53 protein-coding genes, 1 tRNA gene, 2 rRNA genes, 1 other RNA gene and 1 other annotated feature (2 of these 58 cut by a window edge) are annotated in these 57,671 nt (G+C 39.5%); of the genes, 15 read left to right on the forward strand and 42 right to left on the reverse strand.

Annotated features, from left to right (window positions below):
* The 12 genes from IGI50_RS09170 to IGI50_RS09225 all read right to left on the reverse strand — a co-directional run.
* A 23S ribosomal RNA gene (locus tag IGI50_RS09170) occupies nucleotides 1–828 on the reverse strand (it extends 2,085 nt beyond the left edge of the window).
* Between the two features lie 223 nt (nucleotides 829–1,051).
* Nucleotides 1,052–2,610, reverse strand: a 16S ribosomal RNA gene (locus IGI50_RS09175).
* Together the 16S and 23S rRNA genes form the textbook arrangement of a ribosomal RNA operon.
* 527 nt (nucleotides 2,611–3,137) lie before the next feature.
* Nucleotides 3,138–4,643, reverse strand: coding sequence for a HAMP domain-containing sensor histidine kinase (locus IGI50_RS09180; RefSeq protein WP_010746309.1), 1,506 nt, complete (start codon nucleotides 4,641–4,643; stop codon nucleotides 3,138–3,140).
* The gene (locus IGI50_RS09185; protein ID WP_010740068.1) at nucleotides 4,640–5,326 is read right to left on the reverse strand and encodes a response regulator transcription factor; all 687 of its coding nucleotides are present in this window, start codon (nucleotides 5,324–5,326) and stop codon (nucleotides 4,640–4,642) included. The genes IGI50_RS09180 and IGI50_RS09185 overlap by 4 nt, the downstream gene beginning before the upstream one ends.
* 107 nt (nucleotides 5,327–5,433) lie before the next feature.
* Entirely contained in the window at nucleotides 5,434–6,855 is a 1,422-nt protein-coding gene (gene gndA / locus IGI50_RS09190; protein ID WP_438776782.1) for an NADP-dependent phosphogluconate dehydrogenase, read from the reverse strand.
* A 433-nt stretch (nucleotides 6,856–7,288) separates the two neighbouring features.
* Entirely contained in the window at nucleotides 7,289–7,987 is a 699-nt protein-coding gene (locus tag IGI50_RS09195; protein ID WP_438776783.1) for a CPBP family intramembrane glutamic endopeptidase, read from the reverse strand.
* A gap of 52 nt (nucleotides 7,988–8,039) precedes the next feature.
* Nucleotides 8,040–8,774: a lysostaphin resistance A-like protein gene (locus tag IGI50_RS09200; protein WP_438776784.1), complete on the reverse strand. Its 735-nt coding sequence runs from the start codon at nucleotides 8,772–8,774 to the stop codon at nucleotides 8,040–8,042.
* Between the two features lie 223 nt (nucleotides 8,775–8,997).
* Nucleotides 8,998–9,177 (reverse strand): 50S ribosomal protein L32, encoded by a 180-nt coding sequence (gene rpmF / locus IGI50_RS09205; protein WP_010740070.1) that lies wholly within the window; start codon nucleotides 9,175–9,177, stop codon nucleotides 8,998–9,000.
* Between the two features lie 59 nt (nucleotides 9,178–9,236).
* The gene (locus tag IGI50_RS09210) at nucleotides 9,237–9,788 is read right to left on the reverse strand and encodes a YceD family protein (RefSeq protein WP_438777583.1); all 552 of its coding nucleotides are present in this window, start codon (nucleotides 9,786–9,788) and stop codon (nucleotides 9,237–9,239) included.
* 417 nt (nucleotides 9,789–10,205) lie between these two features.
* Nucleotides 10,206–11,990 carry a pyruvate kinase gene (gene pyk, locus IGI50_RS09215; protein ID WP_218255746.1) on the reverse strand — a complete coding sequence of 595 codons (1,785 nt, stop codon included), beginning with the start codon at nucleotides 11,988–11,990 and terminating at the stop codon, nucleotides 10,206–10,208.
* 63 nt (nucleotides 11,991–12,053) lie between these two features.
* Nucleotides 12,054–13,016 carry a 6-phosphofructokinase gene (gene pfkA / locus IGI50_RS09220; protein WP_010746303.1) on the reverse strand — a complete coding sequence of 321 codons (963 nt, stop codon included), beginning with the start codon at nucleotides 13,014–13,016 and terminating at the stop codon, nucleotides 12,054–12,056.
* A 140-nt stretch (nucleotides 13,017–13,156) separates the two neighbouring features.
* Nucleotides 13,157–16,414: a DNA polymerase III subunit alpha gene (locus IGI50_RS09225; RefSeq protein WP_438776785.1), complete on the reverse strand. Its 3,258-nt coding sequence runs from the start codon at nucleotides 16,412–16,414 to the stop codon at nucleotides 13,157–13,159.
* Between the two features lie 310 nt (nucleotides 16,415–16,724).
* On the opposite strand from IGI50_RS09225, the gene IGI50_RS09230 reads away from it, so the two are divergent.
* The gene (locus IGI50_RS09230; RefSeq protein ID WP_010746301.1) at nucleotides 16,725–16,904 is read left to right on the forward strand and encodes a YjzD family protein; all 180 of its coding nucleotides are present in this window, start codon (nucleotides 16,725–16,727) and stop codon (nucleotides 16,902–16,904) included.
* Nucleotides 16,905–17,009: 105 nt separating this feature from the next.
* Here the strand turns inward: IGI50_RS09230 and IGI50_RS09235 are convergent, their stop codons facing one another.
* Complete coding sequence (locus IGI50_RS09235; RefSeq protein ID WP_218255749.1) at nucleotides 17,010–18,212, reverse strand: multidrug efflux MFS transporter; 1,203 nt, start codon at nucleotides 18,210–18,212, stop codon at nucleotides 17,010–17,012.
* A 181-nt stretch (nucleotides 18,213–18,393) separates the two neighbouring features.
* Between IGI50_RS09235 and IGI50_RS09240 the strand changes: the two genes are divergently transcribed.
* Nucleotides 18,394–19,200, forward strand: a complete 807-nt coding sequence (locus IGI50_RS09240; RefSeq protein ID WP_311855218.1) for a Cof-type HAD-IIB family hydrolase — start codon at nucleotides 18,394–18,396, stop codon at nucleotides 19,198–19,200.
* A gap of 47 nt (nucleotides 19,201–19,247) precedes the next feature.
* Here the strand turns inward: IGI50_RS09240 and IGI50_RS09245 are convergent, their stop codons facing one another.
* The 6 genes from IGI50_RS09245 to IGI50_RS09270 all read right to left on the reverse strand — a co-directional run bounded on the left by IGI50_RS09245 (nucleotide 19,248) and on the right by IGI50_RS09270 (nucleotide 22,361).
* Nucleotides 19,248–19,748, reverse strand: coding sequence for a flavodoxin family protein (locus IGI50_RS09245; RefSeq protein ID WP_438776786.1), 501 nt, complete (start codon nucleotides 19,746–19,748; stop codon nucleotides 19,248–19,250).
* Nucleotides 19,749–19,828: 80 nt separating this feature from the next.
* Complete coding sequence (locus IGI50_RS09250) at nucleotides 19,829–20,611, reverse strand: hypothetical protein (RefSeq protein WP_010746297.1); 783 nt, start codon at nucleotides 20,609–20,611, stop codon at nucleotides 19,829–19,831.
* 176 nt (nucleotides 20,612–20,787) lie between these two features.
* A complete protein-coding gene (locus IGI50_RS09255; protein ID WP_438776787.1) occupies nucleotides 20,788–21,384 on the reverse strand; it encodes a DUF2922 family protein in 597 nt (198 codons plus the stop codon).
* A gap of 41 nt (nucleotides 21,385–21,425) precedes the next feature.
* Entirely contained in the window at nucleotides 21,426–21,809 is a 384-nt protein-coding gene (locus IGI50_RS09260) for a hypothetical protein (RefSeq protein WP_218255756.1), read from the reverse strand.
* Nucleotides 21,810–21,903: 94 nt separating this feature from the next.
* Nucleotides 21,904–22,095: a hypothetical protein gene (locus IGI50_RS09265; RefSeq protein WP_438776788.1), complete on the reverse strand. Its 192-nt coding sequence runs from the start codon at nucleotides 22,093–22,095 to the stop codon at nucleotides 21,904–21,906.
* Nucleotides 22,096–22,133: 38 nt separating this feature from the next.
* Complete coding sequence (locus tag IGI50_RS09270) at nucleotides 22,134–22,361, reverse strand: hypothetical protein (protein WP_028020946.1); 228 nt, start codon at nucleotides 22,359–22,361, stop codon at nucleotides 22,134–22,136.
* 224 nt (nucleotides 22,362–22,585) lie between these two features.
* Here IGI50_RS09270 and IGI50_RS09275 point away from each other — a divergent pair, with 224 nt between their 5' ends.
* Nucleotides 22,586–23,584, forward strand: a complete 999-nt coding sequence (locus tag IGI50_RS09275; RefSeq protein WP_438776789.1) for a homing endonuclease associated repeat-containing protein — start codon at nucleotides 22,586–22,588, stop codon at nucleotides 23,582–23,584.
* 111 nt (nucleotides 23,585–23,695) lie between these two features.
* Here IGI50_RS09275 and IGI50_RS09280 read toward each other — a convergent pair.
* Together IGI50_RS09280 and IGI50_RS09285 are read right to left on the reverse strand one after the other, a co-directional pair.
* Nucleotides 23,696–23,783: transfer RNA gene (locus IGI50_RS09280), tRNA-Ser, on the reverse strand.
* Nucleotides 23,784–23,824: 41 nt separating this feature from the next.
* The gene (locus tag IGI50_RS09285; protein WP_010746292.1) at nucleotides 23,825–24,397 is read right to left on the reverse strand and encodes a TetR/AcrR family transcriptional regulator; all 573 of its coding nucleotides are present in this window, start codon (nucleotides 24,395–24,397) and stop codon (nucleotides 23,825–23,827) included.
* Nucleotides 24,398–24,789: 392 nt separating this feature from the next.
* Between IGI50_RS09285 and IGI50_RS09290 the strand changes: the two genes are divergently transcribed.
* From IGI50_RS09290 to IGI50_RS09305, 4 genes are all read left to right on the forward strand, one after another.
* Complete coding sequence (locus IGI50_RS09290) at nucleotides 24,790–25,542, forward strand: threonine/serine exporter family protein (RefSeq protein WP_010746291.1); 753 nt, start codon at nucleotides 24,790–24,792, stop codon at nucleotides 25,540–25,542.
* Nucleotides 25,543–25,567: 25 nt separating this feature from the next.
* On the forward strand, nucleotides 25,568–26,017 hold the full coding sequence (locus tag IGI50_RS09295) for a threonine/serine exporter family protein (protein ID WP_218255763.1): 450 nt from the start codon (nucleotides 25,568–25,570) through the stop codon (nucleotides 26,015–26,017).
* A 188-nt stretch (nucleotides 26,018–26,205) separates the two neighbouring features.
* Entirely contained in the window at nucleotides 26,206–26,805 is a 600-nt protein-coding gene (locus IGI50_RS09300) for a TVP38/TMEM64 family protein (RefSeq protein WP_010746288.1), read from the forward strand.
* An 816-nt stretch (nucleotides 26,806–27,621) separates the two neighbouring features.
* Nucleotides 27,622–28,557 (forward strand): glycerophosphodiester phosphodiesterase family protein, encoded by a 936-nt coding sequence (locus tag IGI50_RS09305; protein ID WP_245001248.1) that lies wholly within the window; start codon nucleotides 27,622–27,624, stop codon nucleotides 28,555–28,557.
* Between the two features lie 41 nt (nucleotides 28,558–28,598).
* Here IGI50_RS09305 and IGI50_RS09310 read toward each other — a convergent pair whose 3' ends face one another.
* The 5 genes from IGI50_RS09310 to gdhA all read right to left on the reverse strand — a co-directional run bounded on the left by IGI50_RS09310 (nucleotide 28,599) and on the right by gdhA (nucleotide 33,845).
* Nucleotides 28,599–29,399: an ABC transporter permease subunit gene (locus IGI50_RS09310; RefSeq protein ID WP_010746286.1), complete on the reverse strand. Its 801-nt coding sequence runs from the start codon at nucleotides 29,397–29,399 to the stop codon at nucleotides 28,599–28,601.
* Complete coding sequence (locus IGI50_RS09315) at nucleotides 29,389–30,303, reverse strand: ABC transporter ATP-binding protein (protein ID WP_218255768.1); 915 nt, start codon at nucleotides 30,301–30,303, stop codon at nucleotides 29,389–29,391. The genes IGI50_RS09310 and IGI50_RS09315 overlap by 11 nt, the downstream gene beginning before the upstream one ends.
* 234 nt (nucleotides 30,304–30,537) lie before the next feature.
* Nucleotides 30,538–30,756 carry a hypothetical protein gene (locus IGI50_RS09320; RefSeq protein ID WP_010746284.1) on the reverse strand — a complete coding sequence of 73 codons (219 nt, stop codon included), beginning with the start codon at nucleotides 30,754–30,756 and terminating at the stop codon, nucleotides 30,538–30,540.
* 312 nt (nucleotides 30,757–31,068) lie between these two features.
* Complete coding sequence (locus IGI50_RS09325) at nucleotides 31,069–32,415, reverse strand: glucose-6-phosphate isomerase (RefSeq protein ID WP_438776791.1); 1,347 nt, start codon at nucleotides 32,413–32,415, stop codon at nucleotides 31,069–31,071.
* Nucleotides 32,416–32,501: 86 nt separating this feature from the next.
* Nucleotides 32,502–33,845 carry an NADP-specific glutamate dehydrogenase gene (gene gdhA / locus IGI50_RS09330; protein ID WP_010746196.1) on the reverse strand — a complete coding sequence of 448 codons (1,344 nt, stop codon included), beginning with the start codon at nucleotides 33,843–33,845 and terminating at the stop codon, nucleotides 32,502–32,504.
* Between the two features lie 162 nt (nucleotides 33,846–34,007).
* Between gdhA and IGI50_RS09335 the strand changes: the two genes are divergently transcribed.
* A complete protein-coding gene (locus tag IGI50_RS09335; protein ID WP_438776792.1) occupies nucleotides 34,008–35,264 on the forward strand; it encodes an NAD(P)/FAD-dependent oxidoreductase in 1,257 nt (418 codons plus the stop codon).
* On the opposite strand, the gene ybaK is transcribed toward IGI50_RS09335, so the two are convergent.
* Nucleotides 35,261–35,746, reverse strand: a complete 486-nt coding sequence (gene ybaK / locus IGI50_RS09340) for a Cys-tRNA(Pro) deacylase (protein WP_438776793.1) — start codon at nucleotides 35,744–35,746, stop codon at nucleotides 35,261–35,263. The two genes, IGI50_RS09335 and ybaK, sit on opposite strands and share 4 nt — an antisense overlap.
* A 130-nt stretch (nucleotides 35,747–35,876) precedes the next feature.
* Here ybaK and IGI50_RS09345 point away from each other — a divergent pair, with 130 nt between their 5' ends.
* The gene (locus IGI50_RS09345; RefSeq protein WP_438776794.1) at nucleotides 35,877–36,914 is read left to right on the forward strand and encodes a tagatose 1,6-diphosphate aldolase; all 1,038 of its coding nucleotides are present in this window, start codon (nucleotides 35,877–35,879) and stop codon (nucleotides 36,912–36,914) included.
* 117 nt (nucleotides 36,915–37,031) lie between these two features.
* Here the strand turns inward: IGI50_RS09345 and aroD are convergent, their stop codons facing one another.
* Both aroD and IGI50_RS09355 read right to left on the reverse strand, forming a co-directional pair.
* On the reverse strand, nucleotides 37,032–37,781 hold the full coding sequence (gene aroD, locus IGI50_RS09350; RefSeq protein WP_010746192.1) for a type I 3-dehydroquinate dehydratase: 750 nt from the start codon (nucleotides 37,779–37,781) through the stop codon (nucleotides 37,032–37,034).
* A gap of 22 nt (nucleotides 37,782–37,803) precedes the next feature.
* Nucleotides 37,804–38,973 carry a class I SAM-dependent rRNA methyltransferase gene (locus IGI50_RS09355; protein ID WP_438776795.1) on the reverse strand — a complete coding sequence of 390 codons (1,170 nt, stop codon included), beginning with the start codon at nucleotides 38,971–38,973 and terminating at the stop codon, nucleotides 37,804–37,806.
* Nucleotides 38,974–39,150: 177 nt separating this feature from the next.
* On the opposite strand from IGI50_RS09355, the gene IGI50_RS09360 reads away from it, so the two are divergent.
* The 3 genes from IGI50_RS09360 (at nucleotide 39,151) to IGI50_RS09370 (ending at nucleotide 43,618) form a co-directional block, all read left to right on the forward strand.
* Entirely contained in the window at nucleotides 39,151–41,262 is a 2,112-nt protein-coding gene (locus IGI50_RS09360; RefSeq protein WP_218255778.1) for an LTA synthase family protein, read from the forward strand.
* 125 nt (nucleotides 41,263–41,387) lie between these two features.
* The gene (locus tag IGI50_RS09365) at nucleotides 41,388–42,044 is read left to right on the forward strand and encodes a hypothetical protein (protein WP_438776796.1); all 657 of its coding nucleotides are present in this window, start codon (nucleotides 41,388–41,390) and stop codon (nucleotides 42,042–42,044) included.
* A gap of 134 nt (nucleotides 42,045–42,178) precedes the next feature.
* Nucleotides 42,179–43,618: an NCS2 family permease gene (locus IGI50_RS09370; protein ID WP_010746188.1), complete on the forward strand. Its 1,440-nt coding sequence runs from the start codon at nucleotides 42,179–42,181 to the stop codon at nucleotides 43,616–43,618.
* Nucleotides 43,619–43,654: 36 nt separating this feature from the next.
* Here the strand turns inward: IGI50_RS09370 and IGI50_RS09375 are convergent, their stop codons facing one another.
* Together IGI50_RS09375 and IGI50_RS09380 are read right to left on the reverse strand one after the other, a co-directional pair.
* The gene (locus IGI50_RS09375) at nucleotides 43,655–45,136 is read right to left on the reverse strand and encodes an ATP-binding protein (protein WP_438776797.1); all 1,482 of its coding nucleotides are present in this window, start codon (nucleotides 45,134–45,136) and stop codon (nucleotides 43,655–43,657) included.
* Nucleotides 45,133–45,855 carry a response regulator transcription factor gene (locus IGI50_RS09380; RefSeq protein ID WP_010746186.1) on the reverse strand — a complete coding sequence of 241 codons (723 nt, stop codon included), beginning with the start codon at nucleotides 45,853–45,855 and terminating at the stop codon, nucleotides 45,133–45,135. The genes IGI50_RS09375 and IGI50_RS09380 overlap by 4 nt, the downstream gene beginning before the upstream one ends.
* Nucleotides 45,856–46,065: 210 nt before the next feature.
* On the opposite strand from IGI50_RS09380, the gene ssrA reads away from it, so the two are divergent.
* Nucleotides 46,066–46,432, forward strand: a transfer-messenger RNA (tmRNA) gene (ssrA, locus tag IGI50_RS09385).
* A 105-nt stretch (nucleotides 46,433–46,537) separates the two neighbouring features.
* Here the strand turns inward: ssrA and IGI50_RS09390 are convergent.
* Nucleotides 46,538–46,735 carry a hypothetical protein gene (locus tag IGI50_RS09390; protein ID WP_218255784.1) on the reverse strand — a complete coding sequence of 66 codons (198 nt, stop codon included), beginning with the start codon at nucleotides 46,733–46,735 and terminating at the stop codon, nucleotides 46,538–46,540.
* A 253-nt stretch (nucleotides 46,736–46,988) separates the two neighbouring features.
* Here IGI50_RS09390 and IGI50_RS09395 point away from each other — a divergent pair, with 253 nt between their 5' ends.
* Both IGI50_RS09395 and IGI50_RS09400 read left to right on the forward strand, forming a co-directional pair.
* A complete protein-coding gene (locus IGI50_RS09395) occupies nucleotides 46,989–47,195 on the forward strand; it encodes a DUF378 domain-containing protein (RefSeq protein WP_010746184.1) in 207 nt (68 codons plus the stop codon).
* Nucleotides 47,196–47,420: 225 nt separating this feature from the next.
* On the forward strand, nucleotides 47,421–48,695 hold the full coding sequence (locus IGI50_RS09400) for an ISL3 family transposase (RefSeq protein WP_438776798.1): 1,275 nt from the start codon (nucleotides 47,421–47,423) through the stop codon (nucleotides 48,693–48,695).
* Between the two features lie 93 nt (nucleotides 48,696–48,788).
* Here the strand turns inward: IGI50_RS09400 and IGI50_RS09405 are convergent, their stop codons facing one another.
* The 10 genes from IGI50_RS09405 to IGI50_RS09450 all read right to left on the reverse strand — a co-directional run.
* Nucleotides 48,789–49,622: an energy-coupling factor transporter transmembrane component T family protein gene (locus IGI50_RS09405; protein ID WP_218255785.1), complete on the reverse strand. Its 834-nt coding sequence runs from the start codon at nucleotides 49,620–49,622 to the stop codon at nucleotides 48,789–48,791.
* Nucleotides 49,609–51,297, reverse strand: coding sequence for an ABC transporter ATP-binding protein (locus IGI50_RS09410; protein WP_311855235.1), 1,689 nt, complete (start codon nucleotides 51,295–51,297; stop codon nucleotides 49,609–49,611). The genes IGI50_RS09405 and IGI50_RS09410 overlap by 14 nt, the downstream gene beginning before the upstream one ends.
* Nucleotides 51,298–51,313: 16 nt before the next feature.
* Nucleotides 51,314–51,865 carry an ECF-type riboflavin transporter substrate-binding protein gene (locus IGI50_RS09415; protein WP_218255789.1) on the reverse strand — a complete coding sequence of 184 codons (552 nt, stop codon included), beginning with the start codon at nucleotides 51,863–51,865 and terminating at the stop codon, nucleotides 51,314–51,316.
* A gap of 36 nt (nucleotides 51,866–51,901) precedes the next feature.
* Entirely contained in the window at nucleotides 51,902–52,741 is an 840-nt protein-coding gene (locus IGI50_RS09420; protein WP_218255791.1) for an SAM hydrolase/SAM-dependent halogenase family protein, read from the reverse strand.
* Between the two features lie 119 nt (nucleotides 52,742–52,860).
* Nucleotides 52,861–53,108: a binding site (T-box leader), on the reverse strand.
* Nucleotides 53,109–53,206: 98 nt separating this feature from the next.
* Nucleotides 53,207–53,920: an L-ribulose-5-phosphate 4-epimerase AraD gene (gene araD / locus IGI50_RS09425; protein WP_218257358.1), complete on the reverse strand. Its 714-nt coding sequence runs from the start codon at nucleotides 53,918–53,920 to the stop codon at nucleotides 53,207–53,209.
* On the reverse strand, nucleotides 53,910–54,770 hold the full coding sequence (locus IGI50_RS09430) for an L-ribulose-5-phosphate 3-epimerase (RefSeq protein WP_218255793.1): 861 nt from the start codon (nucleotides 54,768–54,770) through the stop codon (nucleotides 53,910–53,912). The genes araD and IGI50_RS09430 overlap by 11 nt, the downstream gene beginning before the upstream one ends.
* A gap of 1 nt (nucleotide 54,771) precedes the next feature.
* Nucleotides 54,772–55,413, reverse strand: coding sequence for a 3-keto-L-gulonate-6-phosphate decarboxylase UlaD (locus IGI50_RS09435; protein WP_218255794.1), 642 nt, complete (start codon nucleotides 55,411–55,413; stop codon nucleotides 54,772–54,774).
* Between the two features lie 15 nt (nucleotides 55,414–55,428).
* Complete coding sequence (locus IGI50_RS09440; protein WP_218255796.1) at nucleotides 55,429–55,728, reverse strand: PTS sugar transporter subunit IIB; 300 nt, start codon at nucleotides 55,726–55,728, stop codon at nucleotides 55,429–55,431.
* A 41-nt stretch (nucleotides 55,729–55,769) separates the two neighbouring features.
* On the reverse strand, nucleotides 55,770–57,260 hold the full coding sequence (locus tag IGI50_RS09445; protein WP_218255798.1) for a PTS ascorbate transporter subunit IIC: 1,491 nt from the start codon (nucleotides 57,258–57,260) through the stop codon (nucleotides 55,770–55,772).
* 12 nt (nucleotides 57,261–57,272) lie between these two features.
* A protein-coding gene (locus tag IGI50_RS09450) for a PTS sugar transporter subunit IIA (protein WP_218255800.1) crosses the window boundary here: on the reverse strand, nucleotides 57,273–57,671 show its 3' portion. 60 nt of this gene lie beyond the right edge of the window; only the last 399 of its 459 coding nucleotides appear in the window; its start codon lies off the right edge, out of view — the gene reads right to left on this strand; the stop codon is at nucleotides 57,273–57,275.

Below are 57,671 nucleotides of genomic sequence, written 5' to 3' on the forward strand. Positions count from 1 at the left end.
TTGGAATTTCTCCGCTACCCACACCTCATCCCCGCACTTTTCAACGTACGTGGGTTCGGTCCTCCAGTGCGTTTTACCGCACCTTCAACCTGGACATGGGTAGATCACATGGTTTCGGGTCTACGACCACTTACTCATTCGCCCTATTCAGACTCGCTTTCGCTGCGGCTCCGTCTTTTCAACTTAACCTCGCAAGTAATCGTAACTCGCCGGTTCATTCTACAAAAGGCACGCTATCACCCATTAACGGGCTCTAACTTGTTGTAGGCACACGGTTTCAGGATCTATTTCACTCCCCTTCCGGGGTGCTTTTCACCTTTCCCTCACGGTACTGGTTCACTATCGGTCACTAGGGAGTATTTAGCCTTGGGAGATGGTCCTCCCGGATTCCGACGGAATTCCTCGTGTTCCGCCGTACTCAGGATCCTCCTAGGTGCCAGTCAAATTTTGTCTACGGGGCTTTTACCCTTTCTAGCAGACCTTTCCAGGTCCTTCGACTATCTCACTGGACTACCATATCGGAGTCCTACAACCCCAAGAGGCAAGCCTCTTGGTTTGGGCTTTTCCCGTTTCGCTCGCCGCTACTCAGGGAATCGATTTTTCTTTCTCTTCCTGCAGGTACTTAGATGTTTCAGTTCTCTGCGTCTACCTCTAATCAGCTATGTATTCACTGAAAAGTAACATCCTATAAAAGATGCTGGGTTCCCCCATTCGGAAATCTCCGGATCAAAGCTTACTTACAGCTCCCCGAAGCATATCGGTGTTAGTCCCGTCCTTCATCGGCTCCTAGTGCCAAGGCATCCACCGTGCGCCCTTATTCACTTAACCTTATCCTAACTTGCGTTAGGGGGTTGATTGTTCCATCTAGCGATAGACTTCCCAATCAGAAAAAATAAGCAATTGAACTTATTTAAAAAACTCATTCAACGCGGTGTTCTCGGTTTGTTTAAATTATTGTTTCTGTATCCAGTTTTCAATGAACGATTTGAGAGTAGACCTCTCAAAACTGAACGAATAAAGCAACCTGTGTAGTTTCCGTAATATTCCTTAGAAAGGAGGTGATCCAGCCGCACCTTCCGATACGGCTACCTTGTTACGACTTCACCCCAATCATCTATCCCACCTTAGGCGGCTGGCTCCAAAAGGTTACCTCACCGACTTCGGGTGTTACAAACTCTCGTGGTGTGACGGGCGGTGTGTACAAGGCCCGGGAACGTATTCACCGCGGCGTGCTGATCCGCGATTACTAGCGATTCCGGCTTCATGTAGGCGAGTTGCAGCCTACAATCCGAACTGAGAGAAGCTTTAAGAGATTAGCTTAGCCTCGCGACTTCGCGACTCGTTGTACTTCCCATTGTAGCACGTGTGTAGCCCAGGTCATAAGGGGCATGATGATTTGACGTCATCCCCACCTTCCTCCGGTTTGTCACCGGCAGTCTCGCTAGAGTGCCCAACTAAATGATGGCAACTAACAATAAGGGTTGCGCTCGTTGCGGGACTTAACCCAACATCTCACGACACGAGCTGACGACAACCATGCACCACCTGTCACTTTGCCCCCGAAGGGGAAGCTCTATCTCTAGAGTGGTCAAAGGATGTCAAGACCTGGTAAGGTTCTTCGCGTTGCTTCGAATTAAACCACATGCTCCACCGCTTGTGCGGGCCCCCGTCAATTCCTTTGAGTTTCAACCTTGCGGTCGTACTCCCCAGGCGGAGTGCTTAATGCGTTAGCTGCAGCACTGAAGGGCGGAAACCCTCCAACACTTAGCACTCATCGTTTACGGCGTGGACTACCAGGGTATCTAATCCTGTTTGCTCCCCACGCTTTCGAGCCTCAGCGTCAGTTACAGACCAGAGAGCCGCCTTCGCCACTGGTGTTCCTCCATATATCTACGCATTTCACCGCTACACATGGAATTCCACTCTCCTCTTCTGCACTCAAGTTTCCCAGTTTCCAATGACCCTCCCCGGTTGAGCCGGGGGCTTTCACATCAGACTTAAGAAACCGCCTGCGCTCGCTTTACGCCCAATAAATCCGGACAACGCTTGCCACCTACGTATTACCGCGGCTGCTGGCACGTAGTTAGCCGTGGCTTTCTGGTTAGATACCGTCAAGGGATGAACATTCTACTCTCATCCTTGTTCTTCTCTAACAACAGAGTTTTACGATCCGAAAACCTTCTTCACTCACGCGGCGTTGCTCGGTCAGACTTTCGTCCATTGCCGAAGATTCCCTACTGCTGCCTCCCGTAGGAGTTTGGGCCGTGTCTCAGTCCCAATGTGGCCGATCACCCTCTCAGGTCGGCTATGCATCGTTGCCTTGGTGAGCCGTTACCTCACCAACTAGCTAATGCACCGCGGGTCCATCCATCAGTGACGCAAAAGCGCCTTTCAAATAGAAACCATGCAGTTTCTATTGTTATACGGTATTAGCACCTGTTTCCAAGTGTTATCCCCTTCTGATGGGCAGGTTACCCACGTGTTACTCACCCGTTCGCCACTCCTTTTCTTTCGGTGGAGCAAGCTCCGGTGAAAGAAAAAGCGTTCGACTTGCATGTATTAGGCACGCCGCCAGCGTTCGTCCTGAGCCAGGATCAAACTCTCATAAAAAGTGTTTGAAACAGTCTTACGACTGATCAGCTCAATTGTAAAAATTGACTTGCTAGCATATTGCTTGCTATGTTGTTTGTTTCTATTAAAAGAAACGCCCTACACATTTGGTTTGTTTTATTCGTTCAGTTTTCAAAGGTCTACATTGTTTGTCGCTTTGTTTCAGCAACTTTTATATCATATCAGGTTTCCATTTAAAAGTCAACAACTTTTATTTAAAAACTTTTTGATAAAAAAACAAGTTTGCTTCGTGTTTCCTTCAAGCGACTTTATAAAAATACCACAAGATTTTTCATCCGTCAACAATTATTTTTAATTTTTTTCAAGATGTTTTTCTCTCTTGGGAACATTTAATAATATAGCAATCTTCAAGCAGTAATGCAACTATTTTTTACACTTTTTTTTAATCTTTTTTATTTTTCGAACGATCATTTGAAACTCCAAAATAACGTTCGATTTTAAAACAAAAATAACGCTATCTTGAGTATAAAACTTTTTAAACTTTCGCATAAAAAAACAGCCGAGTTTTACTCGGCTGTTTTTTCTTCTACCATAGGAATAAAAATTCTAAAAATTGTCCCTTTGCCAACAGAGCTTTCGACGCTGATACTTCCCTTATAGCTTTCCAAAAGTTTATGCGCAATTGATAATCCTAACCCATTTCCACCTTTTGTGCGTGCACGAGCTTTATCTACTCGATAGAAACGATTAAAGACTTTTGCAATGTCTTCATCTGGTATCCCTTCACCGAAGTCCTGAATTGCTATCTCAAACTTATTCAGTGTAGAGGAGACAGAAATATGCACTTCTTTCCGATCCGTAGAATATTTCACGGCATTGTCTAAGATAATAATCAAAATCTGCTCTAGGTGATTACGGTAGATTTTCAGCATTTTTTCCCCATCTAAATCGTCATCCAATGTAAAGGTGAACTCAGGGTAAAGTAATTTAAAGTTGTTGAATACTTGATAGGTGACTTCTTTTGCCTTTGACGTCTCATTTCCATAATACACATCAACTTGCTCTGCACGAGAAAGATCCAGCATCTCCTGAACGAGACTCTTCATCCGAACAAGTTCTTGTAGGCTAGCTTGAATAGACTCATCCAGTATTTCTGGGTCATCTTTCCCCCAGCGGTTCAACATGTTCAAATGGCCTTCAATCACTGCGACAGGTGTTCTCAATTCGTGAGAGACATCCTCAACAAATTGCTCTTGCTGTTCGATATACATTCGAATACGGTCGATCACATCGTTAAATATCACTGCAAGGTCGGCCAATTCATCATTGGTCGTAATATCCGGAACATGGACCTCTGCTTGAGGGTCTTGCCGAATAATCTCCATCGTATCCCGTAAAATCTTCACAGGCTTCAAGAAGTATGAGGACAGTAAGAAACCTAAGAAACTGCTCAGCAACAATGAAACGATCTCTAACACGATCAGCGTTAACAATAGCTTGCTGCGCATCTCGTAGAAATCCGACAATTCATAAAAGACTTGAGCGTAGCCAATTTTTTCTCTCGTTTTTTTTGAGTATATCGGCTCAACCGATAGAAACCCGTTTTTTTCATCGACTGTCACAATAGTCGGTGCTTTATGCTTGGTTTGAACTAAGGGTTGGTAGGTCTTTTGCGTTTTGAAAATTAATTTTTTATCTAAATTGTAAATATCAAGCGAAAGCTGACGCTGTCCTAACTCCGAAATGAAGTCATCAATACGCATCATATTTCCTTCTAACGTCATGTTTTGATCATACATAGCGTTATCTTGAGTATCTGTTTCCGTCAATGTTCGATAGGTATTCACCAGTGTTAACTCTTCATTGGCATTCGCTAAGCGAGAGGTCACTTCAGAAATTGTACGTTCAACGTTGTTTCTTTCCTTTGTAACAATTAAGTTGACAGAGGATTTATACGTGATTACGGCAAAGATCGTAAATACAACGAATATAAAGAAAGAACTTGTAAAGGCCCACTTGATAGTGAGTGAGGGCCCTTTCAGTTCTCTTTGTTTCTTGATAAATTTTCTCATGAGCGCATAACGTACCCAGTACCGCGAACGGTTTGAATATAGCTGTCTTCGCCTGGTACATCGATTTTATTACGCAGGTAACGGATATACACGTCAACAACGTTCGTTTCTACTTCTGTTTCGTATCCCCAAACTTTATTAAGTAGGACATCACGAGCTAGAACGACGTTCACATTTTCCATTAGCGTTAATAGTAATTCGTATTCACGTTTTGTCAACTCGATAATTTCATTGCCGCGACGAACCACACGATTTTCTTTTTCGATCGTTAAATCACGATAAGTAATCGTTGTTTGTTTCGCAACGTTCTTATCTCCTTCGATATCGATGCGACGGAGTAATGCACGTAGACGTGCCAATAATTCTTCGATGGCGAATGGTTTGACGATGTAGTCATCCGCACCATGATCTAAGCCTGAAACGCGGTCAATCACTGAATCGCGAGCAGTCATCATGATGATCGGCGTATTTTTCACTTGACGAACACGACGACAAACTTCCAAGCCATTTAACTCGGGAAGCATTAAATCAAGTAAGATTGCATCCCAGTCACTTTCCAAAGCGGCTTCAAGTCCTGTTCTACCATTATAATGAACTTCTGTATCATAGCCTTCGTGCTTCAATTCTAGTTCGACAAAACGAGCTAGATTTTTCTCATCTTCAATGATCAGAATATTACTCATTTTTTTAGTTCCTTTCCAAGTTGAATTTCATTAAACCTCTATCATTATAGGGCTAAACCTGTCAAAAAGCTATAGTTAGTTACAAGTATTGTTATAAATAACCTCTGCTATTCTTCGTGGTACCAGCTATAGTGATAGATTCCTTCTTTGTCTGTCCGTTCGTACGTATGAGCGCCGAAGTAATCACGTTGTGCTTGGATCAAGTTTGCTGGTAACCGTTCAGCACGGTAAGAATCGTAATAAGTGATCGCAGATGAGAATGTTGGCACAGGGACGCCTACTTGTACAGCGATAGCAACAACTTCACGAACTGCTTGTTGGTACTTGTCAGTGATTTCTTTAAAGTAATCATCTAACATTAAGTTTGCCAAGTCAGCATCCTTTTCATAGGCATCCGTAATTTTTTGTAAGAAGCGAGCGCGAATGATACAACCGGCACGCCAAATTTTTGCGATATCACCAAATGGCAAGTCCCAACCAAATTCTTTTGAAGCTGCACGTAATTCAGAGAACCCTTGTGCATAGCTCATGATTTTACTGAAATAAAGAGCTTCACGGATTTTTTCGATCAGTTCTTTTTTGTCGCCTTCATACTTGTAAGGAGCTGGACCAGATAGAACTTTGCTAGCTGCCACGCGTTCTTCTTTATAGGCAGAAATGAAGCGAGCAAACACTGATTCAGTGATCAATGGTAGTGGAACACCCAAGTCTAAAGCACTTTGTGATGTCCATTTACCTGTTCCCTTATTTCCAGCTGCATCTTTGATCACATCAACAATCGCTTTATCCGTGCCTTCGTCGTCTTTACGAGTCAAGATGTCTGCTGTAATCTCGATCAAATAACTATCTAGTTCGCCTTCGTTCCATTCTGAGAACACTTCAGCCATTTCTTCAACGGAAAGGCCTAGCAAATGCTGCATTAAATCATACGATTCAGCGATCAATTGCATGTCCCCGTATTCGATCCCGTTATGAACCATTTTTACATAGTGTCCTGCACCGTTGGCTCCGATGTAAGTGACACACGGTTCGCCATCTTCGGCTTTTGCAGCGATTTGTTCAAAAATAGGAGCCACTAAATCATAGGCTTCTTTTTGTCCGCCTGGCATCATAGATGGACCTTCTAACGCACCCTTTTCACCACCAGAAACACCAGTACCAATGAAGTTGATGCCTGAGTTGGCTAATTCTTCATTACGGCGAATCGTATCTTTAAAGAAGGTATTTCCTCCATCAATTAAAATGTCGCCTTTATCTAAATGTGGTAGTAGTTGTTGGATCGTTGCGTCCGTTGCCGGTCCCGCTTGTACCATCAACATAATGCGACGAGGAACTTCAATTGAATCGACAAACTCCTCGATTGAAAATGTTGCTTTTAGATTACGATCAGGGTGTTCTGCTACTACCGCTTCCGTTTTTGATCCAGTCCGATTATATAAAGCCACTGAATAGCCGCGGCTTTCAATATTCAACGCTAGATTTTTCCCCATGACGGCCATACCTACGACACCGAATTGTTGTTTTGACATATTTATCCTCCTACTTCGTGTTAATGTACTTATTCTCTCAAGTGAGAAATAAGGTGGACTTTCACCACGTACAACAATCTACTGATTTTGTTTAATCATTTAGTAGATCTGTTATCCGAATTGCTCAATACGATTCTCATTATATCCTAAGAAAGTGAGAATGGAAAATGAATTGTGTTTTCTATAAAAAAAACCGCAAAACGTTCAAATTGAGCCATCATTTATCTTCGAAATGACCTATTTGAGAAACTTATTAGGCACACTGGCTGAATTTCATCCAAGATAAGCCAAATCTCAAAATTGAGCCTTGTTCAATATACCTTAAAGTTTTTACAATTTCAAAGACTTTTTATTCTTCGATATGGGCTTTGCTCGCTTAGTTTTAAAAAAATAGACATTCGAAAATGTCTATTTTTCACCATATGATTTTACTCTACTTTCCACCAGCCAATTGAATAAAGATGACAAGAATCGTTGGGAAAAATGAAAAGGCCGCGTTGTAGATAAAGTGGGCAAAGAGACTGATCCAGATATTCCCCCTCCAATAGTACAAACCAGCTAGGGCCGCACCTGCAAGCATCATAGGTAACATTAAAATAGGCACACTCGAGTAGTTATTGTAGTGAGCCAGGCCAAATAGCACTGACGAGACAATAAGCATAGCTATCTTCACCCATTTCGTGTCTTTCCAACGATAAAACAATTCATAACGAAAAACTGTCTCTTCTACAAAAGGAGCCATTAAAGGAATGATTCCAGAAATTGCTATAGGCACAACCGTCGAAAGGCTCGCAGAAGCTGTAAAGTCTATTTGAGAAAAGGCTTGATTTGTCTGAAAAAGACCTCTTCCTCCTAAAATAATTCCTCCAAATATAATTGCACCAAGAATACTTAGCCCAAAGTTTTTAAAGAAATGTTGCTTGTATTTTCTAAAGTCTTCAGCTAACAAATCTCGCTTTAGAATCACGGCTGTAAGAAAGCCCGTAAAGAAAATCAAGAAAACCAAGACCGTCGCCAGTAATTGATTTTTAGTCAGCCCTAGGACATTCAGTAACGCACCAACTGTCAGTTCGACTGGCAGTATGAATAAAACCACTGTATCTTTCCATGTCCATTTTTTTGTAGCATCCATCTCTCTCATCCTCTCTGATTAAATTTTATGCTATAACATGTGTAAGTAGAAATTATCTGCTCTTTCCTCTCATTAGAAAATAGACGCCAAAGATTAAAGGTACTATTCCATATAGAAGCAAAAAGACGACGGTCTGCGTTCCATTCAGCGGATGTTCCACAAAGCTGAAAAGATCAATTAACGTATGTGTCACTATAGGTAGAAGTAAATTTTTACTGACTAAGAACTGGCTGGCTAGGAAAACACCAAGAAAAGTCGCGTAGACAACTTGGAGTATCACCAACTTAGGCGATACTTGTGTAGTAGAAAGTAAATTAAGAAAGTGCACAGCGCCAAATAAAAAACTAGAGATCATTACAGGCTTCCAGATGCCCTTTGATTGATAAGCAAGTAGGAATCCACTTAAGAGAACACCTCTAAAAACGAATTCTTCGGTGGTACCAGTAAGGGATGAAGTAATCAGACTAATTCCGAGTTTCTGAAAAGAAAAGTCGCCGACTCTCATGAACAACAGATCTGCCGCAATAGGAAAAATTGCTGGGAGCAGCAATAAAAGAGGAGGCATTTTTGCTCCACTCAACTTTTCAAAATACCAGAACTTATTAAGGCGATATCTGTTTATCATCATAAAAGAAAGTACGATGAACACTACCTGAGAAAAAGCAGTGACAACAGCACTACTTGAGAAGCCAGTAATAGCTGAAGCGATACTAGGCAGAATCAGATAACCGATTATTATGACGAAATAAAAGAAGTACAGCTTCAGACGAGTTAAATGGTTTTCCATTTTTTCTCTCCACAATTTTTTACCTAAGATTAGTGCATTTAATGTTAATAGACAACTATTTTGCTTGTATATATTTGATTCTCTCTTAATTTCTAGTGGATAATAAAAAAACAGTACTTTACTAAGCAGGAATCGCTCGGTAAAGTACTGTTCATCACAAAAAGAAAAACCTCAAGACTCCATGGTTAGTCTTGAGGTTTTGATCTTCTCCATTAAAAAGTGCTTATGCTTCTTTAGACATAACATCTTTTCCATCATAGTAGCCGCAGTTGGCACATACGTGATGGCTCTTCTTCATTTCGCCACAGTTAGGACATTCGTTCAATCCTTTAATGGTCAATTTGTAGTGAGTACGACGTTTGTTCTTTTTAGCTTTTGATGTTTTTCTAGCTGGTACTGCCATTGGGTGTTACACCTCCTTATAAAATGAAGTATCATTTACTGATACATTTTATTCCAATCTTACTTGTCATCTTCCGATTCATTGAATAGTTCAGATAATTTTGCAAGACGAGGATCAATTGTTTCAGCGGATTCTTTTTTCTGCAGGTAATCTTCTTCGCTCACGACTTCCCAATCATTGCCCTTGGGTAAATCTGTCGCTTGCAATTCTTCTTCAGAAAAGACCTGCATCGGAATCGCTAATAAAATGTTATCTTCGATAGAATCCGTCAAGTCGATCGTATCATTGTCTAAGACAAGGATCTCTTCGTCTCGTTCTTCTTCCATTGAAGACCATTGCTCCCGTGTCATGAAGACTTCATCCACTGAAAGATCAAGTGGTAGATCAACTGGTTCCAAGGAGCGGGCTGAAGGAACAGTTACAATAGTTTTCAAACGATAATGTAAAATATATTCATTTTTTCCGACAGATAAGATTCCTTCTACAGTAACCGGAGTAACTGCCAGGATTTCATTGTCCCGGGCTGTTAATGCCTCATTCACATCGATCGTTTCTGAAAAATTTAGTGCTTCTTCTTTGTAGCGGCGCAATTCGCCAATCGACCATTTCATCATTCATCACCTCTAAGCAACAATCGATATTATACAGGTGGAAAAAACCTTTGTCAATGAAATTTTCTTGACACCTCGAAAGGCTTTACGAACTCGGTCAGATTTAGAACAATAAGACTAAACTATTTTTAAATTGCTTTTCAAATTTCAAAATAGTTTCGCTTATTGCTGAAAAATCTAGTTCGGTAAGCCAGACAACTTAAAAGCTTTACGAGCTTGGTCAGCTTTTCTTTACGCTCTAGCGGAATTAACAAAATGGTATGCGTAGAAAATTATTGGCCTATTACTGAGCTAGCTGAGCAGACGGGTATCATGGAAAATATTGACATCGTTTAATCTTCCGTACTTCTCATAGAAAAGGACTGTGACAGATACTGTCGCAGTCCCTATTTCTACAGGTAACTTTTCAATCGAATGTTAGATTGCTGTTGTTTGTCCACGATATACGATACCGCGACGAGGGTCAACTGTAACTAGTTCACCATCAACAACCGTTGAAGTTGCCGTGCTTGCACCAACAACTACAGGAATGTCTTGAGCGATACCTACAACTGCAGCATGTGAAGTCAAACCGCCATCTTCAACGATCAAAGCAGCTGCTTTTTCGATTGCTGGCATATAGTCTTTATCTGTTGTAGGTACAACAAGAACCATGCCGTCTTTTGCTTTCTTGATTGCTTCTTCAGCAGACTTCGCAACCACTGCGTGAGCAACGACTGTTGATTCACCGATACCTTGAGCTTGTAATAATTTAGAACCGATCATTTGAACTTTCATAACGTTTGTTGTTCCACGTTCACCAACTGGTACACCAGCAGTAATAAGAATCAAGTCGCCTTCAGAAGCGAAGCCTAAGTCTACTGCTTTTTGTGCAGCTAAGTCGAACATTTCATCGGTTGTTGTTGGTTTTTCAGCAACCGTTGGGAACACACCCCAGTTAACCATCAAGCTACGTTTAGTATGTTCATCAAATGTCACAGCCAAGATATCAGCATCTGGACGATATTTAGAGATCATACGAGCCGTATGGCCTGATTCAGTCGCTGCAACAATTGTTTTAACGCCTAAGTTTTTCGCAGCGCGAGCCACAGACAAACCAATTGTTTCAGTTACGTTAGATTTATCAAATTCGTTGATTTGGAAAGAACCTAATTCTGACAAAGCAGATTCAGCTTCCATATCGATACGAGCCATTGTACCAACAGCTTCAACTGGGTATTTACCATTTGCAGATTCACCAGAAAGCATTGTAGCGTCTGTTCCATCAAATACAGCATTGGCAACGTCAGATGCTTCCGCACGTGTTGGACGTGGGTTTTCTTGCATTGATTCTAACATTTGTGTTGCTGTAATAACTGGTTTGCCCGCATAGTTACATTTTTTGATGATACGTTTTTGAACCATAGGTACCAATTCAGGAGCGATTTCAACACCCATATCTCCACGGGCAATCATGATACCATCAGAAACTTTGATGATTTCATCGATGTTATCGATTCCTTCTTGTGATTCGATTTTAGGGAAAATATGAACGTGTGTCATATTTTTTTCTTCAAGGATTTCACGAATATCAAGAACGTCTTGTGCTTTACGTACAAAACTTGCAGCGATAAAGTTGATATCGTTATCTAAACCAAAACGGATATCGTCTGCGTCTTTTTCTGTGATACCAGGTAAGTTGATTGAGATACCAGGAGCATTTACACCTTTACGAGAACCTAGCATACCTGCATTTTTAACAAGCATAACTAATTCACGATTTGCTTCGTCTTTGCCAATGATTTCCATGTCGATCAAGCCATCATCGAATAAGATGTGTCCACCGATGTGCGCGTCGTCGTACAACCCTGGGTAAGTAACAGCGATTTTTTCTTTTGTCCCTTTATGTTCTGGGTCCATTGAGATACGAGTTTCATCGCCTACGTTGAATTCGATATAGCCAGCGCGGCCGTAATCTGCGTCTGTAGTATCTTGAACAGTTGTACGGATTTCAGCACCTTTAGTATCTAAAAGAATACCGACATCTTTACCAGTTTTTTCTACTGCTTCACGAACCATGTTCATACGTGCAAGTTGTTCTTCGTGGTCTCCGTGTGAGAAGTTGAAACGGAACACGTTAGCACCAGCTTCAATTAATTGAGAAATTGTTTCAACCGTGTTACTTGCTGGTCCTAATGTACTAACGATCTTCGTTTTTTTCATTACGTAATACGCTCCATTCTTGATTGTTTATAATATATAGTCTTTTAACTATTATTAACGAGATTAAAATGAGATTTCGTTGTTCAGATTGTATAATGATAAATCTGGTTTGTGTTTGTTATTTTCCAATGTATCAACGATATCTGATGCAACAATGCTGTTGTCTTCAATACCAATACACAATCCGCCTTTGCCTTCTAGCAATAAATCAACAGCATATGAACCAAATTTGCTGGCTAATACACGGTCGCGAGCGCTTGGTGAACCACCACGAACTACGTGGCCTAATACACTGACACGTGTATGGAAGTCGCCATATTCAGCTAGTTTATCAGCAAATTCATTTCCGCCCATTACACCTTCAGCTAAGATGATCAAGCAATGTTTCTTCCCGCGATCGCGGCCAGCTTGGATCTTTTTAGCGATACGTTCCATATCAAAATCGTGTTCAGGAATGACGATTTCGTCTGCTCCACCTGCAACACCAGACCATAGAGCGATGTCGCCAGCGTTACGTCCCATCACTTCGATGACAAAAGTACGTACGTGTGAAGTTGCAGTATCACGAATACGGTCAACGGATTCTAATACCGTATTGATTGCCGTATCAAAGCCGACAGTAAAGTCTGTTCCTGGAATATCATTGTCGATCGTTCCTGGGATACCAACAGCTGGGTAGCCATGTTTTGTCAAGGCCATCGCACCATGATATGAACCGTCACCACCGATAACAACTAACCCTTCGATGCCGAATTTTTTCAATTGTTCGATCCCTTTTAATTGCCCTTCTTCAGTAGCAAATTCTGGGTAACGTGCTGAATATAGGAAAGTTCCGCCTCGTTGGATCTTGTCACCAACATCCGCAACATCTAAACGACGGATATCGCCAGCAACTAGTCCGGCAAAACCATAATTGATGCCATAAACTTCCATGCCTTCAAAAATCGCTTTACGAACGACCGCACGAACAGCAGCGTTCATTCCAGGAGCGTCTCCTCCACTTGTTAAAATTCCAATGCGTTTCATTTTCTCACCTCATAAGTATTCTCAAAAAAACATACATCGTTTAATTCATGGTACATTCTACCAAAAAACATCCCAAAAGTCTTGGGGTGTCTACGGGAAAAGCTTAGATTTTGAAAAAAGTTTTTGAAAGTTACAAGAAATCATCTTATTACGACGTTTTGTTCCCCTAATATGTCACTTAAAGCATTTAAGAGAGTGTCATTAACCCCCACCCAAAACTTTTTATCCAGCACAATCTTCCGTCGGCTTTTTTCATAAAAGATCACCACTGGCACTTTTCCTGGTGATAATTGAAGTCTTTCAGCAATCCCCTGCTGGATTTCTTTTGTATCTCGATCGGATTGTACACGTATAAATAGAGTTTTGTCACTAATGTCATCTTCCGCTACTTGGGCAGGAACCATTTCTTCCACTAATAACTGAATCGCTTGGTCATAACGGCTACGTTCGACCTTCCCTTGAACTAGATAGACTTTTTCTAATTCGATTTCGTTCCTTAATCGACGATACGTTTGCGGAAAAACAGTTAACGAAATTTCCCCGCTTTGATCATTTCCCGTCAAGAACGCCATCTGTTCCCCTTTTTTTGTGCGAATCTCACGAATATCTTTTAAATAGAAGAGAATTTTTCCATTGCTTCCAACAGAGAGCTCTGTGATTGGCTGAAGATCCTTTTGTTTCAGTAGTTTCGGATAATTTTCGGTCGGATGTCCTGAGACATATAAGCCAAGATATTGTTCCTCATAATTCAAACGTTCGGCTAATGAATAATCCGCAGAAGGCCGTTCCTTCAAACTCATAACATCCAGCAATGACATGCTGCCGCCGCTGTATTCTACGTTTTGAATCTTTCCTTCTAATCCATCTGCCAGCTCTCTTCGATTTGGATGAAGCTCATCAAAGGCGCCAATAAAAATCAATGGAGCGATGTAATCGATCTTCAGCCAACGTGATTCAATTCTCAGAAGAAACTGATCCAAAGACTTGAAGGGACCTTCTTCTTTACGGGTCGACAAAATATCACTAACAAAGTCGCGCCGCATTCCCTTGATTGCATCTAGCCCAAACCGAATCAGCTCTTTTTCTACCAAGGTAAAGCTATAACTGCTGCGGTTGATATCTGGCGCTAGCAGTTTCACACCTGCACGATTAGCCTCAGCGATATACTCCCGTAGCTTTTTCGGATCATTCCGAACAGATTGCATCAAAGCTGTATAAAATGCACCTGGATAATGGACCTTTAGATAAGCCATTTGATACCCAACAAAACTATAGGCTACCGAATGGGATCGGTTAAATCCATAATTGGCGAAGCGTTCGATATAATCGTAGACTTCTTCTGCACTCTTTTGACTGTGTCCGCGACCAACTGCTCCGCTAACAAAATGCCGCCTTTCTTCATCTAAAAGGTCCTTTTTCTTTTTGCTGACCGCTCGCCGCAGAATATCGGCTTCCCCTAATGTAAAACCTGCCATCTGTGCGGCTACCTGCATGATCTGTTCCTGATAAACAATAAATCCATAAGTCGGTGCTAATATTTGCTGAACCGAGGCATCTGGAAAGGAGACCGGCTCTTTGCCATTTTTTCGTGCAATAAACTGATCGATAATCTGCATAGGGCCTGGACGATACAACGCGTTAACTGCCACGATGTCTTCAAAGGACGTCGGATGAAGATTTCGTAACACTTTTCGGATACCAGCCGATTCAAATTGAAAAACCCCGCTTGTTTCTCCTCGCTGGAATAAAGCCAGTGTTTCCGGGTCATCCAACGCAACATTTTTTAAATTCAATTCCTCATGATAGACTCGACGAACATTTTGCAGCGCATTGTCAATGATCGAAAGATTGCGCAAGCCCAAAAAGTCCATTTTTAACAAGCCGATAGCTTCCACATCCGTCATGGTAAATTGTGTCAGCAGAATATCTTCTGAACCATTTTGCAACGGAACAACGTTTATCAAATTAATATCACTAATCACTACACCACCTGCGTGGGTAGACACATGGCGCGGCAAACCTTCTAAGCTCAACGCTGTCTGAAAAAGTAAGTTGCTGCGTTCATCATTTGCCACCAGTCGTTTCAGCGGCTCGGATTTTTCATACGCTTCCCGCAACGTAATTTTTAATTGATTCGGGATTGCCTTTGACCAGCGATTCGCTTCACTTTGGGACAATCCAAAGACTCGACCAACATCTCTAAGAACCATTTTCGCCGCCATGGTTCCAAATGTGGCGATTTGCGAGACATGAAAATGTCCATACTTTTCATGAACATAATGCAGAACTTGATTTCGTCGATTGTCTGGAATATCCAAATCAATATCGGGCATGCTGTTTCGTTCAGGATTCAGAAATCGCTCAAATAATAAATTGTATTTGATTGGATCAACCTCCGTGATACTTAAAACGTAAGCCACCAATGATCCTGCTGCAGAGCCACGACCCGCGCCAGAAACAATTTTACTGCGATGGACGTAATCCATTACATCCCAGACGATTAAGAAATAATCATCAAACCCCATATTATGGATGATCCCCAACTCACGGGTCAATCGTTGACGGTACTCCTCCGTTACATTAGCAATTCGCTCTGGCAACCTCTGCCAACACAGCTCCTGCAAATAAGCTTCCGCAGTTTGCGCTGTCGGTACTGGATAGTGGGGCAAAAGCTTTTGATGCAGCGGCAATTCAAACTGACAAGCTTCTGCCAGTTTTTGAGCATTTATAACCGCCTCTGTATCATCAAATCCCGCAATGAGCTTGTCCATCTCTACTAAATAATTGTCTCCCAACTGATTGGTCAATTCTTCTCGCGGCAATTGACTGCCATTTTGAATGTGACCCATTACTTTGATCGCAAATGCCTGTGTTGAATCTAAATAGGCGACTTCATGAATCGCAAGTTTAGGAAAAGAAGCCGGTAGATCTGAGACCTTCGTTGCTGGAGAAATGCCCAAATACGTTTCGCCAGTGATGATTTGCGTCAATTTCGGCAAAAAAGATTCTAAGGGTTCATATAATCCGTCTACTGGTAACACCGTTATCAGATTTTCACCATCAATTTGGTATTCAGCTAATGTTTGCGGTTTTTCTGCCATCATTCGCGTACTAGAAAGACGCATCAGCTCCTGATAGCCAGCAACATTTTTTGCATATAACAAGATTTTTTCAATCGCTTCTTCAGAATAAAAATCCAATTCTAGACCAATAATTCCCATCAGCTGATGCTTCTGGCATGCCTGAAAGAATTCAACAGCTCCGTATAATACATTCTCATCAGTAATCGCGATCGCGGAATAACCCCTCGCCTTTGCTGATTGCACATACTCGTTGATTGTTAAGGTACTTTTCAATAATGAATAGGAAGTTTTCGTATAAAGTTGTGGTAGATTCATGAGCTCCTCCTACTTCGTTTTAATGTAATTATTTTTCTCACCGATAAAAATAAGTCTGTTCCTCAGCACGTATATCATTCCACTATACTTGATATTTCATAGTTAGCTGGGAAAAGTGGAACTGACATCCTACTTCGTTTTAATGTAATTATTTTTCTCGCTAAGAAAAAAGTTTATTATTTTTTATGTACATCTTTTACTTGCTTTAGAACATTAACTGTTTCTATATAGTTACACAAGACTTTTCTTTACATTTTCAAAAAAAATGCTAAACTGAACCTAGAAATTCTTGCGAAAAGAGGTGCTCTTGATGAAATATCTAGTTACATTTTTTTGGGCTTTCGCTATTGGACAAGCCGTTTGTTATCTAGGCGGTGCCTTGCAAAGTGGATCTTATAACTTCGAATTATCTACGATAATATCACTGATCGTTGGTGTTATCGCACTTATTGCCGCACGTTTTGTTTCACCTAAAAAAGCAAATGCGTAAAACAAAGAAAGCCAGTTACTATATTGTAACTGGTTTTTTGTTTTTTTCATAGCTTGAAACGACCGCTAAAAAGACTATCCATGCAGGACAGTCTTTTGAACGTTGTTATATCTTCGTCTTCGTCACTAAGAGCTTGCGGAAATTGAACACACTCAAAATGATATTTCCAAAAACACAGGCACTTGTTACAAGAAAGACTGCCGGATAGCCAAAGCCATGAGCAACAGTCGAACCTAACATCGGACCAATGACCTGTCCAAAATTGTTGAACATTTGATTGTAGCTGAAAATTCGACTAACACCCTCGGGAGGACTGATCTTACTAATTAACGTATTGATTGACGGCATCAAAGCTCCTGTAGAAAAGCCTAGGAAGAAGCGCAAAACACCAAGTTGAAAGGGCGTTCTTACGAAAGCCATCGGAATGAAACAAAATAACGATAGGACTAATCCCGCCAATAACACCTTATGATTGCCAATACGATCCCCAATTTTGCCCAATGTAGGAGAAGAAGCGATCGCTGAAACACCAGCAATCGAAACAATCAAACCGCTGACCACTAATGCGTTGCTGCTCGATCCGCTTAAGTCACGGATATACAAGGTTAAAATCGGACTGATGCTGGTTGCTCCGACTTGCAGAATCAGTGTACTTATAAACAAACCTATCAAAATTGGCATATAGTGAATTCTTTTTCGTAACTCCGCCATACTGATCACATCTTCTTTTTCGACTGGCTGGAAGTCTTCTTTTACCATAAATACTGTCAAAATAGTACAAATCAGCAAAATAATTCCTGTGATAATAAACACGTTTCGTAAACCAAACCATTGGGCCAGCATTCCACCGATCAACGGCCCGATCAAGTTTCCCGCCACAGCTCCAGTTGCTAGTGTCCCTAATGCCCAACCACTCTTTTGCTTCGGCACTTGCGAAGCAATCAGTGCTGTTGCGTTTGGAATATACCCTGATAACACGCCCGTCATGAAGCGCATGATTAGCAACCAATAAACATTCGTCACAAAAGCTAATGAGCCCATAGTTATCGTCATTCCCGCTGCAGCCCGAATCATCATGAGTCGGCGCCCTTTACGATCCGCCAAGCTTCCCCACAAGGGAGAGACGATGGCTGCCGAGAATGCTGTAACAGAGATTGCTAATCCGGAAAACAACTCAACTTGAGATTTCGCTGTTCCCAACTGTTCGATGTACACCGGCAAAAAGGGCATCACCAAACTAAAACTTGCGCCTGTAAAAAAACAACCAATCCACGATATCAAAAGATTTCTTCGCCAATTGATTTTCATTCTATTGAATCCCCTTTCTCGCCATTTTCATGTATCTACTATAGCAGAGTCTGACCAAAAAAACTTTTCTACTCTCTCAAAGAAGTTGAATTTTTTCTAATACTTCCATCTTTTTAAAGCGCTACGGTTGCGTTTTCTAATGGATGTGCTAGACTAAAACAAATTGAAAGTAGGAGTTTTTATGAAAAAATTAATCGCTATTGATTTAGATGGGACTACACTGAATCAAGACTCAAAAATTACTGATAAAACCGCAAGAACTTTACGCCGTGCGATTCAAGATGGTCACTCTGTCGTCATCGCGACTGGACGCCCTTACCGCATGAGTAAAAACTTTTATCAAGAATTGCAGTTAACAACGCCGATGATTAATTTTAACGGCGCCCTTGTCCATTTGCCTGATAAACAGTGGGACGGTGAACAAGAAACATCCTTTAACCGCAAAATCGTGTTTGATTTGATGGCAGAAAAGAAAAATTTGAAACTAGATTTCATTGCTGCGGAAAATCGTGAAACCTTTTTTATTGACGATTTAAATTTCTTTGATCAGCACTTCTTTGCCAGTGACTTCGCTACGAATGAAAATCTCTTAACTGTAAATACATTACGGACGAATCCAACCTCTGTTCTTTTGCGCAGCCAGCCTGAAAATGTTGGCAGTGTTTCTGAAGAATTGAAACAACAATATGGCCATGAAGTTGAAGTGAATACATGGGGTGGGCCGAACCCAATCCTAGAAGTTGTTGCCAAGGGAATCCAAAAGGCTCATGGGTTACGACGTGTCATTGATCATCTGAATATGAAGCAGGAAGATATTCTCGCTTTCGGAGACGAACATAACGATGTAGAAATGCTGAAGTTCGCTGGTTGGGGCGTTGCCATGGCTAATGGGACCGATCAAGTAAAATCCGTTGCGAATGATGTTACCGGTAAACCAAATACCGAAGATGGCATGGCTGACTATTTAACAAAATATCTAGACTTATAAAAAGCTGAGGGATAGAATCGACGTCGATTCTCTTTCCCCCAGCCTTTTTATGCTTCAAATAATTCCAGCGCCTTCTCCGCAAAACGCTGTCCAAAAATTTCAAACTGCGCTTTTGATTCTTCATAATGATCTCCCACTGCATCCAAAGCAACGGGTCCATGATGAATAAAGGGCTTGCCAAAAGCCGAACCGCCTGAATATACCAGCATTCCTTTTACTAGTAAAATTCCTAACAGGGAGAGAATCGTGCTATCGCTCCCTCCCTGTGCATAATGAGCGGTCGCAAATGCACCACCCAGTTTTCCGGCTAATGAAAGATTGCTGCTGTCCTCTAAAAGCCATTGCGAGAGGCGCCAATGACTCGTCGCCAGATACGTCGGGGAGCCAAAAACGACTCCTGAGCATTCTTTTAAATACTCCCTGTCCATGGATTCATCCACCGAAAAGGTTTTCACATTACTGCCTGTTTTTCGCATTCCTCCAGCAATAATCTCCGCCATCTCTTTTGTTTGACCTGTCTTACTATAATAGATGACTGCTAATTTCACTCAAACCGCTCCCTTCTTTTCTTTGATGGTACCTCTTTACAAGGGAGGTTTTCAACAAAAAAAGAAGCGCAACTGCACTTCTATTTCACTACTGTATATTCATCAATGGTTTTGCCATCCTTATCCTTCAAAACGAGCCAGCCATTTGTTCCAGCATAGTATAAAAAGATGCCCACCTCATTGACACTTTTCAATACAATATCTTCCGTCGTGATAAAATTCGCTATCTGATGAGCGTGATCCGCTCGTAATTTTTCTGTTAAACGCGCACTAAATCCAATTGACCCGTCCTTATTCAAAGGCATCTTTTGTGTAAGCTTAGCACCTGCCTTTAGTACCATCTCATTTCTCTTTTGCCACACAACTTCTCCCTTAGCATCGTTATAATCAATATAAAAAGGAATCTCACTGACTTTTTTGTTCCAACGATGCTGCGCCTTCGCGGGTTTAGCCTTAACCTTTTCATTCTCAAAACCAAAAGTTGTTAGAATCTCGAACAATTCCTTTTGGTACTTCGCCACGACTGAAAAATGATTTGACGCTATTTTTTGCTCTTCAAATAAGCCGTTGGTTTTCAGCGAATTTTCATTCCAAACAGCCAACATTTGTTGAGCTAATTCTCGTCCTTCAATATCCCAAGGAACACTGATGGTCACCAGCTGATTGGCTTCTTTCAAGACTTTTTTGTCGATTTTTTGATTATAATCAATTGTCTGAACCTCACGCCCTTTATAATAGAGCAGCAGTTCCTCACTATCCAGTGCTGGGACCTGTTTTAGATCTCGATAAATTACCATCGTCCCTTGTCCATCGAATTGGATTTTCGTAGTACTCGCCTCTATTTCAACTGTCAATTGAATCATCACTTTTCTCCTCAAATCTTTTTTCTATAGCTTATAAAAAAAGCATTTGGGAGTCGAACAATTTGGCTCGAAAAGTTTCAATTACTATGAAAACAAGCATTACTTCATGTATGCACACCAAATAGACCTGTCTCAGGTTCTCTTGCAGTCACCACAGAAACTTTTGATGCAAAAATTTATTCCCGCTTTCGAATCCGCTCTAGCAGCCGTTTACGTAATCGTCCCTTTTTCTGAGGTGGCTCCTCTACAGACTGCTCTTTCTTTTGTCTTTCTGTAAATACATATCTCGCTGGTTTTACTTTAGTATCAATTTGAGCACTTTCTAATGAATACCCCTCTGGTAGACAAGCCAGAACTACAGCCATTCTTTGACTTTCAGTCAATTTTATTGGATCAAACCCTTCTGATAACTGCACTGTTTGAATCAGTTTTCCTGGTTCAGGCCGCTCTTCTTCAATCGTTAAACTCTCTAGTAGCTTGGTATTTTCCGTTTCCTTTTCTGTCAAAACGGGTTCTGAAACAGGTTGTTGTTCTTTTTCTTGGTTCCGTTTATCAAAAATTACCGTTTCTATTTTATCGATATATTTTGCATGCTTTAACGTATGAAATTGATGGACACCCTCTTTTTCAAACAAGCTTAACTTGGCTATTTTATTTAAAGAAGATTTGATTTCTTCTGCAGTTTTACTTTTATCAGCATTTCTCAAACGTAAATGGCATTTCCTTCCATTGCTTTTCTCAAACTCAGCATCTAAGGTCGTTGAGACAATCATTCTTTTCTCTCCTTTCTTTTTTTGTTAGCTATTTGCTATCGTCATGAACCTACTAGTCCTGCTAATGGCGTTTTAATAAATTGGCTATATAAAGTTTTTAATTTTTCCAAGATATATGATTTTGTTGGGAATAACTTGATCAACAACAGACGCCATTCCTTCTGATCAAAATATTCCATGAAATAAGTGTAATACCTGCGCAAAATCGCATTCGATCGTGTACGAAGAAAAATATACTTAGCTACATCCGCCAACATAAACGAAAAATCGTCTTCACATAATTCATCTCTTATTTGAAGCGCTACCAACATTTCGATCGCGCTATTACTATCTTTTGTTTCTTTAAAAAACAGCTTAATTCTTTTCTCTAATGTGACACGTTTTAGAGAAAAGAGCTGTTCACGCCCTAACCCATGATCTTTCATGAACGTTCTCCTTTTCAATTGCACTGTGTTTTTAACTATAGTGAAAAATACATCTCTCATCATTAACAACCCTTATCCTCGAAAAACCCACAAGTCAACCATAAAGGACTTGGATCAAAAATTCTACTTCAGCTTTTTTAAAATAATTAAATAATAGTAATTCTTTTTTAATTATCAAAGCTTGCTGGTAGATAAAATAATTTTTTCTTTGTTTAAAAATGTCAAAAGGCTTGAAAATTTTAGTTGGTTTTCTAGATTTATGACCATTTGTTTGATAAAGCGTCAACAAAAATCCTCTATTCAGTCGAACAGAGGATTTTATACTTAATCAATAATTTTTTTAACCTTAAAAGGCTCGGTCTGTTCAGAAGGTTCTTCCTGATCTGCTAAATCAAATAAGATAAGCGACTCCCCTTCTTTGCCTTCTACAATCACTAATTTTCCAAGCGGATCACGATTATCTTTGACGATCTGAGCTTCTTTGATTAACTCCTTCGGGTCACGTTTTGCTGCGATTGCATTGCCTAGGTTAAAAAATACCGTTTCTTCCATAGCCATCCACCCCTCTATAAGTTTTGCCTAAGTATACCAAAAATCGGAACAACGCACTCGATAAAAGAATAGTGTTCTAAACCAATTCTTTTTTCTGGGAAATGATTTTTAAACAAAATACTCTTTTCTAATAAAAAAATGAAAAAAGTTGCGAACGTTTTCTCTTCCTGATTATGGTATTCTTCTAACAAATAATCGAATGATAGAGAAATTGATGGAATACAATGGAGGTTATTCAGATGACTAAAATACATACAAAAAAATTTATCATAAAAAGATTACATACATTTGTGAAAAAACATGGGCGAACACCTAGAATGAAAGAATTCGGCTATAAGCAACTTATCTATAAATACTATGGGTCCTATTTTGAATTTATTAAAAGGAATGGTTATGAGCATTTATACGTGGGTCGCAGACCAGAAAAGACTTCACTACGCAGGCTTGAAAATGCAAAGGAAAAAGAGCAATTGGCCAATGAACTCCACGCCTTCGTTAAGAAGTACGAACGCACCCCGAGGATAAAAGAACTTAAACAGGGCTATAGAATTTATAAATACTATGCCTCCTATATAGAGTTTATTAAGGCGAACGGATACGATAATTTATATTTTACTTCTCCATCTTTCCAAGTAGGTAAACAACCTTTGATCACTCTGAATGATATAGAAGTATTAGAAGCCGTGATTACTAGATTAAACGATTTTGTTGAGAAAAATGGTCGGACACCTACCATGAGTGAACTAGGAAAAGCACATTATATCTATAAGCTTTGTCCTTCTTATTTTGAATTTTTAAAGGCTAATGGCTATGAAGAATTGTATTTCAACTCACAGGCCACTAAAAAGAGAAAGTTCCAATCAATGGAATACGAAAAAAAGATAACAAAAAAAGCGCTAGTCCAACAGCTTCACTTATTTATTGATAAATACGATCGTATCCCATCTATTCAAGAATTCGGCTATTTAAATCAAATAAAAAAACATTTTGGTTCCTACAGAATTTTTATCCGAAGTCAGGGATTTATACTGGATACTACTGAAAACAATCAACCTTTATCCAAGGAAGAATTGTCTAGGAAACTGCAAACCTTTATTGTAATCGTTGACAGCGTTCCTAAAAGTTCTGAGTTCGGTCATACGGAACGAATCCAAGAATTGTACGGATCATTCGATGCATTCCTCAAGGCCAACGGCTGTGAACTAACACCCGTAGAAATCTAAACTCGGATAGTCGAAAAAAACGATGCGAATTCTTACTCTATAAAACAAGAAAGCCAGAAACATTGACAGTCCTGCTGCAAATGTTTCTGGCTTTTAATTCGGTAAAATGTAAGGAAGGTACGGGACTTGAACCCGTGCACCACATTACTGCGGCTCGCCGGATTTCGAGTCCGGTGCATTACCACTCTGCCAACCTTCCGCACCATTTATCTTACCGTTTTTCGTTTAAATGTCAAGATTTTATAATGTATCTAATACAGATGTATCCTCTTCTTCTAAGATATTCGTGATCGTACGGTTCATTAAATGAACGATTTCATCCTGAGTCGGTTCGATGATACCTGAAGACATCAGCGTCGCGATTCCTGTCACACAGATCCAAGTTCCCACGTGCAACGCATTGATTCTTTTTTCAGATAAATTCTTATATTTAGGATGCTCTACAATCAGCTGGTGGAAATAATTGTAAGAAAAGTCATGCATTTTTTTCCCGCCGCCATACTCTTGAACGTACAATGCGTTGTACAGATTGCTTTGTTCTTTTGCAAAATAAACATAGCTCAAGCCTAAATCAATGATCGTATCACCTGTGCGAACTTCTGGGAAAATATCGTAGTATAGGTGATTGCAAATTTCATCGAGCAATGTGTTTTTAAGATCGCTCATGTTTTTAAATTCTAAATAGATTGGTTGTGTACTGATCCCCATTTTTTTGGCAATGTTTCGCGCGGTAAATCCAGAAAAACCTTCATTTTCGACAACTTCATAGGCAGCCTTTAGAATCTGGTCTTTTGTATAAACTTTTCTTCTCATTGTAATTCCTCCCAGAATGTTATTATTTTTACTGTCATTTTATTTTAATCAAAAACTGATTAGTTTTGCAACCCTTAAGCAAGATGTTATCTAAATTTACTGAATTTTTTTTGAAATTGCGTGGTTATTCTACAAATTTTCCTTATAAAGGGAGTGTAACCGTTTTATTCGATTAGGAAATATTCCTTTAAATTATTAAAATTTAAAAGAGTCGTTATACATTTGAAGACATTTTTGTTTCTTTAAAGTAAAAACAGTATCGCTTAAAAAAAATTCCACTGTTACTTTATTATACTTTCTCTAGCGTTCGGTGACAATCCTTATTCTTTTTCTTGTTTAATTTATTTATTTTCTCTACTATAGTAGAGAAATAGAAAAAGGTGGTTAGCTTAATGGAACAACAAAATTATGCGCAACTCGTTTTAAATACTTGCTTAAAGGCCGGAAAGATCATGATGGAGTCCGGTTCTGAAGTCTATCGCGTGGAGGACACGATGAAGCGCATTGCTATTAATGCTGGTTTAGACGATATTCAAACCTATGTGACTGCGACCGGATTGATTGTTGGCTTTCCTTCTGAACAAAACAGCCAAGTCATCCAGATTACCCCACAGTCGATTAATCTAGAAAAGGTGACTGCCGTCAATCAAGGCTCAAGACAATTCGCAGATGGCGAACTCTCTTTACCTGATTTTTATTTGTATTTAGAAGAAGTGGATGATGCCACACCAGACTTTCCTTACTTATGGAAGATTATCTCCGCTGGAATTGTCAGCAGTACGCTGATGATTATTCTCAACGGTACTTGGTTCGACTTTATTCCAACATTTATGATCGGCATGGTCGGCTTTGCTGTCCATACCTTTTTCGGAAACAAGCTACGTATGAAATTCTTGAACGACTTCGTGGCTGCATTAGTTATTGGTTGCTTGTCTTTACTTGCCGTTTCTTTTTCCGTCGCTCGTGATGTTAATAGCTTGATTATAGGATCAATTATGCCGCTAGTCCCCGGTTTGGCTATTACTAATGCCTTTCGTGACATTATGGCAGGACATTTAATTAGTGGTGTTGCCCGTGGGACAGAAGCTTTATTTATCGCGGGGGCAATTGGCGGCGGGATTATCGTTGCCTTTAATTTCTTTTAGAAAAATATTTTTTGGGAGGTCTCTTATGACTTTTGTTATCAATTTTCTATTCAGTATGTTTAGTACAATTGCCTTTAGTGTCATTACTAACATTCCGCGCAGAGCTTTTTTAGCTTGCGGCTTCACAGGTGCCGCAGGTTGGATGACCTTTTGGATTCTACAGACATACTGTCATCAAAATATTGGCATCTCCAACTTCCTGGGTGCGATGATGATCGGACTAATTAGTATTTTCTTCTCGCGAATTATGCATATGCCCGTCATTGTTTTTAATGTTCCCAGTCTTGTTCCATTAGTTCCTGGTGGACCTGCTTACATGGCTGTCCGATATATGATGAACCAAGAATTTACTGAGTCAATGGAAAAAGTGGTCACTGTTTTGGTTACAGCTGGAGCAATTGCGATTGGATTCATGTTCACAAATTTAATTGAACGAGCACTAAAAAGAACTCGTTCAAATTTTCAACTAAAATAGATCAAGGTGAAAGCAGAATTTTTTCTGCTTTTTAAATTACTATCAGCCCAATATTGTAAACGCTATCTATAATTTCCTAAAAATATTTTAAGTTTCGTCGGATATTTATAAATTACAACCTCAGACCTATGCATTTTGTGAATTTATCCTATATACTTCACTTTAGAAAGACAAAGGAGATGAATCAGATGAGTGTTGTTCAATCCAGAAGGCTATTAAATTTAATTTCGTTAATGGGTATTGCCATAACGGTTAGTTTGACTATTTACTTCTATCGCTTAGGAGTATTTAATGATATGAATTCACTAAGACAGCTCGTCGGGCATTCACCGATCGCCGGACCGCTCATTTTCGTTCTGATTCAGATCATTCAAGTTGTGATTCCAATTATTCCCGGGGGAATCAGCCTCGCAGCTGGGGTTTTGATTTTCGGTCCATATTGGGGCTTTGTATATAACTATGTAGGGATAGTGATTGGTTCCCTCATTCTATTCTTGATGGGAAGACACTATGGGAAGCCCTTGATTATGCATCTTGTTAGTGATAAGGTATATCAGAAGTACAGTCATTGGCTCGATGATCAGCCTCGCTTTGAAAAATTGTTCGCCTTAGCGATTTTCTTACCTGTCGCACCAGATGATGCCTTATGTTTAATGGCTAGTCTGACGAACATGTCCTTCAAGAAATACAGCGCAATCATCTTTTTAGCTAAACCAGCTTCGATTTTCTTATATAGCTTGGCTTTACTGCAAGGTGGCAACTTATTATCTAGCTTACTCGTCCACTAATTTAGTGGACTTTTTTTTGTTCATCTTTCTATTGAAATTTCAAAATTTTGGCGTAAAAAATTCATACTTTATTTACAGGAGAAACAGATAATAGTGAATGACCAGCTACACATTCATCACTGTTAATTAGAAGATCGCTTGCTTTTTAAAAAGCGAATCTCTTTTAGAACCATAGGAGGAACTATGAATTCCATAAAAAAGTATTTTACTTATTTTTTCGGTACCTTTTCTTTATATAATTTTCTGCTTCTCAGCTTTGGTCTTCCCTTCTTAACCGAAGGTCTCTTTTTATTTTTTAGACAGAGTTTTTTAAATAATCTTTACTCACCCTTCTATCTACTTCTTTTTGTGGCATTGATTTTTTTATACGGTAGTCTCTATAGTCAAATCCAATCGAACGAAACTGATTTTCAAAATTTTTCTTTAAAGTCAGCATTCACTAGTTTTGGCTTTTGGTTGATTCTATCCCCTATTTTTTTCTTTCGCTTTTATCAGATGATGCTGGTTTGGCAACCTCTTCCGGCTAAGGTTTTATCTTTCCTATTTCTTTATCGTTGGAAAATATTACCAGTTATAGGCATTTTTTACTTGATTCTACTATACCTTCTGTACCGATCTATTTTAGCGCCTAAATACCTTAAAGAAAATCATTCGCTGAAAAAAAGTGTTTGGCTGAGCTGGCAAAAAACACGATATAGTTTCCCAAAGCAAATCCTACTTTTTTTTGTGATACCGATCTTCTTTTTAGCTACTAGCTTTCTGATTAAAATCGGTTTTATTTGGGCGACAAAACTTATAGCCAGACAAGTTAGTGCTATGTTTCTGCTGCTCCTCTATCGTGTTCTACAAAATGTTTTATGGACCTTCTTCTTTCTTTATTTGGCTTCACCAGATAAGGGGCCTCTTGCCGGCGAATCAAGAACGAAAGGCGCCGTCATTTGGCTAAGCTTGACCATCTTTTCTTGCTTAGGTCTTTATTCTCTTCATTATGCGCACGCTTTTCATATTCAACAGCAAACTCCTGCGTTAACCATCTCCCATAGAGGTGTTTCTAATCATAATGGTGTTCAAAATTCGATTGAGGTTCTGAAAAGGACAAGTTACGAACGACGCCCTGATTTTGTTGAAATGGACGTTCAAGAAACCGCCGATCATCACTTAGTGGTAATGCACGATGAAGATCTTAAAGCATTAGCCAATAAAAATAAACGAGTCGATGAATCGACTTGGCAAGAATTAAAAGATATCACGCTAAAGGAAAATGGCTATACGAGCACCATTCCATTATTTACTGACTACCTGGCAACGGCAAATCAATTAAATCAAAAGCTGCTCATTGAATTAAAGGTCACCGCTAAGACGAAAGAATCAATCGTGCACCAAATGATTCCTCTGAAAAAGGACTTAGCAAGACATGAATTACAAAGTATGGATCTTGATACAGCTAACCAAATGAAAAAAGAATTTCCCAAATTGAAAGTCGGCTATATTTTGCCGTTTGATCTATTAGGCAGTCCCAAAAACACATTGGATTTCGTGAACATTGAATCCAGAACTGCCAATAGCGATTTGATTCAGGCGCTCCGCCATCAGAAACAGGGTGTTTATGTCTGGTCAGTTAATACAAAACAGCAAGCCTCTATGTTCCGCTTCCAACAGGTGAACGGTTTTTTATCTGATGACCTGACTGTCTTTTCTGGCTCTTCCGACGATATAAAAGCACAAACTGCTAGCATTTTATGGTTCGATTAAAACGAAAAGCAGCAACCGATTGGTTGCTGCTTTCATTTTAACTAACGTTCCAACAAACGTTCATAGGTGAAACCGGACATGGCGTATCTCAATAAGAGAAGCGCAATTCCTAACAATACTAGACCGATGGAGACGACGACCCATCCCCCAAAAACTAAGATACCAGTGAATTGGCCAACAAGAAGCAACGCCAAAGGTAAAATCAAAAAGGCTGCTTTTTGTTGTGATTCCTCGATCGTCATAGACTTAGCTGATCCTTTTACAATTAAAACGATAGAAATAATTGTGATCGCTGGAACAATTAGAAGCATCACCCACAGCCAATTAAGACTAAACGGAAGCAAGATCCCTTTAAAAATATAAACCACTACTTCAACCACAATCACGGTTAGGAGAAAGGAAGCATACGTAATCAAAATTCCTACAAAAAATGACGCATATACTTTTGCTTGGAAAATTTCTCGAATGGACAAAGGTGAATAAAACAATGTTTCCAACGTTCGTTTTTCCTTCTCTCCAACAAATGAACTGGCCGCCATGACACTTGCTGTCATAATCGGAATGATTAAAAAGAAAATCGGAATCACATTATTAACCATTAAAGAGAGCAGCTCATAAACCAACTGTTCTTGATTCAGTTTTTGGAAATCTGGTAAAATCCGTGCCATTTCAGTAAAGGAAGAAGAATCTGTCGGACTTAATAAGACGGTCAACAGCATCATGGTCGGAAATGCTACAGAAAAAATCAACGGAAGGATCGTCAAAACAGAGAAATAGCGTTTATTTTCTGTAATCCCTCGTATGTCTTTACTCATAACAGCCTTTTGACGACTACTGAACATTTTTTTCTCCCCCTTCTAATAAGGCGAAATAAATATCTTCCAGTGAATAATCCATTGGCCTAACCTGTGAGATATTTCCGCCTGCTTGAACGATTTTTTTAACTAATTGAGAAACCTCTGCTTTTTCTTTGAAGGAAAGTTCATAGGTATCCTCTTCAATTTTTTTACTTTGAATAGTTTCTGGCATCAAGTCCGTTTCAATGATTACCTTATAGTGATTAAAGGTTTGTTCTCTCAATTGTTCCAAGCTTCCTAAAGCTAGCAAGTGACCCTTGTCCATCAGCCCATACTCATTACAAATTTCTTGAGCATATCTCAATTGATGCGTGCACAAAAATATCGTTGTTCCTTCTTCTTTTGATAATTCTAGCAAAAGCGCATTCACCCTTTTTGTACTCTCAGGATCAAGACCGCTAGTCGGCTCATCCAAAAACAACACCTTTGGTCGATGAATCAGCGTTCTCGCCAACGATAGTCGTTGCCGCATACCCGTGGAATAGCTCTTAAGCTTCACCTCTGAAGCATCCAGAAGATCTAGTTTTTTCAATAGCTCCCTTCCCCGTGTTTCGCTTTCCTCTTTTGTCAGTCCAAACAGCTGACCGAAGAAACAAAGATTATCTATCCCTGTTAAATGATCATACATTCCTGCATGCTCTGTTAATACCCCCGACTCTTGATGAAGCTTTTCAGCTTCATGGACAGGATCAAAACCAAGTACTCGGATTTCTCCTCCCGAAGGAGTTAAAATTCCGTTTAGAAGCTTAACTGTCGTTGTTTTTCCAGCCCCATTAGGCCCTAAGAAACCAAAAATTGTCCCTCGAGGAACAACTAGGCTAATCGTCTCTAACGCTCTCTTTCCTTCTTTGAACGTCTTTTCTAATTGTCTAATTTCAATAGCATTCATTTATAATCCCTCGTTCCTATTCATCGGATAGAATGACTTTCTCTATACTCTTATTGTATTGGTTCGAATCTAAGTGTTCAATGGACTATTTGTTAATTTTACGGGTGTAAAATCACTCGTTACGATACTTATCATTCATAGTTTCACTTAGAAGCAGACAAAAAGATTCGGGCCTCTTTCAAAGCCCGAATCCCTTTCCTGTTAAAATAAATATTTCACATGATACCGTATACGTTAGGCGGTACATTCAACCTCCACGCATGCGTGGATATTTTCGTATTTTACTAATAAGCGGTTTTGTAATTCGATGACCGCTGCACGATCAGATGGTGCACAAGAAACAACGTTGATTAGCACCGTATTGTTATAAAGCTGTTCAACAACTCCCACAACTTCCTTTTCTATGCCAATTGCCTGGCATTCATAAGCAAGACCAATTTCAATAGTTTCCATAATAAATCCCCCTTTAATTCTACGTTTTTATAATAACATAATGAGAATAAATTGAAAACGTTTTTTATTAGTTTTTTTGCTTTAATATCAAGGGAAAAGTCGCAATTGTTAGAAAATTCGCAAAACACAAACATAAACAACCTTGGTTATTTTTAATCTGACCTTCATTTTTTATTTATCTTTATTTGTTTAAAACCGATTTCATTTCCCTACCATTATGTTTTTTATCATTAATTTTGATTAGCTGTAAATTAATTTTACTATACCAATTAAAAAAAGAGCCCTCGCGATGCGAGAGCTCTTTCATCCATTTTATAGACGATCATTCAATTCTTTTGCTAAATCTTCAAATCCTGGTTTTCCAAGTAGAGCGAACATATTTTTTTTGTATGCTTCAACACCTGGTTGGTTGAATGGGTTCACACCCAATAAGTAACCAGAGATACCTACTGCGATTTCAAAGAAGTACATTGCATAACCTAAAGTGTAAGCATCCATTGTTGGAATGTTCAATACGAAGTTAGGTACGCCGCCATCAGTATGGGCTAATAATGTTCCTTCATAGGCTTTAGAGTTAACAAAGTCAACATCCTTGCCTTCTAAGTAGCCTAAACCATCTAAGTCAGATTCTTGTGATGAAATTGCCACAGATTTGCGAGGTTTTTCAACTTTCACGATTGTTTCGAAGATGTTACGACGGCCTTCTTGGATATATTGTCCAAAGGAATGCAAGTCAGTTGAGAAGTTTGCACTTGATGGGTAGATACCCTTCAAGTCTTTTCCTTCTGATTCGCCGTATAATTGTTTCCACCATTCGTTGAAATATTGCATACCTGGTTCGTAGTTGACCAAGATTTCAGTCACTTTGCCTTTACGGTATAGAATATTACGAAGTGCGGCATATTGATACGCTTCGTTTTCGTCTAAGTTTTCGCTTGAGTATGCTTCGCGTGCATCTGCTGCACCTTGCATCAACGCATCGATATCTGCACCGCTTGCTGCGATTGGTAGTAAACCAACAGCAGTAAGTACTGAAAAACGTCCGCCAACATCATCAGGAATAACAAACGTTTCCCAGCCAGCTGCGTCTGCTTCTACTTTAACAGCTCCACGTGCTTTGTCCGTTGTTGCGTAGATACGTTTGTTGGCTTCTTCTTCACCATATTTTTTAATCAATAGTTCTTTGAATACGCGGAATGCAATTGCTGGTTCAGTTGTTGTTCCAGATTTAGAAATTACATTCACAGAGAAGTCGCGGTCGCCGATTACTTCGATTAAGTCAGCGATATATGTTGAGCTGATTGAATTTCCTGCAAAGAATACTTGAGGAGCTTTACGATCTTCTTTATCTAATACATTGAAGAAACTTTGGTGCAAGAATTCGATTGCTGCACGCGCTCCAAGGTATGAACCACCGATCCCGATAACAACTAATACTTCAGAATCAGATTGAATTTTTTCAGCTGCTTTTTTAATGCGGGCAAATTCATCTTTATCATAGTTTACTGGAAGATCGATCCAGCCTAGGAAGTCATTTCCTGCGCCAGTCCCTTCGCGTAATTCTTTGTGAGCTAGAGCTACTTCAGATTTGATGTAGTCCATTTCATGTTCGCTCACGAATGGTGCTACTTTCGAATAATCGAAATGAATGTGTGCCATTGTTTTTCCTCCTTGAAAATCACTTCGTAACAATCTATACTTTACGTTTCTTTTGCATATTTTTCAAGCTTAAACCATTTAAAAGATTAAACTGTTCCTTGAGCTAACATTGCAGCAGCGACTTTTTCAAAACCAGCGATGTTGGCTCCGGCGGCGAAATTATCTTTATCAGCATATTTAGCAGCTGTGTCACGACAAGTTTCATAGATATTTTTCATGATATCATCTAATTTACCGTCCACTTCTTCCTTCGACCATACCAATCGTTGAGAATTTTGACTCATTTCTAGTGCTGATACCGCTACACCACCCGCATTGGCTGCTTTTCCGGGACCGTAAAGTACACCTTTCTCATGATACAGCTTAATTGCTGCCATCGTACTTGGCATGTTCGCTCCTTCAGCGACTACTTTTACCCCATTTTTTACTAAAATTGCTGCTTTTTTATCGTCAATCTCATTTTGTGTAGCACATGGTAAAGCAATATCGGCAGCTTGTTCAAGCTCCCAGACAGATCCCTCATGGTATTCTGCTGAAGGACGCTCTTTCGCATATTCTGTTAGACGAGCACGGCGAACTTCTTTGATATCTTTCAATAATTCAACATCGATACCATCTTTGTCATAAACATAACCATTTGAATCAGAACATGTAATAGCTGTTGCGCCAAGCGCTTGTGCTTTTTCGATCGCGTAAATGGCGACATTTCCGCTTCCAGAAACAAGAACTTTTTTGCCTTCAAAGGAATCATTGCGATCTTCTAATAAATGCTTCACGAAGTAAACCGCACCATAGCCTGTCGCTTCCGTCCGACCAAGACTACCATTAAAGCCTAGAGGTTTCCCTGTTAATACACCCATATCATATTCACGCAAACGTTTGTATTGTCCAAACAAATAACCAATCTCACGTCCGCCAACTCCAATATCACCTGCAGGTACATCTAAGTTTGGTCCGATATGTTTTGATAATTCCGTCATGAAGCTTTGGCAATAACGCATAACTTCTGAATCAGATTTGCCTTTCGGATCAAAATCTGAACCACCCTTACCGCCGCCAATAGGAAGACCTGTCAAACTATTTTTAAAGATTTGCTCGAAACCTAAAAATTTCAAGATACTTAGATTCACACTTGGATGGAAACGAAGTCCACCCTTGTATGGGCCAATCGCTGAATTGAACTGAACACGGTAGCCTCGGTTCACTTGCCAATTACCTTCATCATCTTGCCAAGGCACACGAAATTGAACCAAACGCTCAGGTTCAAGGATCATGCCTAAAATATTCTTTTCAACGTATTCTGGATGTTCTTCTAAAAAAGGAATCACCGTTGGTAAAAACTCATCCACCGCTTGTAAAAATTCTTCTTGATTCGGATCCTTTGCCTCTAAGTTCTTTTGAATCTGTTCAACATATTCTCGTACTTCCATCAAATTCCTCCTCACAGTTAATACTCATAGTTTACATCATTTTCTAATAGAAGTGAAAAAAAATTCATGCTACACTGCAAGTTGAACGTAAAATGTTCGTTTTTAAGGTATGATTATCCAAACTATCTAAACAAATTTATAGCTAAATGAGGGTTTGATGAAATGAATAAAAACTTTGATGTGATTGTGATTGGCGGAGGACCAGCTGGTATGATGGCTGCCATCACAGCTGCGATGAACGGCTCCCAAGTCGCTTTGTTCGAAAAAAACAAACGACTTGGAAAAAAATTATTAATGACCGGCGGAGGACGTTGCAACGTTACAAACAATCGTCCCGTTGAGGATCTAATTACTCATATTCCTGGCAATGGTCGCTTTCTATATAGTACCTTTTCTCAATTTGATAACCAAGATATCATGAATTTTTTCAGTGAACGAGGCGTAGCTTTAAAAGAAGAAGATCATGGACGGATTTTTCCCGTCTCTGATAAATCAGCGACAATTGTCAATACTTTGAAGGATGAACTAGAAAAATTAAATGTCTGTCTTCATTTTAAAGAGCCGGTTGAAAAGATTATTACTGATGGCTCATCAATTCAAGGCGTCCGCACCGCTGAGGGAGACTACTCCGCAAAAAGTGTAGTCGTAACAACTGGCGGGATCACTTATCCATCGACTGGCTCACAAGGAGATGGTTACCGTTTTGCGAAAAGCGTGGGGCATCACGTTACTCCTTTATACCCCACTGAATCGCCAATTTATCTAATCGATTCGTTTGTTGCAGAAAAAAAGTTGCAGGGTCTTGCTCTTCAAGATGTGAAGCTCTCTGTTCTTGATGAAAAAAACAAGACAGTGACTAGTCACGAAATGGATTTACTTTTTACCCATTTCGGTATATCTGGTCCAGCAGCGTTACGTTGCTCAAGCTTCGTCAATCAATTGTTGCGTAGTCAAAAAACAGTCACTCTAACACTCGATAGCTTCCCTGAAAAAACAGTAGCGGAATTGAGTGAACTGGTGCACAAGCGTGCTGCGGAATCTACAAAACAACTTAAAAATGCGTTAGCAGGGGTCTTGCCTGAACGACTATTATCATTCTTTTTAGAGAAAGCCGATATTGGCGAACAAACATACGCGCAAACATCAAAGGAACAGCTGGAAAAATTTATCTCCTATTGTAAGAGATGGACGTTGACCGCTAATAAGACCTTTGGATTAGAAAAATCCTTTGTTACCGGCGGGGGTGTCGAACTGAAGGAAATCAATCCAAAAGAATTAGCCAGTAAAAAAATCCCCGGCTTGTACTTTGCCGGGGAAGTCTTAGATGTTAACGGATATACAGGCGGCTATAATATTACCACTGCTTTTTGTACAGGGTTTGTCGCAGGTACGCATGCCGCCTATTATGCGTTTACTTAATGAGTTAATTCAGCAAATTGTCCTCGTGTCAGCTCTTTGATAGCACTGGGGGCAATTTCCATTTGAAGCCCTCTTTTTCCTGCTGATATCGCTATCTGCTCATATTGTTCTGCTGAAGCATCTATAAAAGTTGGAAAAAGTTTTTTCATCCCAATTGGTGAACAACCGCCACGAATATACCCCGTAGTCGCTTCTAGATCACGCAAGTGCAGCATTTCTACCTTTTTATTGCTACTGACCTTTGCAATTTTTTTCAAATCCAACTCATGATCACTAGGGATCACAGCCACTACAGGACCCGTCTTGTTTCCTACTGCGACTAACGTCTTAAAAATTCGTGCTGGCTCGATCCCCACTTGTTCTGAGACATGGCCGGCTCCAAGATCATCTTCGCTCCAAGAATATTCATGTTCCTTATATGAAATCTTTTTTTGTTCGACTAAACGAATCGCATTGGTTTTTTGTATTTTCTTCTTCGCCAAGTCTATCCCTCACTTCTTTTATTTTCTAAAGTCTAGCAAAAAAGCAGAGAGGAAACAAATTGGTCGTTTTGTTTGGTCTTTTTTCTTAAAAGTTCTACACTGATTATGTAATGGAAAGGATGTAATCATCATGAAAAGAATTTCAAGAGGAAAGTTTGAAAAGATGCAACAATTGTCAAATGATCAAGGGGTCATTGCAGCCTTAGCAATCGATCAACGTGGCTCTATGAAAAAGATGATGCAAGCCGCTGTTGGCGAAGAAAAATTTTCTATGGATCAAGTTTATGAATTCAAGGAATTGGTATCTCAAGAATTAACCAAGCGAGTCAGCGCGATTTTATTGGATGAACAATACGGATTTAAAGGCATTCAAGCCAAGGACCCAAATTGTGGATTAATTTTATCCTATGAAAAAACTGGCTACGATGCCAATACACCTGGTCGCTTACCTGAACTTCTACCAAACGAATCCCTAGATCGCCTGCTAGCTAAAGGCGCAGATGCGGCGAAGGTGTTGGTTTACTATGATCCAGATGAATCACAGGAGATCTTAGATGTAAAACATGCTTTTCTCGAACGTCTAGGCACAGAAGCTTTAGCTGCTGATATTCCAGTATTCGTAGAACCCATCGTCTATGATTCAAAAATCACTGACGACCATTCTCCAGAGTTTGCCAAAATAAAACCACAAAAAGTAATCAATACAATTAAGAAGTTTACTAAAGAGAAATATCATATTGATGTATTAAAAGTAGAAGTGCCCGTTCTATTTAAATATGTTGAAGGGTTTACTAAAGACGCCGACCCCGTTGTTTATACACAAAAGGAAGCCGCAAGCTACTTTAAAGAAGCGGGTGAAGCTGCTACTCGGCCTTTCATTTATCTAAGTGCAGGGGTTCCAGCAGATATCTTCCGTGAGGAATTGAAATTTGCTGGCGAACATGGCGCGAATTATTGCGGAATTTTAGGCGGACGTGCCACTTGGCGTGATGGTGTACAAATTTACGCAGATGAGGGCAAAGACGGGCTAATCAAATGGTTGGATACACAAGGTCGTGAAAATGTCGAAGAATTAAATGATATCCTTGCGAAGTATGCAAAACCTTGGTATGAAATCTACGGGGGATTGGATAATATCGACGTTTTTGATATTGATGTAATGGACTAACCAACAGGCTATCATAAATGAACAAAACCAGGCATCGCTCCCGAAAGTTGGGATCGATGCCTGGTTTACTTTGAGTTCATTTTTCGTTCATTTCGTTCATTAAGTAGAAAACTCTTCCTATTTCAACTCATTGATCATCATTACTAATTTCTCAGCCTCAATCTGAGCATCCTCATAAGGTTTCCCCTCTAAACAACCATAGGTCATACAGGAACCATCTAAAGAGCCGCTGATTTGCGAGAATTTTCCGAGACGTCCTAAAGAGACTGAAACGACGGGTAATGTAACAAAAGTCTGGGCTTTCATTATAATATCCATTTGACGTAATACATCCGCCTCGTTTTCTGGATACACAACAATTTTCGCGATGTCCGCTCCCCAATGCTCCATTAAATTCAAACGGAAAAGTACCACAGCATCTTCCGGTGTTTCCTTAAAATTATAATAGCTTAACATCACACGTACATCTAAAGCTTGCATCCATTTGATAAAGGTCGTCGATAATTGATCAATAATAGAAACTTCAACATCTGCTAAATCAATTGCTCGTGAAGAAACTGCAAACTCATATATATGTCGATATTGGTTCAGAGAAATTTCGAGCTGTCCGCCCGCTTCCATTGTTCGCAGATTGAAAATCAACGGGATATCTCGAATTTCATCCCTTAAGGCTAGTAGGGTTGAATTAAGACAATCGTCATCAAAGATATCCTCATAAAAATCAGCACGCCACTCGATTACTTCGGCAACCTTCTTTGCTTCATTCGCTTGTTCAATGATTTCGTCGAAAGTCTTTCCAACAATCGGTACGCAGATTTTCGGTTTTCCTGCATCAAATCGCACCTCTCTTACTTGAACATCCATCATACGCATCCCATCCTATTTTCTTCTATTTTTTTATTGAATAAAACAATACCTTCAAATAATTACTCTCTTCAAATTGACTAGCTGGGAAATCAGCTGGCAAACGGTAGCTTTCAGTCAGTCGGTAACTCACGTTCTTGTTGCTTAAAGCCGTTTCGATTGATTTCTTAAATTTTTTGAGGGGGAGATTTGCCGCATTAGTTGAGGCGATAATCATTCCTTCTTCAGTAAGGATATCTACACTATCTTCAATTAAACGTCCATAATCCTTTGCCACAGAGAAAGTTTTTCTCTTATTGCGAGCAAAACTAGGTGGATCTAGGACAATCAAATTATAACTTAAATTCTTCCTTGCTGCATAGCGGAAATAGTCAAATGTATCCATTACGATAATTTTTTGCTGCTCTAATGGCAGACCGTTCACTTCAAACTGCTCCTGTGTCTTTGGTAAACTACGTTGTGCTAAATCCACGCTAGTCGTTTCTAACGCACCACCATATGCTGCTGCGACAGAGAAAGCCCCTGTATAGCTAAACATATTCAATACCCTTTGGCCCGCGGCAAGTCCTTCTGTTAACCGTCCGCGAACTTCTTTTTGATCTAAGAAAATGCCTGTCATATATCCTTCATCTAAATATACGGCATATGAAACGCCATTTTCCAGTACAATTAGCGGTTCTTGAGGTTTTTCACCAGCTAACCATCGACTTTCTTCTAGTCCACTCTTAAAGCGGATTTTTTCAACTACTCCTTTTGCATTTGGAAACACTTGAAGCAGGCTATCCACTATCATTTTTTTGAAATAATGGATTGTTTCGTTATACCAAGAAATTACTAGGTAATCTGCGTAATAATCTACAGTTAGGCCTCCGAGCCCGTCTCCTTCGCCATTAAACAAGCGAAAGGCGGTTGTCGTCTCATCTGCAAAAAAGGACTGACGTTTTGCAATCGCCTGTTGAAATTTCTCCATAAAAAAAGCCAGATCAATCGGACGCTGCGTTTGATCAATAACCCAGCCAAACCCTTTATTTTGTTTCCCTAAATAACCTGTCGCGATATATTTATTCTTATTATCAACAAAGTGAACCCACTCTAAGGGAATTTTTTCTATATTCACTTTTAGATCTTCGGCTTGGATCAATGGATTGCCTTGCTGAATTCGTTTGATTCCATAATTTGTTAATTCTATTTTCACTCTCATCCCTGCTTTCTTCTATAGTATATCAAAAAAAAATAGTATTTTTCGCTTATAAAGTTTTCTTTAAGCATGATTGCCCAAATTTCAATAAGAATTGACTGCATTGGTGTAAGCGAGTAAACTGTTAACAAGTGAACATATCGCAATTTTTTTGCGGCAGAAAGGAAGTTACTATTGAAAAAACTAAAAGCTCCTGCATTTTTGAATAAACGTCTCGGCTTTTATGCGTTACTGACATTCTTATTATGGGCGAAAAGTGTTTTTGCATACCTATTTGAATTTAATTTAGGGATCGAAAGTATGACTCAATACTTCATCCTGTTTATCAATCCAATCGCGTCGACGATGTTCTTATTGTCGATCGCTTTATATGTGCGTCGGTCGAAGGCCTCCTACATCACGATGATGGTCATCTATGCACTGGCAAGTTTCTTACTTTTTGCCAATGTTGTGTATTATCGTGAATTTACTGACTTCATTACAGTCAATACCTTCTTGGGTGCTGGAAAAGTTGCCAGTGGCTTAGGGGAAAGTGCTGTTCGACTTTTCCGTCCCTATGACGTGTTATATCTAATTGATATTGTCATTTTACCGATTCTTTTATGGAGAAAAGGGATTAAGCGTGAGGATCGTCCCGTTCGTGCCCGTATGGCCTTTGCAATGACGGCTCTTTCAATCATGATTTTCTCAGGGAATCTGTTCTTAGCAGAAGCAGATCGTCCAGAATTGTTGACTCGTACCTTCTCTCGTGACTACTTAATTAAGTACCTAGGTGTCAATGCCTTCACTGTATATGATGGCATCCAAACCTATAAAACAAACCAAGTTCGTGCAGAAGCGAGTCCTAATGACTTAAAAGAAGTTGAATCTTATGTGAAGGATCATTACGCTGCCCCAAACAGTGACTACTACGGAATTGCTAAGGGACGTAACGTAATCACGATTCATTTAGAAAGTTTGCAACAATTTGTGATCGACTACAAACTAAAGGATGAAAATGGACAAGAACATGAAGTCACGCCTTTCTTGAATAGCATTTTCCATAGCAATAGTACTTTTAGTTTTGATAATTTCTTCCATCAAGTAAAAGCTGGAAAAACATCCGATGCTGAAACACTGATGGAAAACTCATTGTTCGGTTTGAATCAAGGTTCATTGTTCTCACAATTAGGCGGTAAGAACACATTCCAAGCTGCGCCAGATATCTTGAAACAAACTGAAGGCTATACAAGTGCTTCCTTCCATGGGAATTCAGGAAGCTTCTGGAACCGTTCAGAAACCTATAAGAACCTTGGGTATGACTATTTCTTTGATTCTTCTTATTATGATGTAAACGATGAAAATTCATTCCAATACGGTCTGCATGATAAACCATTCTTCCAACAATCGGTGAAGTATTTGGAACGTCTGCAACAGCCTTTTTATTCTAAGTTTATCGCTGTATCGAACCATTACCCTTACAGTGAGTTCAAAAACGATGAAGCAGGGTTTCCAATGGCGAATACGAGCGATGAAACAATCAATGGATATTTTGCCACAGCAAACTATTTAGACAAAGCAGTTGAAGAGTTCTTCAACTATTTAAAAGCTTCTGGTTTGTATGACAATTCGATCATCGTCATGTACGGTGACCATTACGGGATCTCAAATTCAAGAAACTCTGACCTAGCACCATTACTTGGTAAATCAAAAGAAACATGGTCAAACTTTGATAACGCGCAAATGCAACGGGTTCCTTACATGGTTCATATTCCCGGACAAGATAAAGGCGGAATCAATCATACGTATGGTGGTGAAGTTGATGCTCTCCCTACCCTATTACATCTTTTAGGTATAGATACAAGCAAATATATTCAACTAGGACAAGATCTGTTATCCGAAGATCATGACCAAATCGTGGCCTTCCGTGATGGAGATTACGTTACTCCAGAATATACGTATTATAGCGGAAGCTTGTATAGTAACAGCAATGGTATGGCAATTACAGAACCAAGCGAAAGCTTGCAGCAGCAAGCAGATAAATGGAAAGAAGCAGTCTCCACTCAATTAAGCACGTCAGATAATATTAATAACGGAGACTTATTACGCTTCTATTCAGCAAGTGGTTTGAAGCCGATCGATGCTTCTCAATACGACTATAAAGATGGTCTGAATAAGATGGAAAAAATCGAAAATAAATTGGGGGATAAATCAACCAGTCTGTATGATCAGAATGGGAAGAAATCCACTCAAGAGCTATACAAAACTGAAACATATAAGCAATACCAAGAGCAAAACCAACAATAAGTTGAAAGGCCAATCTTCATTTATTCCGTGAAGATTGGCCTTTTTTTCTACATTTATTTCTTCCGATAGAATTCATATTTCTTTCAAATTAGGATTCTATACTTAATAGTAAGGGGTGGAAATTCATGGAACTTATTTCAACAACAATTACAACAATTAAACGGCATCGCATCCAATTCTCGATTTCATGGGTAATCTGCTTGATTGCTCTATTTGCCTTGACCAGTTTGAGTATGTTAAAACTTGTGTTGAATCAATTGGATTCCTCCAAGCAAATTCAATTATTTACAACAAAGGAAATTCAACAATTGCAGCACTATTTTTCCGAACGATTACTAGTTTGTGCGATCGGACTGTTTATTTTGCTGGTGGTCTTCTTTGTGTTTAGAATTCAACGCCAAAGAAAAGCGGCGATCTCAATGAAACAATTAATTTATTCTACAGGCCTAGAATTTTTTATAGGATTAATGGTTGCCTCTATTTGCTTAATTCTATTGTATACACTTTTTGAACCTGCCTATGAAGCGATCCTTCAATCCTTTTATCATCAAGGATTGAATCAATTTAAGGAACTCCCAAATTTTGTTCTGAGTAATGGAACTAGTGGAATCGCCTACTCCGTTCGTTCTTCGATTTCCTTTGAACTTTCTTCAACAACCCTGCTTGACTTGTTTTTTGTTTCTTTAATCAAAGCCGTTGCCTATATCTTTTTCTGCTTATGTTTGTTAATTATCTGTTTTCGCCTGATTAACTTCGCCTCTAAAAAGAAGAATGTTCGCTAAACACGAACATTCTTCTTTTTGTTCGTTCTTTTGTTAAACTAATTCTTGAAAGTCGATCGTTCCTTCATTATACTTAACAAGTATTCGGTTTTTGCCGATATAATGAACTTATTTTTAAGGAGCGTTTAATTATAATGGAGAAATTCTTTAAATTAAAGGAACAAGGTACCAATATTTCTACTGAAGTAATGGCTGGGGTTACTACATTCTTTGCCATGAGTTATATTTTATTCGTTAACCCAACGATTTTATCAGCTTCAGGGATGCCCTTTCAGGCGGTGTTCTTAGCAACCATCATCGCGTCTGTTATCGGAACTTTAGTTATGGGATTGTTCGCAAATGTCCCTTATGCACAAGCTCCAGGTATGGGACTGAATGCATTCTTCACTTACACTGTGGTATTCGGATTAGGATATTCTTGGCAACAGGCCTTAGCAATGGTATTTATTTGCGGGATCATTAATATTTTGATTACTGTTACTAAAATCCGTAAATTGATTATTCACGCTATTCCAGAAAGTATGCAGCATGCAATCGGCGGTGGGATCGGAATCTTTGTCGCTTATGTAGGAATTAAAAATGCCGGCTTGCTTTCTTTTAGTGCGGATTCTTCTGCTATTACTAGTAGTGTTGTTGAAGGTGGCAAAGCAACCAACGTAACCATTAACAGCGGAATCGTCCCAGCATTGGCAAACTTTAACAATGCGCCAATTTTATTGGCTGTTATCGGTTTGGTACTTACTACCATTTTAGTCGTTAAAAATGTTCGCGGAGCCATTTTGATTGGTATCGTGATCACTACTTTATTAGGTATCCCTATGGGTGTTGTTCAATTAGGCTCGATTGATTGGCACGCAAATTCATTGGGGAGTTCAATTCAAGAATTAGGAACAACATTTGGTGCAGCCTTTGGTCCAGCCGGAATGGGATCTCTGTTTTCAGATTCTTCTAAATTACCTCAGGTATTAATGACAATTTTAGCATTTAGCTTATCTGATACGTTTGATACGATCGGAACCTTTATTGGCACTGGTCGCCGAACAGGTATTTTCTCTAAAGAAGATGAACAAGCATTAGATGACGGTTCTCGAGGATTTAAAACGAAAATGGATAAGGCTTTATTCGCGGATGCCATCGCAACTTCAATTGGTGCTATCTTTGGTACATCAAATACAACCACTTATGTCGAATCCGCAGCAGGGATCGGTGCTGGCGGACGTACAGGCTTAACTTCTGTTGTTGTTGCTGCCCTATTTGCTCTAAGCAGCTTGTTTTCCCCGTTAATCGCTATTGTACCTGCTCAGGCAACTGCTCCTGCTTTAATTTTGGTCGGTGTAATGATGTTAGCGTCTTTCGCTGATATTAACTGGTTGGATCTAGAAGAAGCTGTCCCTGCATTTTTCGCAAGTGTATTCATGGGGCTTTGCTACAGTATTTCTTACGGAATTGCTGCCGGATTCATCTTCTATACCATCGTTAAAGTAATCAAAGGAAAAACAAAAGAAATTTCACCTATTCTTTGGATTGTAGATCTTTTATTTATTCTAAACTTTATTATTCTAGCTGTTTTATAAATAGTAGAAAAAGAAGCGTAAAACCGAAAAATGGTTTTACGCTTCTTTTTGTTCTTCTGTAGATTCATCCTTTTCAGGCTTATCTGGAAACACAACAGTAAATGTCGTCCCCTTCTCTAACTCACTCTCCACTTCAATTGTTCCGTTGTGCAGCCGCACTAATTCTTGAACAATCGATAGTCCTAATCCTGATTCTCCGTACTTCGTATTCTTTCTTGACGGATCAGCTTTATAATACCGATCCCAAATATTCTTAACTTGCTCTTCTGACATACCGATTCCCGTATCGGAAATTTTTATCTCAGTAGCCTGCTCTAATTTATTGATTGCTACTGTAATTGTACCATCATTAGTAAATTGAATCGCATTTTGAATTAGGTTCACCATGACCTGTACGAATCGATCATAGTCAGCGTACACATTAATCGGTTCTTCCGTCTGCAGTATCAATTGGTCCTTTGAAGCCTCAGCTTTCCCTTGCAATTGTGAGACTAACGTAGAAACGGCCTCTGTAGCATTGAACGTTTGCAACAGGATACTGATTTGGTTCGTTCGGATCTTTTCGTAATCTAAATTTTCATTTACCAATCGAATTAAACGTGAGGTTTCATTTTGCATAAGCTTGATCGCTTTTTCCTTTTGGTTTTCCGGGATCGCATTATACTGCATTCCCTCAAGCAAGCCATTAATTGTGGTTAAGGGTGTACGCATCTCGTGAGAAGCATCCGCCATAAATTGCTTTCGCCGCTCTTCCTGTCTTTCAATTTCATCCTGAGATTCCTTCAATGATATGGTCATTTTATTGAAATCCTCTGCCAAATCATCAAATTCATCACGGTTTCGATTCGGCACAATAACATCGAAATTCCCCATGGCAACTTCTTTAGTTGCTGAACGCATACGATTAATTCGCTTTACTTGTTGCGTAGCAAAGAAATAACTGACAATAATCGCGATAATCGAAGCAATGATAAATGCCTTGAATAAATCAGTGACAATCGAATTTACACTCGTCTCAACATTCATCGCTGGCTGACTAACCAGCAAGACACCGAAGAAAACACCATCTGTAAAGAATGGAACCATGGCGTAAGAAGTCGTTTGGTTTTGTCCCATCACATTTTTTGAGCTTGTTTCCTTTTGCTGCTGTCCAGTTTTCAATGCTCGCCATTGTTCATTGCTAACTAGATGCTGATTCACTTTTCCTGATTTATCAGGATACTGAACATTCTTGTCCTTATCAATAAAGACAAAGGAAACGTCCTGTTGATTTAGACTGGACTCAGTCACATTGATGGCGAAAAGAAAAATTTCATTACTAGACATCCCTTCAAAGCGGATATCTCGACTCAAAGAAAGATTGTTTTTTTCCATCGACTGCGCGTATCCGAACAGTTCCTTATAGTTATTGTCCTCTAAAGTCTTCCGTGTAAATTGGGTAAACGACAAGCCCAATGTTAGTAAAATTAATAAAATCAACCCGCCAAAAGCCAGCAACTGTTGATAAAGGTATTTCATCGACCAACCTCAGTGTCATCAAATTTATACCCTACGCCCCAAACCGTTTGAATAACTTGTGAGCCTACCTTTTCTATTTTTTGACGAAGTTTTTTAATATGGGCATCTACTGTCCGTTCATCACCAAAATATTGATAATCCCAAACTAGCTCCAGCAGCTGCTCACGAGTGAACACTTGACGCGGCTTCTTCGCCATCGTGTACAGTAAATCAAATTCTTTTGGCGTTAATCCTTCGATAGTTTTCCCATCTAAATAGGCTTCACGTGTTTTCAAATTCATTTTGAAGTGATCTGTCTGAATATCAAAGCTTTCATTACTAGATACTCCCTCTTTTTGCGGTTCAGCAGTCAGTTCGCTGCGACGATGCAACGCTTTAATTCGCGCAATCAGAGTCAGCGGTGAGAATGGCTTGGTTACATAATCATCTGCACCCATTTCCAAACCTATAACTTGGTCACTTTCAGAGTCCCTAGCTGTTAACATAATGATGGGTACGGTCTTCGAGATTTTTCGAATCTCACGTCCGACCTCCATCCCGTCCATCGTTGGTAAGTTTAAATCCAATGTAATCATATCCCATTTTTCAGGGTCTGCCTTAAACGCGTCTAATCCTTCTTGTCCATCATACTTAAACTCAGCTTCCCAGCCTTCGTTTAAGAAAAACATTTGCATCATCTCGGAGACCGATTCATTGTCTTCGATCATTAAAATATTCATAGTCTAACCCCCTGATATCGTCTAATTCTCATTCTTAGTATACTCTATTTCATTTTTTTCAACCATTACCTTACCTGTATCTTCACCAACAATTTGCTTTTTCTTCAATTTTTTCAGCAATTCATACAAATTTTTTCATTTCTCATTTACTTCTTTGCTTTTTTTATAACGGAATGGTATACTTTTTTCTGCAATAAAAATATTTACTAGGGGGACGTTACGGATTCGACAGGCATAGTTTGAGCTTGAATTGCGCTTCGTAGGTTACGTCTACGTAAAAACGTTACAGTTAAATATAACTGCTAAAGAAAACAATAACTCTTACGCTTTAGCTGCCTAAAAACAGTTAGCGTAGATCCTCTCGGTATCGCCCATGTGCTCGAGTAAGGGTCCTATTCTAAGTGGGATACGTTTCAACTTTCCGTCTGCAAGTTGAAAAAGAGTTCATCAGACTAGCAATGTTCGCGGCCTGTCATGCGGCAGAGGACAAAGCGAAATTCAAATAGTATGACTATGAGCGTAGATTTTTAAGTGTCGATATGTTTGGACGCGGGTTCGACTCCCGCCGTCTCCATAATCCTAAAACCACAGAAAAGGCCCCAATGCTAAGTACTGAAGCATTGGGACCTTTTTTTAATTTATTAAAAGATGCAGCACTTGAACCGAGTTTTCAATACCACCTTTACTTCCCTTGATCAAAAACCTCTTGTTCCAACTCAACAAACACGAATTCTATCGATTCTGGGTATACATATACAATCAAACGTTCCTTCCGTATATCGGTCGCGACTGCTGGATGCACTTGTTCTGTTGAGACATTGTCGCGAAAAAGTTCTTTTAAAGCAATTTCCAGACCCGGATTGATAAATGGATTCAACATTCAGCTCGCTCCCTTTCCTTGGACAACTTTGCATACTTCTATTATACGCGCTGAGTATAAAGATAGGTAGTTTTCTTAAAAATCGTTCGTTTTATTAAGTAAATGGGCTTTTTCTTATCATGCGGAACTATTCTAATTTGATTAACGTTATTTTTCATCTAATAAAATAAAAATAATTCTATTTTGAGCATATAAGTAGGGACGGATAAACAACTATGGTACGGTTAGACCAATCAGAAAGGAGGGGTTACAGATGAAATACCTTGATATTATCGCGCTTATTTTGTTAATTGTCGGTGGAATTAATTGGTTATTAGTAGGTCTTTTTGAATATGATTTAGTTGCTGCGATATCTGGTGGAAGTACAGCGATTCTTGCTAAAATTATTTATATCGTTGTCGGAATATGTGCTCTTTACTGTTTGAAATTCATTCCAGGAATTGCGAATCGTGCTGAATAGTTAAGTAAAATAGATTTACAAAATCAAAAGCATTTAATATATAAAAAAACGAAGCCCTCATAATTGAATAGAGGGCTTCGTTTTTTGGTTCTATAATATTTTGTGTTGGTGGGAAATCGAACCCGATTTTCTGCCAGCACTTTTTACTTGTCTTCAAATCAAAAAGAGACTACCGTTTGGTAAGATTTAGCCTTCTAAAACCAACCTAACCAAAGGAGTCCCTCTATGGATAATCATACTAGAAATTTACTTGGATTAACAGACAAACACTTTCACTTCGATGACGATTGGCTCGAAGAAAGAAGATACAAAGGGGTTCAAGCCCAATTTATTAAAGGAAAACTAATCACTTTTCCTAGTCGTTGTGAAAACTGCGGCTCCTTAGAAATCATTCGCAATGGTTCCTATACGACCCGTTCTCAGATGCTAAAAGTCAAAGAAAAGCTAACCATCTTAGAATTGAAACGATCTCGCTTCTTGTGCCATGCTTGCGGCACAACGTTTTCTGCCAAAACCGACTTAGTCGATGATCACCACCAACTAACGAAAGAACTGAAACATGCGATACTCATGGAGCTATTCGAAAATCAATCTCGCAAATTAATCGCAAAGAAATTCTTTGTTTCTGACGGTACCATCACGCGGATCTTACGAGAAGCGACGAAGGACTATCAACCAAACAAAAAATACTTGCCCACTGTCTTATGTATGGACGAATTCAAATCCATGAAATCTGTCGCTGGATCGATGAGCTTTATCTGTGTTGATGGAACGACAAACAAATTGTTTACCATCCTTGAGGATCGCCGATTATTTAAGCTCACACAATACTTCATGCGCTTTCCCAGAAAAGCACGGCTAAACGTCAAATACCTTGTCATGGATATGAACGCCAGCTACAATCAGCTACTAAAAAAGGTCTTTCCCAATGCGGAAATCGTCACGGACCGCTTTCATATCGTGCAGCACATCAATCGGAATTTCAATCAATTGCGCGTACAAATCATGAATCGTTTTCGCACCTCTCGTTCAGAAGATCAAAAGAAATACCGTCGGCTAAAACGCTATTGGAAACTACTGCTCAAAGATTCAGATAAGCTGGAGCCGCTCAAACGCCACTATCATCGGCTGTTCAAAAAGGAAATGAGCCAGACAGAAGTGATTGATGAACTCCTGAGCTACAGCGAAGAACTACGAAAAGCCTATCACTTTGTCCAACTATTGCGTTATTATTTCAATAAACGTGATAATGAAGGATTTCAAGAAACACTGAAACACATAGACCCTACCTTTCCTAAAGCATTCAAAAAGAAATTCCAGATCTTTTATCGCTATCATTCTGGTATCGCCAATGCGTTTAAAGTGAAACTTTCAAATGGAGCAACAGAAGGACTAAACAACAAAATCAAATTGATTAAGCGGATCGCATTTGGCTATCGTAATTTCTACAACTTCAGAGCACGGATTTATTTACAGCAAGGATTGATCTTTGAAAAGTAAAAAAGTATGCGGTGCACAACTCGCACCGCATACCGGACTAAATTTTATTCAGATTTGTCTCCACCAACACGATTTGACGAAGAGCCCGTTTTTTTAACGAAAAGGATTGTAAAATCGTCCACCATTGACAAAAAGCAAAATAATTCCCGCAGAGCACAAAAAAAGGACCATTGCTAAGGCTAAATAATCATTTCGCTTCAAAGGCTTAGCCAACAACCATGTTCGACTTTTTTTCTTTCCAAAACGACGTAGCTCCATAGCCGAAGAGATCGTTTCAATTCGTTCCAAGCTAGAAAAAATCAATGGGATTGCGATCGTTAAATTTCCCCTCACCCGTTTCACCAAGGAAGCCTTTTTAGAAAGTTCGTTTCCGCGAGCTTGTTGGGCTTTAGAAATTGTTCGAAAGTCTTCTTGAATATCTGGGATATAACGTAGTGCCAAAGAAAAGGCGTACGCAATCTTATAAGACCCGCCAACTCGATGAATGCTTGAAGCTAGTTCACTTGGATTGGTCGTTAGAATAAAAATCAACCCCGGTGGGATCGTGACAAAATATTTTATCAATAAATTAAATTCGTAAAACAGTTGTTCTTGAGTAAGTGTATAGCGGCCGATGCCTTCTAAAATTACATGACGTGTTCCATAAATGGTTACACCATATTCTGGAGCAAATAGATAAACTGTCAGTAGATTCAGAATTGAAAAGAAGGCGATAAACTTCACCACAAAAGAAATCTCCCGATAGCTGATTTTTGCTGTCTTGAATAGAATCACTGAAAAGATTGCAAGCGCGAGTAAGAATCGCGTATCATAGGAAATCATTCCAACCACGGAAATCATCAAAAAGCATAATAATTTCGAAAATCCGCTAAGCTGATGGATCGGTGTCGTTTTTGGCAAATAGCCAATTAGATTATTTCCTGCCATAAGGCCCCTCCTCATGTTGGATAAATGCCGACACAAAGCCAGTTGCATCCGTTAGATGATTGTTTTGCGCCAACGTGTACAAGCTGGTCTCACGCAAACTCGCCGAGGCAACAAGCTTTGCTGAAGATAGAACATCCGCAGGTGTTTCGTCAGCAATCAACTGGCCTTCCTTCAAGACAAGCGTCCGTTTTGTATGTTCTAACATTAAGTGCATGTCATGTGTAATCATCAAAATCGTTATTCCTTGTCGATTCAACTTTCGCAAGAACGTCATCATTTCATTATAATGGTAATAATCTTGCCCGGCTGTCGGCTCATCAAGGATCAACAGTTCTGGCTCCAGTACTAAAATGGCAGCAATCGCTACCCGACGCTTTTGTCCGTGACTCAACGCTGAGATTGGCCAGTTACGAAACTCATAGAGTCCGCAGACTTTCAAGGTATCAAATACCTTCTCTTGAATTTTATCAGGCGCAACTCCACGATTTTCTAATCCTAAAGCCACTTCCTCAAAAATCATATTTTTAGACAACATTTGGTTGCTGTTTTGCAATACGTAACCAATTTTATCCGCCCGTTCCTTGATGCTCTCATTTGCAATAGCTTGTCCCTTCCACAGGAGTTGTCCTGTCTGAAGAGGATAAAAGCCGGTAATCAAATTAGAAAGAGTGGATTTTCCAGCACCGTTATGTCCTACTAGACTGACCATTTCACCTTGATAGAGCGTAAGATCCATGTTTTTGATGACTTCTTCATTTCCAAAACTAAATGAAAGATTATTTATGGACAATAAGGGTGTTTTTGATTTTTCAACTGCTTTAAACTTCCCTTGCGATTTCGCTAAAGCTGCAGAAATCTCCGGTGAAACTAATTGATCTACTTGCGTTAAATCAGGGAAACCTTCTAATGAAATACCTGCACGTTTTAACGCGGAAATATAAAGTGGCTCACGAATACCATATGTCGCTAACAAATCACTTTTTAGCAATTCCGTTGGTGTCATATCCGCAATAATCTTTCCTTCATCCATCAAAACAACACGATCAATTGGCGCAGCCAATACTTCTTCCAAACGGTGTTCAATGATAATTGTCGTAAATTTTTGTGACAAGTATAGTTGATCAATCATTTGAATCGCTTCATAGCCTGTTTGCGGATCAAGATTTGCTAAAGGTTCATCAAATAAAAGAATTGGTGTCTCATCGATCAGAACACCTGCCATCGTCACCCGCTGCTTTTGTCCACCAGAAAGATCCTGCGGACGTTTTTCAAGCTGTGCCAGTAGATGGGTCTTTTCCGACCAATATTTTACCGCTTGACGCATGGCTTCCTGCTCGACCATCTCATTCTCTAAAGAAAACGCAATATCTTCGGCAACAGTCAAGCCGACAAATTGACTGTCAGTATCTTGGAGCACCGTACCAACATCCAGCGAAAGATCATAAATTGATGCCTCGCTGAATAGTTGGCCGTTGATACTCAAGCTGCCGGTAAAGCTGCCCTTCTCATTTTGGGGAATGATCCCATTCAAACACTTTCCCAACGTCGATTTCCCTGAACCACTAGGACCCATGATTAATATCTTTTCACCTTGTTTAATTGACAAATTGATGTTTTTCAAGGTAGGTTCAGCTTGACTGTCATATTGAAACGTAAAATCACGAAACTCGATCATTTTATTTCCTCACGTTCTAAGCTTCTTTATTTAAACTTCCCTTTTTAGTTTTTGTCTGTGCGTAAGCTTTTAATAGAATAAAACCTATAATTCCCGTAACAACAGAATTTGTAATACCCGCAACAACGCCTTGAGTGAAAACCTTGCTCGGTGCTTCTGCATAAATCAAAATATCTCCAATGGGTGCAATAACAACCCAGGTCACTAGGTTTGCGATCGTTTCACCAACCAAAAAAGTCACGATTTCTTTTTTACCGAAAATTCCTTGTTCGATCGGAATACGTTTTGCCAAGAGTCCGAAGAAAACACCCAGAATACCTGAAGCGACGATCCATGACCACCAGGCGCCATACGTCGTTAAATCACCTAAAGCATGTCCGATGAAGCCTGCTAAACCGGCAACAATTGGTCCGTATACTACACCTAATAGCGCCAAGAAAGGATAGGCTGTTGCAATATCCGTATTTGGAATCCCTGTAGGAATCGTCACAAATCGCTTCAAAATGAAGAAGACTGCCGCACCGATACCAATTGCTACAATGTGTTTTACTGTAAATTTCTTATTCATAGTTTTACCCCTTTTTCATTTTTTGTGCTATATTCGCTAAATTTTTGTTAGCTCAATCGTCCAATCATTGCCCGTTCCTATTTTATAAACTGTAGAAAACGAGTCCAGATTAATCCCTAAACCAACATTTAATAATGAATTAATATATAAGACCGCTTCTTTTGGAGAGACTTGAGCAAAGGAACGCCCAAAAACAACCTCATCCTGATAACGAACCACACCTTGATAGTATATTTTTACTAGCAAGCTTTGTCCATATTCAATCTGCCAGTTTTTGAAAAAGTCCACAGGAATGTTCGTCCATAGTGAACCGAAGCGAATATCCGTGATATCTATCGTACCGATAATTTTACTTTCAATTTGTGTGGGGGCAATCAAAGGAAAAGTCACTAACTCACTTACAGGAATCACGGTTCCTAATTCTGCAAAGCTAACCTTCCCACTAGCAAGCCGCGCACCATTATAAACGTAAACATCACGGCCATGAAATGTATGACTCTCAGAGGATCCCGGCAAGCGTTGCGACTCCTCATCTATTTGACGAACTTCTTTGATCCCCACGTACTGTGCTAAGTATGTTAATGTACCATTATCTGGGGTGATCACGTATTGTCCGCCTCTCAGCTCTGCAACGACACTGCGACGGGTTGAACCTACTCCAGGGTCAACCACTGAGACAAATACTGTTCCTGCCGGCCAATAAGTAACTGCTTGCAATAATCGATAGCTAGCATCATGAATATTATAGGGTTCGATTTCGTGCGTTAAATTATTAATATTCAATGTCGGATCCACCTGATAAGCCACTCCATACATTGCATTAACCGCACCGTCTTGCAATCCAAAATCCGTCTGTACCACTAAAAATCCTGCCATAAATCTTCCACCTTCCACTTTTACATCATTTTAAAGCTCGTCTTGTAAGTTCTTTTAGTTGTTAAGATCGTCACCTTAACAAAAAAGCAGACACAAAAAATGCCCTCAGCAAAAAAATTGCTAAGGGCATGAACATGCGTTACCACCTTTACTCGTAAAATCCTCACAGACTTCACCTCAATCAGTACCCAAAAAAATCAACTTCTTGGAGACTGTGCCTTGTTAACGGGGGCATCCGTATTTCCTTAAACATTCGGGAAATCCGCTCAAAAGCCATTTTCAAATAACCAAGCTGCATCCCTTCTCACCAAACAGGAACTCTCTTTCGCAGATTGAATTAATTTACTTTCTTTCTCATCGCGTTTCATTGATTGTTAATAAAATAGCAAAGAAACTACGACTTGTCAATCTCAGAGATAATTTGACCACTCGTCAATAAAAAAGAGAGCGGTTTGACTACTTTGCTTAACCTTGCCCGTAATATGCATGGTCTCCGTGCTTACGGTAATAATGCTTATCTAGCAAATACTGTGGAATCTCACAGATGCCTGGATTGATTTTTTCATTTTCCTTCGCCATCAGACAAATTTCATCCAAAATCAAACTGTTTTCCACTGCTTTCATCGGTGAATCGCCCCAAGTAAATGGACCATGCCCATAAACTAACACCCCAGGTACTTCATCTGAATGGATTTTCCTTTTCTTGAATGTCTCAACAATTACCTGTCCAGTGTTTACTTCATACGCTTCTTTCACTTCTGCTTCCGTTAGCTGACGTGTACAGGGAATGCTACCATAAAAAGCATCCGCGTGCGTCGTTCCATAAGCTGGCAGATCACGTCCAGCTTGAGCCCACATGACCGAGTTTGTTGAATGAGTATGAACGATGGCATTGATTTTTTCAAATGCTTGGTATAGCACCACATGTGTTGGCAAATCAGATGATGGATTAAGACTTCCCTTACCCAACACATGTCCGGCTAAGTCCGTAACGACCATTTGATCTGCCTGCATTTTTTCGTATTTTACTCCGCTTGGTTTGATCACAATGATCCCTAGTTTCCGATTGATTTCACTGACATTGCCCCAAGTTAATTTGACTAGGCCGTATTGAGGCAGTTCTAAATTCGCCTCAAAAACTCGCTGTTTCATTGCGGCAATGACTTCATTACGCGACATCATAGCCTGCCTCCCTTAATTTTGCATAAAGATATCTTTTCGCTTGCTGAATTTCCGTCACAAAATCCTGACTCTTTTCACTCCACATCTCGATTAGAAACGTCCCATCGTATTCTAGTCGTTTCAAATTTCTTAATAACCCTAGAAAATCGACACAGCCTTCCCCAAATGGAACATCCCGAAACTGTCCACTGGAATCTTCGGTTACAGGATAGGTATCCTTCAAATGAATGGACGTAATACAGTCGATTCCTTTTTCCAATTCTCGAGCTGGATCATTTTCCGGCCAAGCAGATAAATTACCTAAATCTGGATACACTTGAAGGTAAGGTGAATGGATTTGTTTTTTAATCTCTAAAAATTTTGATATAGAGTTCATAAAAGGATCATCCATAATTTCAACAGAGAGAATCACACCGTAATTTGACGCTTCCTTCACACTTTCCTTCATTCCTGCGATAAAGTCTTCCCTAGAACTTATGGATTTTTTTTCATAGTATACGTCGTATCCTGCTACTTGAATAACATTAATACTTAAATTGTGAGCTAATTGAATGGCTTTACTCATAATCTCTTTTGCGATTTTTTGCTTATTTGGATCAGAAGAGCCAAAAGGAAAACGACGATGTCCACTTAGACAAATAGAATTAATTCGCACGCCTGTCTCGAACATATCGTTTCTCAGCTCCGCAATTTTTTCTTCAGGCCAGTCTAAACGCGCCAATCGTTCATCGGTTTCATCGATGGACATTTCTATAAAATCAAAGCCCATTTCCTTTACCAAGTAAAAACGTTCTTTCCATGAAATATTTTGAGGTAAGGCTTTTTCGTAAATTCCGACTTGAGCCATTTTATTGCCCCCAAATTCGAATGATTTCATCCTTGAAGTTTTGAGCGGCTTGTACTGGATTGGGAGCCGCTGTAATTCCTCGTCCTGTGATAAAGGTGTACACATCAATTCCTTCGAATAGTTTTAATGTATCTACATCTAACCCACCAGTAACTGAAACGTTGAAGCCCATTTCAATCAACTTTTTGACTTTGGATAAATCTTTTTCGCCCCAAGTTTCACCAGATAGCAAAGCATCACGGCTTTGATGGTAAATCGCTTGTTTGATTCCCATCTCACGCCAAGCTTCGGCCTGCTGGTAGGTCCAATCCCCATACAGCTCTACTTGTAATTCTTCCACTTCTTTTTTCGCTGCTTTCATCGTCGGAATCGTCGCACAGCAGATAACCGTCATGAAGTCTGCCCCAGCCTTCGCAACATTTTTCGCAACTGTTCCACCAGCATCCGCGCATTTGGTATCAGCGACTAATTTTTTTTCTGGAAACATTCCACGAATACAGCGAATTGCTTTTTGTCCTTCTTGTAAACACAAGATCGTGCCTACTTCAATAATATCAACGACAGCTCCTACCTTAAAAATATCTGCTAATGCGTGCTCTAAATCATTATGATCCAATGCTATTTGTAAATTTGGTCTACTCATTATGAAATTCCTCTTCTACTTAGTTTTTTGATATAACTCTGATTCCGAAAATTTTTCTCCGATTTCTTTAGCGGACATTACGTTCTTAATTCCGATTACTGTCACACCTTTTTTTTCTGCTTGAGTAAACATATTTAAAAAATTTACTGGAGTAAAAACGACATTGTATTGCGTTGCAGAACTTTTCCCTTCAGAAATCGCACAATGGTGAATCTTTGTGATTGGCACATTCAATTCCTTCATTGCCTTTTCCACACTTCTCATCATCATCAAGCTAGTACCAGACCCGTTCGCACAAGATACTAAAATTCTCATTATTACTTCCTCCTTATTCGTTTTAACAATTTATTTTTTTATTAATTTTGCTCTTGATATTTCTCTGCATATTGTTCGTAATCATCCACAATCATAAAGTAGCCATCTGGATTTTTCCGATATTGCAGTTGCGGAATGATCAGTAGCCCCACCACAACGATAGCGATTCCAATATAACCTAAGACTTTCATGATGACTGTAAATACTGGCCAAGCTGTCGCCCAGTCAAACATTCCGATATAGCCGCCGTATTTTGACATGCCGATCCAAGTTGCAAATAGCGCCGACCCTCCGACTTGGATAATCCCCGAAAGAAACGGAAATAGACAAGCGGCTTTGAACCCTCCACGGTTATTTGCGAAAACAGCAATTACTGCATTATCAAAGAATAACGGGATAAATCCTGCAATAACAATTGTTGGAGATTTTAATAGAATTAGCAATCCGATCATTAAGAACTGGCCTAAAGCACCAAACAAGAAACCAATTGTCACTGCATTAGGTGAACCAAAACCAAAGGTAGCAGCCACGTCAATCCCAGGAACTGCACCTGGCAAAATCGTATTGGAAATTCCTTGGAAAGATTGAGTCAGTTCATCAACGAAAGTCCGTACTCCTAATTGCAAGATAGCCAGATAAACAGCAAAATTCAGCGATGTAGTCATAATATAGAATAGGAAGCTTTGACCTTCTTGCATGAATTCTGCCTGAATTAAGTAATCCTTACCTAACACCAATAAAATGATTCCAAAAAAGAAAAGCATCAGTAAAGAAGTTGCTACCATATTTTCATTGAAGATTGATAAAAAACCTGGCAATTCAATATCTTCTAACTTTTTATCCATTTTTTCAGCTTTATTTTTCTTCTCATCCCGTTTTTTCATCCATTCAGCTAATTTTGCGAAGATAAAAATCCCAAACATTTGTTGATGAGCAACAGCAAAACCTGCCCCCTCCGTTAATTCCTGTGTAATTCCTACCGTCAAGTTTGAAGCAACTGCCCAGTAACAGCCTAAAATTAATCCCATAAAGATCAACACTTGAATTCTTCCTAAATCTGGAAAACAGAACAATAATATCCAAAAGGCAGTGGCCGACTGTTGAATTTGCACATTTCCTGTTGTAAAAACGGAGCGTAATTTCGTGTATTTTTGGAAACGAACCAATAAAATATTCATAACGAAAGCGATCAATAGTAAAATCATAACGTCTCCAAATGTTCGGCCGAAGGTTTCCATCAGCCCAGCATCCACTGCGTTTTGTCCAAAGTATGGATCGGTTACCATTGCATCTAAGTTAAAGCGTTCTTTTAATCCAACTAAGATTGGGCGAAAGTTATTTACTAGGCCACCTGATCCAACAGTTAAAATAAAGTAGCCAACAGTTGCTTTTAAAAAGCCCGCGACACATTCATAAAGCGGCCTTTTCAGTAAGATATACCCCAGCAGCACAATAAATCCGATCAGATAAGCTGGCTGTGTCAAAATGTTTGTTGCAAAATATGTCCAAATACTTAACAAAAAGTCCCCCATTACTTCTTCCTCCTATAAGTTATACTCTTGCATCACAGTTTGATAATCTTCGATCGAATTTGTCGCAACAAGACGCTCTATTAGACCTTCTGTCATCAGTAATTCAGACAAGTTCTGAATATTTTCCATATGTTCTTCAGCATTTTTTGCGGCTAGGGTAAAAAATAAAATAGCAGCTTTTTCTTCGTCTTTACTATCGAATTGAATCGGCTTCTTCATTTTCGTAAATGAGATCGCTGTTCCAAAAACCCCTTCGCTGTCCTCAGAAGAATGTGGCATTGCTACTCCTGGAACAATGACTATATAAGGACCATGCTCTTCTACACAGCGTATGATTTCATCCACATAGGTTTGACTGATAATCTTTTTCTCCAACAATAAATGGCAGCTTTCAGCAATCGCCTCTCGCCA

It is taken from the genome of Enterococcus sp. DIV0170, assembly GCF_051710765.1.
Lineage (GTDB): Bacteria > Bacillota > Bacilli > Lactobacillales > Enterococcaceae > Enterococcus_A > Enterococcus_A raffinosus.

Bases quoted from the DNA above. Each gene is read 5' to 3' on its own strand.
- IGI50_RS09390 (WP_218255784.1), bottom strand. From the start codon at position 46,735: ATGTTGAATCCATTTATCAATCCGGGTCTGGAAATTGCTTTAAAAGAA.
- IGI50_RS09320 (WP_010746284.1), bottom strand. From the start codon at position 30,756: ATGGAAACTATTGAAATTGGTCTTGCTTATGAATGCCAGGCAATTGGC.
- IGI50_RS09300 (WP_010746288.1), top strand. From the start codon at position 26,206: ATGAGTGTTGTTCAATCCAGAAGGCTATTAAATTTAATTTCGTTAATG.
- IGI50_RS09325 (WP_438776791.1), bottom strand. From the start codon at position 32,415: ATGGCACACATTCATTTCGATTATTCGAAAGTAGCACCATTCGTGAGC.
- pyk (WP_218255746.1), bottom strand. From the start codon at position 11,990: ATGAAAAAAACGAAGATCGTTAGTACATTAGGACCAGCAAGTAACACG.
- IGI50_RS09370 (WP_010746188.1), top strand. From the start codon at position 42,179: ATGGAGAAATTCTTTAAATTAAAGGAACAAGGTACCAATATTTCTACT.
- IGI50_RS09445 (WP_218255798.1), bottom strand. From the start codon at position 57,260: ATGGGGGACTTTTTGTTAAGTATTTGGACATATTTTGCAACAAACATT.
- IGI50_RS09415 (WP_218255789.1), bottom strand. From the start codon at position 51,865: ATGAATAAGAAATTTACAGTAAAACACATTGTAGCAATTGGTATCGGT.
- pfkA (WP_010746303.1), bottom strand. From the start codon at position 13,016: ATGAAACGCATTGGAATTTTAACAAGTGGAGGAGACGCTCCTGGAATG.
- IGI50_RS09230 (WP_010746301.1), top strand. From the start codon at position 16,725: ATGAAATATCTAGTTACATTTTTTTGGGCTTTCGCTATTGGACAAGCC.
- gdhA (WP_010746196.1), bottom strand. From the start codon at position 33,845: ATGGAAGTACGAGAATATGTTGAACAGATTCAAAAGAACTTAGAGGCA.
- IGI50_RS09405 (WP_218255785.1), bottom strand. From the start codon at position 49,622: ATGGCAGGAAATAATCTAATTGGCTATTTGCCAAAAACGACACCGATC.
- IGI50_RS09295 (WP_218255763.1), top strand. From the start codon at position 25,568: ATGACTTTTGTTATCAATTTTCTATTCAGTATGTTTAGTACAATTGCC.
- rpmF (WP_010740070.1), bottom strand. From the start codon at position 9,177: ATGGCAGTACCAGCTAGAAAAACATCAAAAGCTAAAAAGAACAAACGT.
- IGI50_RS09185 (WP_010740068.1), bottom strand. From the start codon at position 5,326: ATGAGTAATATTCTGATCATTGAAGATGAGAAAAATCTAGCTCGTTTT.
- IGI50_RS09250 (WP_010746297.1), bottom strand. From the start codon at position 20,611: ATGATTCAATTGACAGTTGAAATAGAGGCGAGTACTACGAAAATCCAA.
- IGI50_RS09290 (WP_010746291.1), top strand. From the start codon at position 24,790: ATGGAACAACAAAATTATGCGCAACTCGTTTTAAATACTTGCTTAAAG.
- IGI50_RS09235 (WP_218255749.1), bottom strand. From the start codon at position 18,212: ATGAAAATCAATTGGCGAAGAAATCTTTTGATATCGTGGATTGGTTGT.
- IGI50_RS09375 (WP_438776797.1), bottom strand. From the start codon at position 45,136: ATGAAATACCTTTATCAACAGTTGCTGGCTTTTGGCGGGTTGATTTTA.
- IGI50_RS09315 (WP_218255768.1), bottom strand. From the start codon at position 30,303: ATGAATGCTATTGAAATTAGACAATTAGAAAAGACGTTCAAAGAAGGA.
- IGI50_RS09335 (WP_438776792.1), top strand. From the start codon at position 34,008: ATGAATAAAAACTTTGATGTGATTGTGATTGGCGGAGGACCAGCTGGT.
- IGI50_RS09345 (WP_438776794.1), top strand. From the start codon at position 35,877: ATGAAAAGAATTTCAAGAGGAAAGTTTGAAAAGATGCAACAATTGTCA.
- IGI50_RS09195 (WP_438776783.1), bottom strand. From the start codon at position 7,987: ATGGATGCTACAAAAAAATGGACATGGAAAGATACAGTGGTTTTATTC.
- IGI50_RS09200 (WP_438776784.1), bottom strand. From the start codon at position 8,774: ATGGAAAACCATTTAACTCGTCTGAAGCTGTACTTCTTTTATTTCGTC.
- IGI50_RS09310 (WP_010746286.1), bottom strand. From the start codon at position 29,399: ATGTTCAGTAGTCGTCAAAAGGCTGTTATGAGTAAAGACATACGAGGG.
- IGI50_RS09260 (WP_218255756.1), bottom strand. From the start codon at position 21,809: ATGAAAGATCATGGGTTAGGGCGTGAACAGCTCTTTTCTCTAAAACGT.
- IGI50_RS09380 (WP_010746186.1), bottom strand. From the start codon at position 45,855: ATGAATATTTTAATGATCGAAGACAATGAATCGGTCTCCGAGATGATG.
- IGI50_RS09435 (WP_218255794.1), bottom strand. From the start codon at position 55,413: ATGAGTAGACCAAATTTACAAATAGCATTGGATCATAATGATTTAGAG.
- IGI50_RS09365 (WP_438776796.1), top strand. From the start codon at position 41,388: ATGGAACTTATTTCAACAACAATTACAACAATTAAACGGCATCGCATC.
- IGI50_RS09180 (WP_010746309.1), bottom strand. From the start codon at position 4,643: ATGAGAAAATTTATCAAGAAACAAAGAGAACTGAAAGGGCCCTCACTC.
- IGI50_RS09430 (WP_218255793.1), bottom strand. From the start codon at position 54,770: ATGGCTCAAGTCGGAATTTACGAAAAAGCCTTACCTCAAAATATTTCA.
- IGI50_RS09410 (WP_311855235.1), bottom strand. From the start codon at position 51,297: ATGATCGAGTTTCGTGATTTTACGTTTCAATATGACAGTCAAGCTGAA.
- araD (WP_218257358.1), bottom strand. From the start codon at position 53,920: ATGTCGCGTAATGAAGTCATTGCCGCAATGAAACAGCGAGTTTTTGAG.
- IGI50_RS09255 (WP_438776787.1), bottom strand. From the start codon at position 21,384: ATGATTGTCTCAACGACCTTAGATGCTGAGTTTGAGAAAAGCAATGGA.
- gndA (WP_438776782.1), bottom strand. From the start codon at position 6,855: ATGTCAAAACAACAATTCGGTGTCGTAGGTATGGCCGTCATGGGGAAA.
- IGI50_RS09440 (WP_218255796.1), bottom strand. From the start codon at position 55,728: ATGAGAATTTTAGTATCTTGTGCGAACGGGTCTGGTACTAGCTTGATG.
- IGI50_RS09225 (WP_438776785.1), bottom strand. From the start codon at position 16,414: ATGAATCTACCACAACTTTATACGAAAACTTCCTATTCATTATTGAAA.
- IGI50_RS09270 (WP_028020946.1), bottom strand. From the start codon at position 22,361: ATGGAAGAAACGGTATTTTTTAACCTAGGCAATGCAATCGCAGCAAAA.
- IGI50_RS09420 (WP_218255791.1), bottom strand. From the start codon at position 52,741: ATGGCAGGATTTTTAGTGGTACAGACGGATTTTGGATTGCAAGACGGT.
- aroD (WP_010746192.1), bottom strand. From the start codon at position 37,781: ATGATGGATGTTCAAGTAAGAGAGGTGCGATTTGATGCAGGAAAACCG.
- IGI50_RS09305 (WP_245001248.1), top strand. From the start codon at position 27,622: ATGTTTCTGCTGCTCCTCTATCGTGTTCTACAAAATGTTTTATGGACC.
- IGI50_RS09395 (WP_010746184.1), top strand. From the start codon at position 46,989: ATGAAATACCTTGATATTATCGCGCTTATTTTGTTAATTGTCGGTGGA.
- IGI50_RS09400 (WP_438776798.1), top strand. From the start codon at position 47,421: ATGGATAATCATACTAGAAATTTACTTGGATTAACAGACAAACACTTT.
- IGI50_RS09210 (WP_438777583.1), bottom strand. From the start codon at position 9,788: ATGAAATGGTCGATTGGCGAATTGCGCCGCTACAAAGAAGAAGCACTA.
- IGI50_RS09275 (WP_438776789.1), top strand. From the start codon at position 22,586: ATGGAGGTTATTCAGATGACTAAAATACATACAAAAAAATTTATCATA.
- IGI50_RS09285 (WP_010746292.1), bottom strand. From the start codon at position 24,397: ATGAGAAGAAAAGTTTATACAAAAGACCAGATTCTAAAGGCTGCCTAT.
- IGI50_RS09240 (WP_311855218.1), top strand. From the start codon at position 18,394: ATGAAAAAATTAATCGCTATTGATTTAGATGGGACTACACTGAATCAA.